The sequence below is a fragment of the Pseudomonas japonica genome (assembly GCF_900188455.1).
Classification (GTDB): domain Bacteria; phylum Pseudomonadota; class Gammaproteobacteria; order Pseudomonadales; family Pseudomonadaceae; genus Aquipseudomonas; species Aquipseudomonas japonica.
Genome location: NZ_FZOL01000031.1, coordinates 1 through 57,671 on the forward strand (window position 1 = coordinate 1; position 57,671 = coordinate 57,671).

The window sequence follows — 57,671 nt, forward strand, 5'->3', positions numbered from 1 at the left end:
GGTGGTGAATCTTCTGTACTTCTTGGTCATCGGGGGTACTCCTCAGTAGGGGGATTCTCCCTAATTGAGGTGTCCGGAGCCATTAGACCAGCACACCTATGTCTGACAGGCCATGGTTGACCGCCTTGTTGGTACGACACGGTACCGCGTCTAGCCCAACAGCTTCCCCGCGATAAATCGCCAGGCACCAAAGGCTGGCGACGCCGCTCTCACAGGCCATGGTACGTTGCAACAAATGTAGGAGCGAGCGCGCTCGCGATGCGCCGCGCGGGCGGCGCTCGATCTTCAGCGCGCTACAAGCCTCAAGACAGGCACCACAGCAACAGCAAACCCGCCTCAAACCACCCGCACCCCCCGCACCTGCCAGGCGCCAACCCGCTCCTGGGCAAAGGCCGCCGCATGCCGGGTCAGTTCATCCAGGTGCCGATCGCGCTTGCGTTCCGCCTCGATCATCGCCTTGCGCCCGTGCTGCTTGAGCAGGTAGCTGTGGATCTGCTGGATCTCCACGGTACGGAAGATCGGCGCCACATCCAGCACCGCCAGCTCACCATTGCCGGCCGGCGCATCACTGGCCATCAGCACCTGCGTGCCGCGCGCGCCGACGACCCGCAGGCCGAGGGCTTCGAAACAGGCCACGCGCGACTTGCCGCAGGCCAGCTCGATGCGCGGGTGACGCTGGCGCACCGCATCCAGCAGCGCCCGGGCGATGCCGCGGCGGCGCAGGTCCTCGCGCACGGCCAGGTAGGCGATGCCGCAGGACTGCGCTTCACCCTCGATCGGCAGGTACAGGGCAAACCCGGCCAGGCGCTGCGGGTCGTCGTCCTCGCAGGCCAGCACCAGCGCCACCGGCAGGCGGTCGCTGCCCAGGGCCTGGAGGTACAGGTGCACTTCGAAGCCGAGGGCGTACTGGTAGAGGTTGTACAGCGGATTGCTCGGCGGCAGGGCGGTGGCGCTGAGGTCGCCGAAGCTGTCGACCACCAGTTGCATCAACTGGCTGTGCAGCGGTTCGGCGGGGGCGGTGTGCGGCAGGGTGAGGACGGGCATCGCGGGTTTGGCTCGGGATCGAAAGCCGCCAGCTTGGGATGTTTGCCCGCATGTGACAAGTCGCGGGGGTGGAAAAATAGCCCGCCGGGCCAATTGTTCCCCGCGCCGTGCATGGGGTACTTTTAGCCGCCCTCAGTCGGCTAACAACAAGGAGCAGTAGATGGCAGGTCACTTCATCCTCCGCAACATTGCCCTGGTGGATCTGTTCGCGGCGCAAAGCCCGCCCCTGGCCGCGATCAAGGGCGTGACCCAGCACGCCAACATCGGCTGGGGCATCACGCCGCGCACCGCGTTGCGCAACGCTTTGAACGGCGCCAACATCGGCGACCGTTCGCAACTCCCGCCGCACTTCTACCTGATGATCAGCAACGTTGTCGGGCAACCGGCCAGGGAGCGCTACCTGCGTGTCTGCGGCTGGGGCGAGTCGCTGGAACGGCCGGCCGCCCCGGGGCTCGGCCTGCGCGCCCTGACGCCGGCGGCGGCCGCCGCGTTCGCCGCGGGCAATCCCAACGATGCGCTGGCCCTGCAGGCACTGCATGGCAATGTCTCGGTCGAGATCTACTACATGGCCAAGACCGAGGTGGATGGCGCACGCTCCATGGAGCTCAGTCTTTCGCCGTGAGCGCCCGGCGAGGCCGATGCGCCGCGTGTACGGCGCTCGGCTTCAACCGTCAGAGACGGAACCGCCCGACCAGCGCCGCCAGCTCCGTGGCCAGGCCCGACAGGGTCCGGCTCTGCGCCCGGGTCTGCTCCGCACCGCGCGCCGAATCCGCCGACAATTCGCGGATGTTCAACAGATTGCGATCCACCTCCCGCGCCACCTGGGCCTGTTCCTCGGCGGCGCTGGCGATCACCAGGTTGCGTTCGTTGATCTGCCCGATGGCGGCGTAGATGCCCTGCAGCAACTGCTCCGAGGCCTGGGTGGTGTCCAGCGCCGCGCGCGCCCGCTCGGCGCTGGCGTGCATCGAACTGACCGCCACTTCGGTCCCGTGCTGCACGCTGCCGATCATCTGTTCGATTTCCTGGGTCGACTGCTGGGTGCGGTAGGCCAGGGTGCGCACTTCGTCGGCGACCACGGCGAAGCCACGCCCGGCCTCGCCGGCGCGGGCCGCTTCGATGGCGGCGTTGAGGGCCAGCAGGTTGGTCTGCTCGGACACCGCGCGGATCACTTCGAGGACCTTGCCGATATCGCGGATTTCCCCGGCCAGTTGCTGCAGGCGCGTGCTGCCGGCCTGCACTTCGCCGGCCATGGCCTGGGTGCCGTCGAGGGTCTCGCTGACCTGGCGGCGGCTCTGCTCGGCGAGGCGGTTGGAGTCGTTGGCGGCCTGGGAGGTGGAGACCGCGTTGCGCGCCACTTCCTCCACCGCGGTGGTCATTTCGGTGACGGCGGTGGCGGCCTGTTCCAGCTCCTCGTCCTGGCGGCGCAGGCTGTCGGCGCTCTGTTCGGTGACCGCGTTCAGCGCGCTGGCGGCCTCGGCCAGTTGTCCGGCGCAGGCATTGATCTGGCCGAGGGTGTCACGCTGGCTGTGCTGGGTGCGCCGCAATTCGCCGAGCAACTGGCCGATCTCGTTGTTGCCGGGTACCTCGACCGGCCCGCTCAAGTCGCCGCCGGCGATGCGCTGGAAATGCCGACTGACGTCCTGCAGCGGCCGCAGCACGCGCTGCTGGATGAAGCCCCAGCACAGTGCCGCCAGCGCCAGGGTGGTGGCGAGCAGGCCGAGGCTGAGCCACTGCGCGGCCTGCAGGCGGCGCTGCGATTCGGCCATGATCTGCTGGCTGCGCTCGCTCAGGGCCTGGACCAGTTCCTGGCGCAGGGCCTGCAGGCGCGCCATGGCGTTGCCGGCATCGACGTTGACCGCGAAATAGCGGTCCAGCGAGTTGTCCTGGGTGGCCTGGCGCTGCCCGGCAATGGCCGTGGAATAGGCCTGGAAGGTCTGCTGCAGTTCATTGGCGGTGGCCTTGAGCGCCGGATCGTCGAGCGCCGCGACGAATTCGCCGACCAGCAGCGCACTGGCGCCGATCAGCTCTTGCGAGCGCGTCAGCCGGCCCTTGGCGCTGTCCAGATGGCCGCCTTGCTGCTCGATGAAGCCGGAGGACACGTTGGCGCTGGCGCGGATCGCCATCAGCAGGGCGTTGTTCAGCCGGTCGGACTGGTGCGCGGTGGCGTCCAGTTCGCGGATCTGCGCGTCGCTGCCGACGGCACCGCGCCAGGCGCTGACGGTGGAAAACAGCAGGGTCAGGCTGAACAGCGAAAGCACCCAGAACATTCCGGTGCGGATTTTCAGATCGGCAAGCATGCGCGCAAAGCTCCTCGTGGGTCAGTCCCGCCACTTGTCGATTCGGGCGGGTTGCGACTGCTATCGGAGGCTTGCTGCGTGCGCTTGAGGGGGTGAAGCGGGGTTGTGTTCGATTATCGAACGGAGATTGTCGGCGCCGGCTCGGCGCAGGCGCGCCGGTATTCCCCGGGGGTGACGCCAAAGGCCTGTTTGAACTGGCGGTTGAGATGGCTCTGGTCGGCGAAACCCAGGTCCACCGCGACGTTGAACGGCAGGTAGCCGTGGCGCAGCAGGGTCCGCGCCCGGGCCAGGCGCCGCTGCTTGAGCCAGGCGTGGGGGGGCAGGCCGGTGGCCTGGCGGAACACCCGGGCGAAGTAGAACGGCGACAGGTGCACCGCCGCCGCCAGTTCTTCCAGGGAGGGCGGGCAGTCCAGGCGCGCGTCCAGCAGTTCGCGGGCGCGGGCTACCGCCAGCGGCTCGTTGCCCGGCTCGCGGGCATCGCGTACCCGGGCGTGGCGCTGCATCAGCAGCAGGGCCGCCTCGCGCCAGGCCGACTGTTGCTCCAGGGCGCTGGCGCCGTGCTGGGCACTGTGGTGCAGGGCGAGCAGGGCGCGGAACACCACGGGGTCCTGCAGCACGCTGCTGGCGAAGCCCGGGGTGCCGCCGCGGTTGAGTTCCAGTTCGTCGAGCACCGTGGTCATGTGCGCCACGTCCGGGTAGCAGCCACGGTAGCTCCAGCCGCTTTCGTGGGCGCGCGAGCCGGTGTGCAGCTCTTCCGGATTGATCAGCACCACGCTGCCCACCGGCGCCAGGTGATCGGCACCGCGGTGCCAGAAGCACTGCGCGCCGGTCTCGATGGCGACGATGGAATAGCCTTCGTGCACATGGGGGGCGAAGCGCTGCTGGAAATAGCGGGCCTGGAGCAGTTCGAGGTTGTCCAGCGCCGGCGCCTGCCAGAAATGGGTCTGTTCCCGCGGAGCGTGTGTCATGGCGAACCGTTCAGCCACCAGCGATAGACGAAGAAGAAAGCCATGCTCAGGAGCATGCTGAGCAGGGTGTTGCGGGTCCAGAGTACCAGCCCCACGGCCAGCAGCGAACCCAGCAGATAGGGATTGGCCGGGCTCAGGTTCAGTTGATGCTCGGGGAGGAACACGATCGGCCCGCAGATCGCCGTGAGCATGCCTGGCACGGCGAAGCCGAGGAATTGCCGGGCATTGGAGCTCAGGCGCAGCGGCAGGCGCGGTTCGAGGAAGGCGTAGCGGTTGAGGAAGACCAGCAGGCCCATGGCGAAGATCAGGACGAAGACCATCAGCGTGCTCCGGCGAATTTCTGACAGATGAAGCCGGCGCCCATGCCCAGCAGGCCGGCGGCGACCAGTGCGGTTTCCCAGTGCCAGTAGCTGAACAGCACCGAGCAGAACAGCGCCACGGCCACGCAGACCACGGTCGCCAGGTTGCGCACGGTGGGCGCGATCAGGGCGACGAAGGTGGCGGCGATGGAGAAGTCCAGGCCCAGCCTGTCCAGGTGCGGGATGTTCTGGCCGAGGACGATGCCGGCCAGGGTGAACAGGTTCCACGCCAGGTAGAAGGTGAAACCGACACCGAAGGCGTACCAGCGGTTGAACTGCTCGCGGTCGTACTGGCTGACCAGGGCGAAGAATTCGTCGGTCATCAGAAAGCCCAGGGTCAGGCGCCAGCGGGTCGGCAGCTCGGACAGCACCGGGCGCATCGACAGGCCGTAGAGCAGGTGCTGGGAGGTCAGCAGCAGGGTGGTGAGGAGGATCGAGAACAGGTTGGCGCCACCCTTGAGCATGCCGATGGCCACCAGTTGCGCGGCGCCGGCGAAGACGATCGCCGACAGGCCCTGGCCTTCGAGCGGGGTGAGGTTGGCTTCGATGGCCATGGAGCCGGCCAGCAGGCCCCAGGGCGCGACGGCCAGGGACAGCGGGATGCAGGCGATGGCGCCCTGGATATAGGCGGTACGGGCGAGCGATGCGGACATGGGCGACAGCGTGATGGTTGACGGTCACACAGCATGCCAGAGCGCCGCGCAACCGCCTTGAACAATCTTGCGCTATGGGTGGTTGCTTGCCACTTGCCGCTGCGCCGCCTGGCAACCGTTGATCTCGACCGCCTTCTGCACGTAGCTGGTGTGCTGCACCGGGTCGAGCCCGGCGAGCAGACGGTAGACCTCGGCCTGGTAGTCGCGCTGGCGACCCCACTGCATGGCCAGGCCCTGCGGCCGTTCGCGCAGGCACAGCAGGCGCACCGCCGGCTGCGGGTAGTAGCCGGCGTACAGCGCGTTGCGCGCCGGCACCTGCTCCAGGGCCTGGCGGTATTCGGCGGTGCTGCGCAGGTCCGGACACCAGTTGACCACCTCCAGCGCCGCCGGGGCGAAGCCCTGGGCAATGCTGGAGCGCAGCAGCGGGCAGGCTTCGGCGGCGATCTGGCTGGCGGGCAGGTGGGTGATGTAGTGCAGGGCCAGGCGGTATTCGGCCACTGGATGGCGCAGCAGCGAGGCGCGCTGGAGCAGGGCCACCGCCGGTTGCAGGGTCTGGTCGAGGGCCTGGACCTTGCGGATCAGTTCCTGGTCGTTGGGTGACGCGTCCAGCGGCAGGGCGTTGCTTTGCGCCTCGGCCTTCTCCAGCAGGGGCAGGGCCTGGCGGTAGAGCAGGTCGGCGTGGGGATCGATGACCGGCTCAACGGCCAGCGCCGTCAACGGCAGCAACCACAGCAGGCAGAAAAGGGAACGGTCAGAACGCACGTTGGTGATCCTTGTACCCGAGCGAAGGCGGGGAAGTCAGGGCTGGAGCGCAATTCATGAGGTTTGGCACTGTCCATAGCGAGGAATCCATAGACCGCGCATTCTAGCGATATGCCCGGCGCGCCGAAACCCGTCGCGCCGTCCTGCCGATAAGGTGCGCGCCGGGGCGGACGCTCGGGTAGAATCCGCCGCTTTTGCCGGCCACGACGAGGAAACCGCGGTGCAGCCACAACAGGGCTTCGTCCTGACCCGCCACTGGCGGGACACGCCACAGGGCACCGAGGTGGAGTTCTGGCTGGCGACCGACAGCGGCCCGCGCCGGGTGCGCCTGCCGCCGCAGACCTCGGTGGCCTTCGTTCCCGCGCAGTACGAGGCCCGCGCCCGCGACCTGCTGCGCGGCGAGCGCGACGTGGAGCTGCGCCCGCTGGCCCTGCGCGATTTCACCCAGGCGCCGGTGCTCGGCCTGTACTGCCGGCAGCAGCGTCAGTTGATCCAGCTGGACAAGCGCCTGCGCGCCGCCGGTATCGAGGTGCTGGAAGCCGATATCCGCCCACCGGAGCGCTACCTGATGGAGCGCTTCATCACCGCGCCGGTGGCCTTCAGCGGGCGCACGGACGAGCGCGGCGTGTGTACCGAGGCACAGCTGAAAGCGGCCGGCGACTACCGCCCGCGGCTGAAACTGGTGTCACTGGACATCGAGACCAGCGAGCACGGCGAGCTCTATTCCATCGCCCTGGAAGGCTGCGGCCAGCGCCAGGTGTTCATGCTCGGCCCGGCCAATGGCGACGCCAGCGGGGTCGACTTCGACCTGGCCTGGTGCGCCAGTCGCGGCGAACTGCTGCAGAGCCTCAACGCCTGGCTGGCGGCACACGACCCGGACGCGATCATCGGCTGGAACCTGGTGCAGTTCGACCTGCGCGTGCTGCATGAACACAGCCAGCGCCTGAAGGTGCCGCTGCTGTTGGGGCGTGACGCGCAACCCATGGAGTGGCGCGAGCACGGCAGCCGCACGCACTTCTTCGCCGGCGCCGCCGGGCGCCTGATCATCGATGGCATCGAGGCGCTGCGCTCGGCCACCTGGAGTTTCCCCTCGTTCAGCCTGGAATATGTGGCGCAGACCCTGCTCGGCGAGGGCAAGGCGATCGACACGCCGTACCAGCGCATGGACGAGATCAACCGCATGTTCGCCGAGGACCGCCCGGCGCTGGCGCGCTACAACCTCAAGGACTGCGAGCTGGTCACGCGGATCTTCGCGCAGACCCGGCTGATGGACTTTCTCCTGGAGCGGGCCACGGTCACCGGCCTGCCGGCCGACCGCAGCGGCGGTTCGGTGGCGGCGTTCTGTCATCTTTATATCCCGGCGATGCACCGCCTCGGCTTCGTCGCGCCGAACCTCGGCGGGCGCGAGGGCGAGGCCAGTCCCGGCGGCTTCGTCATGGATTCGCGGCCGGGGCTGTACGAGTCGGTGCTGGTCCTGGACTACAAGAGCCTGTACCCGTCGATCATCCGCTCGTTCCTGATCGACCCGGTGGGCCTGGTCGAGGGCTTGCGCGAGCCGGACGACGCGCATTCGGTGGCGGGCTTTCGCCAGGCGCGCTTTTCGCGCACCCGGCACTGCCTGCCGGCCATCGTCGAACGGGTCTGGCAGAACCGCGAGGCGGCCAAGCGCGAGGGCAACGCGCCGCTGTCGCAGGCCCTGAAAATCATCATGAACGCCTTCTACGGTGTGCTCGGCTCCAGTGGCTGCCGCTTCTTCGACCCGCGCCTGGCCTCGTCCATCACCCTGCGCGGGCACCAGATCATGCAGCGGACCCGGCAGTTGATCGAAGAACGTGGCTACACGGTGATCTATGGCGACACCGACTCCACCTTCGTCTGGCTCAAGCAGGCGCACCGGCCGGAGGAGGCCGACCGCATCGGTCGCGAGCTGGTGGCCGGGGTCAACCAGTGGTGGCGCGAGCACCTGCGCGACACCCACGGCCTGGACAGCGCCCTGGAGCTGCAGTACGAAACCCACTACCTGCGCTTTCTGATGCCGACCATTCGCGGCGCCGAGGAGGGCAGCAAGAAACGTTATGCCGGCCTGGTCCGGCGCGCCGATGGCAGCGAGGAGATGGTCTACAAGGGCCTGGAAAGCGTGCGTACCGACTGGTCGCCGCTGGCCCGGGAATTCCAGCAGGCGCTGTACCGGCGGATTTTCCTGCGCGAGCCGTACCGCGAGTTCGTCCGCGACTACGTACAGCGCACCCTCGGTGGCGAACTGGACGAACTGCTGGTGTACCGCAAGCGCCTGCGCCGGCCGCTGGGCGACTACCAGCGCAACGTCCCGCCGCATGTCCGCGCCGCGCGCCTGGCGGACGAGTACAACGACAGCCTGGGGCGGCCGCGGCAGTACCAGCGCGGCGGCTGGATCAGCTACGTGATCACCACCAGCGGGCCGGAGCCGCTGGAGAACCGGCGCAGCCCGATCGACTACGAGCATTACCTGAGCAAGCAGTTGCAGCCGGTGGCGGACGCCATCCTGCCGTTCGTGGGGGATGACTTCCGCGGCCTGGTCGATCGGCAGATGGGCCTGTTCTAGCCCGGGATGGCGGCCGGCAGGCGCGCAAGTCTCAGCTAACCTTGGAACTGTTCGTCGATGGCGGGTCTCGAACCTGCGCGGCCGTCATCGAGCCTGCGGCCTTGCGTGCAACCAGGGGCAGGCAGTCGGTCCATCGGCCAGGAAACTCACGCCAATCACGTCGGGGCTCGCCTCGTGGGAGAAGAGATGAATATCGGGATCAAATGGAGAGACGCGCTGACCGGCCTCGCGCTGGCCTGCAGCTTCGCCACTGCCCAGGCCGCCGAGCCGAAGAAGGTCGATGTGCTGCTGGTGGGCGGCGGGATCATGAGTTCGACCCTGGCCATCTGGCTCAACGAACTGGAGCCCGGCTGGTCGATGGAGATGGTCGAGCGCCTGGACAAGGTCGCCGAGGAAAGCTCCAACGGCTGGAACAACGCCGGTACCGGCCACTCGGCCCTGGCCGAGCTGAACTACACCCCGGAGAAGGACGGCAAGATCGATATCACCAAGGCGGTGGAGATCAACGAGTCGTTCCAGATCACCCGGCAGTTTCTCGCCTGGCAGGTCAAGAGCGGGGTGCTGAAGAACCCGCGTTCGTTCATCAACACCACGCCGCACATGAGCTTCGTCTGGGGCGACGACAATATCCGCTTCCTGAAGAAGCGCTACGAGGCGCTGCAGGCCAGCCCGCTGTTCCGGCCGATGCAGTACTCCGAGGATCATGAGCAGATCCGCAAGTGGGTGCCGCTGATGATGGAAGGTCGCGATCCGCAGCAGAAACTGGCGGTGACCTGGACCCCGATCGGCACCGACGTCAACTTCGGCGAGATCACCCGGCAGTACGTGGGTTACCTGCAACAGCAGCAGAACTTCAGCCTCAAGCTCAACAGCGAAGTCGAGGACATCACCCGCAACGCCGATGGCTCCTGGCGTGTCGAGTACAAGAACCTCAAGGACGGCAGCAAGAACACCACCGATACCAAGTTCCTGTTCATCGGCGCCGGCGGCGCGGCGCTGCCGTTGCTGCAGAAGTCCGGGATCGCCGAGGCCAAGGACTACGCGGGCTTCCCGGTGGGCGGCTCGTTCCTGGTCACCGACAACCAGGACATCGCCCTCAAGCACATGGCCAAGGCCTACGGCATCGCCTCCACCGGCGCGCCGCCGATGTCGGTGCCGCACCTGGACACCCGGGTGCTGGACGGCAAGCGGGTGATCCTGTTCGGCCCGTTCGCCACCTTCTCCACCAAGTTCCTCAAGGAAGGCTCGCTGCTCGATCTGTTCGCCAGCATGTCGGTGCACAACGTCTGGCCGATGACCCGGGTCGGGGTGCGTGAGTTCGACCTGGTGAAATACCTGATCGGCCAGCTGATGCAGAGCGACGATGACCGCTTCGCCGCGCTGCAGACCTACTTCCCGCACGCGAAGAAGGAAGACTGGCGCCTGTGGCAGGCTGGTCAGCGGGTGCAGATCATCAAGAAGGATGAGCAACTGGGTGGCGTGCTCAAGCTCGGCACCGAAGTGGTGACAGCGAAGGACGGCAGCATCGCCGGCCTGCTCGGCGCCTCGCCGGGTGCTTCGACCGCGCCGCCGATCATGCTCGACCTGATGGGCAAGGTGTTCAAGGACCGCCTGGCGTCTTCGGCCTGGCAGGAGAAGGTCAAGCAGATCATTCCAAGCTATGGCACCCGCCTCAACGACGACCCGGCGGCGGTCGAGCGGGAGTGGGCCTATACCAGCGAGGTGCTGCAATTGGCCCAGGCTCCGGGCAATCAGGGGAATGTCGATGCGGTCGGGCAGAAAGGCGCTGATGCCGATCCTGATCTGAGTCCGGATGCGCAGCAGTAAGGGGGTTCCTGCTGGGCCTCAAGGGCCTCATCGCGGGCTTGCCAGCGATGAGGCCCTTGAGGTTATATCCTGAGCCTTCGTTTCTCCGCATGACGGATCGGCCATGCCGCAACACCCACCCAGATCCACCTCCGACTGGCTCCTGCGCACCGCCGAGCCGGGGCGCATCGAGCGCATCGAGGCTTGGTTCGGCGGCCATGGCTACGACCCGCATCGCCACGACACCTATTCCATCGGCCGTACCCTGTCCGGTGTGCAGAGCTTCCGCTACAGGGGCGCCCAGCGCCATGGCGTGCCGGGCAACACCCTGGTGCTGCACCCGGACGAGGTGCATGACGGCATGGCCGGCACCGATGCCGGGTTCCGCTACCGCATGGCCTATATCGACCCGGCCCTGATCCAGCAGGTGCTCGGCGGCGAACCGCTGCCATTCGTGGCCGGCGGGTTGTCCGCCGACCCGCGCCTGTACCACGCCAGCGAGGCGTTCGTGCAGGCCCTGGACCATCCGCTGGAGCCGCTGGAGGAACAGGACGCGCTGTACGAGCTGGCCATGGCCCTGCGCGCGGTGGCCGGCAAGCCGCGCGGGCGCAAGCGCTTGGACTGGGTGGCGACCGAACGGGCCCGGGCCTTCATCCTCGAACACCTCGATACCACCATCACCCTCGACATGCTGGAGCACGCCAGCGGCCGCGAACGCTGGAGCCTGTCACGGGATTTCCGCGTGCTGTACGGCACCAGTCCCTACCGCTTCGTCACCCTGCGCCGCCTGGAGCGCTTTCGCCGGCTGATCCTCGATGGCTTTTCCCTGGTGGACGCGGCGCTGATTGCCGGCTTTCACGACCAGAGCCACATGACCCGGCATTTCACCCGCTGCTACGGCGTGCCGCCGTCGCGCTGGCTGGAACTTGCAGGATCGTACAAGAAGGCCTCACCCGACCTTCGCTAGCCTTGGCGCTCCAATGAACGAGGAGCCAAGCATGACCACTCAGACAAGCATCGACCTGCGCCACAAGGCCTCGCTGATCGAGGCGCAATGGAGCCCGCGGGTGGTCGCCGAGATGAACGACTACCAGTTCAAGGTGGTGCGTATCGAAGGCGACTTCATCTGGCATGACCATCAGGACACCGACGAAGCCTTTCTGGTTCTGGAGGGGCAACTGCGCATCGATATGCGCCACGGCAGCGTCCTGCTCGGCCCGGGCGAGCTGTACGTAGTGCCGCGGGGTGTGGAGCACAAGCCCTATGCCGAGAAGGAGGTGCGGCTGATGCTGATCGAGCCGCGCGGGGTGCTCAACACCGGCCACGAAGGCGGGGAGCGCACCGCGCAGAACGATCTGTGGATCTGATCGCGTTCACGCCACGCTGGTGACGACCCGGGCACCGCGGGGCAACAGCAGCAACAGCAGCAACACCACCGCGCTGGCGCCCGTCAGCAGCACCATGGTCCCGTGATACCCCGGCAACAACGCACCGCCAACCTGCTGGAACAGCGCCGCCGTCAGCGCCAGACCCAGGGCCCCGGCGAGATTGTGCAGGGTCCACGACATGCCCATGGCCACGCCGGCGTCCGCGGTCGAGACCGCGCCGATCGCCGCCACGGTGGACGGCCCGAGAATGCAGGCCCAGCCGGCGCCCATCAGGGCGAAGGCGGCGATCACCAGCGTCCATGAACTGAAGCCCTGGAAATTGGCCTGCAACAAGGCCGAGGCCGTCAGCAGGGCAAAGCCTGCCAGCAGCACCGGACGGGTGCCGTGGCGGTCCGCCCAGCGTCCGGCCCAGGGCGAGAGCAGGGCCAGCACCGCGGTGGTCGGCAGTAGCAACAGACCGACGCTGGCGCTGCCGAGCCCGCGCACCTCCTGCAGATACAGCGGCATCAGGAGAAACGCCGGGCAGTAGAAAAAGGCCAGCCCACCTGTCGCCAGGCAGGCACCGGTGAAGGCCGGTCTGGCCAGAAAATCGAAACGCAGCAAGGGCGCTGTCACCCGGCGCTCGACCCACAGCAGAAGGCCCGAAAGCACCAGCGCCAGTGCCAGCACGCCAAGGGCCAGGGGCGACCCCCAGCCCCAACTGCCGCCTTGCACCAGCAGCAGGACCCACAGCGGCAGGGTCAGGCCGAGCAGGGCCAGGCCGGGCAGGTCGAGGCGCTGCACGGGGCCCTCGGCGGCGGATTCGCGCACATGTCGCCAGCACAGCAGCAGGCCGACGATGATCAGCGGCACATTGAGCAGGAACACCCAGCGCCAGCCCAGGCTTGCCACCAGCAGGCCGCCGGCCACTGGACCGATGGCCAGGCCCAGGCCGTTGGCGCTGAACAGCAGGCCGATGGCGCGGCCGCGTCGGGCCTCGTCGAAGGCGTTGCCGACGATGGCGGTGGAGGCGGTATACAGCACCGCGCAGGACAGGCCCTGGATCACCCGCCAGAACACCAGCGCCGCGAGGCTGTGGCTCAGGCCGGCGGCCAGCGAGGCGAGGCCGAACAGCGCCATGGCGATCAGCATCACCCGCCGCCGGCCGAACAGATCGGCCAGGCGCCCGGCGCTGACCATGAACGCGGACAGGGCCATGACGAAGACCGTGATCAGCCACTGCGCCTGATCCAGGGCGATGCCCAGTTCGCCACTGAGGGCGGGCAGGGCGGTGTTGACGATGGTGAAGTCGATGCAGCCGAGAAAACTGGCGATGGCGACCCCGGTCAGGGCCAGCCAGGGGTTGGGGCGGGAAGCGGACATCCGGAGCAATCCTGTGCGGTCGAAAGCGGTTCGGGCGGGGACGGGTGGGCTGACGATAGGGCTCTGGATCGCGGCTGTGAAAGATTTTTGGGGTCTAAGCTAATTATGTTTTTGTGCATGTCGTTGGTGGTTGGTTATCAGTTTTTGGAATGTTTTTGGGGCCTGTCTTGAGGTTTGTGGTGCCCGTGTGGTGCATGACGACACCCTTCTGGCGCCCTTGAGATCGAGCGCCGCCCGCGCGGCGCATCGCTGTGCATGGCGACATCCTTCTAGCGCCCTCAAGATCGAGCGCCGTCCACACGGCGCTTCGCGAGCAAGCTCGCTCCCACAGTTTGTTGCAACGAACCTATGTCTGTCAGGCCATGGTTGACCGCCTTGTTGGTTCGACTCGATATCCAGGCTGAGCACAATGGCCTCTCTCCTGACTCCAGCCGGGCACCAAGGCTAACAACCCCAATCCCACAGGCCATGGCGCGTTGCAATAGACTGTGGGAGCGAGCTTGCTCGCGAAGCGCCGTGCGGACGGCGCTCGATCTTGAGGGCGCTAGAAGAGCATCGCCGTGCACACCGCGATGCGCCGCGCGGGCGGCGCTCGATCTGGAGGACGCAAAGAATCTTCCGGCATGCACCTGGCCGCCATGACCCACCACCCCGCCAGCCCCCCAACAAAAAACCAAAACCTACAAACTAACCACCCGCCCCCCCTCATCCTCCGCCACCACCCGCCCCGGCATATCCTCCAGCAACCGCCGCGTATACTCGCTCGCCGGCCGCTCGAACACCTGTTCGGTCGGCCCGGCCTCCACCAGCCGGCCCTGGCTCATCACCAGCACCTGGTCACTGATCCCGCGCACCGTGGCCAGGTCATGGGAGATGAACAGGTAGGTCAGCCCCAGGTCCTTCTGCAACTGCTGCAGCAGATCCAGCACCTGCGCCTGCACCGGCGCATCCAGCGCCGACAGCGGCTCATCCAGCACCAGCAACTCCGGCTCCAGCGCCAGCGCCCGGGCAATGGCGACGCGCTGGCGCTGGCCACCAGACAGCTGTGCCGGTCGCCGCTCCAGCAGATCGGCGGGCAAGCCGACCCGCTCCAGCAACGCCAGCACCCGCCGGCGATCATCGCGCCGCTCGCCAACGGCGAAGGCCCGCAGCGGCTCACTGACGATGGTCAGCACGTCATGTCGCGGATCAAGAGCGGCATAGGGGTTCTGATAGACCAGTTGCACCCGCCGCCGATAGCCGTACAAGGCGCGGCGCCCCGCGCCGAGGACTTCCATGCCGTCGAAACGCACGCTGCCGGCACTGGCCTGTTCCAGGGCGAGGATGATCCGTGCCGTGGTCGATTTGCCCGAGCCGGACTCGCCCACCAGGCTGGTGGTCGTGCCCCGTTGCAGGCTGAAACTGACGTCCTCGACCGCTGCCGGCCCTTTGCGCGCGAAACGCCGGTTCAGGCTGGTCACCTGCAGCAGGGGCGCATCCCGGTTCAGCGGCGGTGTGCCGCGGCGCTGCTGCAGGCGCGCCAGCGGTGAGGCCTGTAGCAGTTGCCGGGTATAGGGATGCCGCGGCGCATGCCACAACTGCGCCGGTGTGCCGCTTTCCAGCAGGCGGCCATGGCGCATGACCAGGATGCGATCGGCGCGATCCAGGGCCACCGCCAGGTCATGGGTGACCAGCAGCAGGCTGCTGCCGCGCTCGCGTACCAGTTGCTGCAGGCGATCGAGAATCTGCCGCTGCACGCTGACGTCGAGGGCGCTGGTGGGTTCGTCGGCGATCAGGAGCGGCGGGTCGTTGGCCAGGGCGATGGCGATCAGCACACGCTGGCACATGCCCCCGGACAATTGATGGGGATAGCGCCCGAGCAACTGCTCCGGCGCCTTCAGCCCCACCTCGCGCAGCAGCGTCGGAGCCCGCGCGCGGGCGTCGGCCAGGGCGACGCCATGCACGCGCATGGCTTCGATGACCTGGTCGCCGATGGTCTTCACCGGATCCAGTGAAGTGCCCGGATCCTGCGGCACGAAGCCCACCAGGCGACCCCGGCGCTGACGCCACTGGCGTTCGTCGAGTTGCTCCAGCGCCTGGCCGTCGTGCCAGAGCTGGCCTTGCTGGCGCGCGCTGGCCGGCAGCAACCCGGCCAGGGCGGCGGCGGTGGTGGACTTGCCCGAGCCGGACTCGCCGACCAGGCAGACGATTTCGCCGGCGGCGATGTCCAGGTCCAGCGCCTGCACGGCAGGCTGCGCTGCACCCGGGTAGTGCACGCCGAACTGGCGGATACGCACCAATGGCTCGTTCATGGCTGTTCTCCCTGAAGACGTTGCAGGCCACGGGCCAGTTGCTGGGTGGCGAGGATCAGGCCGGCCACCACCAGGCCCGGCAGGGTGGTGTACCACCAGGCGACCACCAGGTAATTGCGCCCTTCGGCGATCAGCAGGCCCCATTCCGGTTGCGGCGGCGGTGCGCCGAAGCCGAGAAAGCTCAGCGCCGACACCGCCAGCACGGCGCTGGCGAATTCCAGCGCGGCCAGGGCCAGCAGCGGTCCGCTGGCGTGGGGCAGGACATGCCGGCAGAGGTTGCTCCACGAGCCGACCCCCACCACCCGCGCCGCTTCGACGAAGACCCGACTGCGCCAGCGCAGCACCTCGCCACGGGCCAGGCGGGCAAATATCGCCACCGACGACAGGCCCACCGCCAGGGCAATCTCCAGGGTGCCGAAGCCCAGGGCGGTGACGATGGCCATGGCCAGCAGCAGCGCGGGGATCGCCATCAGCACTTCCACCAGCACCGCCAGCACGCGGTCGGCGACGCCGCCGAACCAGCCGGCGATGCCGCCGAGCAGGCTGCCCACCACCAGGGCGATGAGCACGGCGAGCCCGGTGGCCTGCAACGACAGCGCGGCACCATGCACGCAGCGGCTGTACAGGTCGCGGCCGAGGTGGTCGGTGCCGAACCAGTGCCGCGCCGATGGCGCCTGCAAGGTCTGGGTCGGGTCGGCCAGCAGCGGATCGACATGGGTGAACAGCCCGGGCCACAAGGCCCAGCCCAGCAGGACGAGAAACAGCGTCAGGCTCAGCGCCACGGGAAACCCGGGCCAGAACCGCGGGGAACGAGCCACCGCGGAGATGGATTGCAGGGTCATGACTGACCTCCCTGGCGCAGGCGTGGATCGAGGCGTGGATAGATCAGATCCACCAGCAGGTTGCTCAGCACGTACAGCGCCGCCGCCAGCAGCACCACGCCCTGGACCACGGCGATGTCCTGGCTGGCCACGGCGGCCTGGGCCAGGCGGCCGACACCATCGCGGGAGAACACGGTCTCGGTGACCACCGCCCCGGCCAGCAGGTTGCCGAGCAGGCTGCCGGTCAGGCTCAGGACCGGGATCACCGCGTTGTGCAGGATATGCCGGCACAGCAGGCGCCATGGCCCGACACCCTTGCTGCGCAGGGCCTGGACGAATGGCTGCTGGCTGACGCTGGCGATCGAGCGGCCGAGCACCTGGGCGATCATCGCCGCGCAGGGCAGGGCCAGGGTCAGCGCCGGCAGGACCAGGCTGGCCAGGCCGTGCTCGCCCATCGCCGGCAGCCAGTGCAGGCGGAAGCTGAACAGCTGCAGCAGGAGCAGCCCGACCCAGAAGGTCGGCAGCGACACCACCACGGCGGGGGCGTTGTGCAGCAGTGGCGAGCGCCAGTGATGAGCCAGCAGCGCCACCGCGATGCCCAGCGGCAGGGCGACCAGCAGGGCGGCCAGGGCCAGGGCCAGGGTCGCCGGCAGGGCAGCGGCCAGGGCCTCGGTCACCGGCTTGCCGGTCTGCAGCGAGGTGCCGAGGTCGAGCTGCAGCACCCGCCACAAGGCACCGCCGTACTGCTGCCAGAGGCTGCCGTCGAGGTGATGGCGGGCGCGCAGTTCGGCGACCCTGGCCGGGTCGGCCGCGCCAGGTTCGCCGCTCTGGGCCAGGAGGATCGCCACCGGGTCACCCGGCAGCGCGTAGAGAATGGCGAACGACAGGCTGAACGCCGCCCACAGGACCAGCGCGGCCTGGGCCGGACGCCAGAGCAGGGCACGGGAGAACGTGGTCATGGTTCAAGGGCTCCCGGGCTGCGCCAGCCAGGTGTCGTAGAACTGCAGGCGGGTCGAGGCTTCGTAGTGCAGGCCGCGCACCACATCGCGCATGGCGGTGACCGTGGCGGCCTCCACCAGCGGGATCACATAGCCCTGATCGAGCAATTCGGCGCTGGCCCGGGCGATCAGCGCGCCGCGTTTCTGTCCGTCGAGACTCGCCGCGGAATCCACCAGCACCTGGTCCAGCGCCGCCGGGCCGCGCACGTTGACGTTGCGTCCCGTGGAGAGGAACACCGTGCGCAGTACATCCGGGTCGGCGCGGGTCAGGTTGAAGAACCACAGGCCGTAGTCCAGCGAGGTCTGCTGCAGGATGACCTGGCCGATGGTGGACTTGTTCAGGCGCAGTTCGATACCGGCCTGGCGCAGTTGCTGCTGCACCAGTTCCAGCACCGGGGTGGTGGCCTGCCAGTAGTCGAGGGTGAGGCTCAGGCGCTTGCCGTCGCGCTGCCGCCAGCCATCGGCGCCGGTGCGCCAGCCGGCCTGGTCGAGCAGGCCGGCGGCGCCTTGCGGGTCGTAGGCCAGATGTGCGCTCTGGTCCTGGTAATACGGCGTGCTGCTGGCCAGCACCGAGGAAGCGGGTTTCTGGTAGCGCGAGATCACCCCCTGGAGTTGCTGGCGGTCGATGGCCTTGTTCAGCGCCTGGCGCACCGCCAGTTCGTCCAGCGGCGGCCGCGAGACATTCGGCGTGAGGTTGAAGACGATGCCGGGATTGGGCCGGTTGATCGCCGGCAGTCCCTGGGCGTCGAGCACGGCTTCGTCCTGCACCGGCACGCTGGTGTTCACCTCGATCTGCCCGGACAGCAGGCTGCCCAGGCGCACGCCGGACTCCGGCAGGATGTGGAATTCGATCGCGTCCAGCCAGGCGCGGCCCTGGTGGCCGGCGAGGGACGATGGCCAGGCGTAGTCGCCGCGCGCCTGCAGCCTGACCTGCTTGTTGTGGGTGAAACTGTCCACGGTGAACGGCCCGGAGCCGACCAGCGCGCCCTGGCAGCGCTCTTCCGCGGAGCGCGCGAGGGTGGCCGGTGCCAGCAGGCCCAGGCTCATGGTCGAGGTGGCCTGGAGAAACTGGGCATTGGCCTGTTTGAAGGTGATGCGCACGCTGAGCGGGCCGGTCACCTGCACCGATTCCAGTCCGGCCAGGTAGGTACCGGCCAGTTGGGCGAGGGCGCCGAGGGCGACGATGGCCTCGAAGTTGGCCTTGACCGCCGCCGCGTCCAGCACACTGCCATCGCTGAAGGTCACGCCTTCGCGCAGGTGGAAGGTGAACTGCCGCGAGTCGTCGCTGATGTCCCAGCGCTCGGCCAGCCAGGGCACGATTTCGGCGCTCTGCGGGTCCTGGTCGGTGAGCGAATCCACCAGTTGCCGGCCGACGTTCAGCGCGGTGTTGTTGCCGGCCTGTTGCGGGTCGATGCAGTTCGGGTCGCCGTCGAAGGCCACCCGCAGCACGCCACCGTGCCGTGGCTGGGCCGGAGTGCCTGCGGCGTTGTGCTGCTCGGGGGTGCCGTCGCAGCCAGCGAGCGCCACGCTCAGGGCCAGGATTGCCAGGGGTCGAATCATGAATGCTCCTCAGAAGAACCGGTTGGCGCGGTAGGGCAGGCCGAGGTTTTCCCGCAGCGTGGTGCCGGCGTATTCGCGCTGGAACAGACCGCGGCGCTGCAGCTCCGGGACCACCCCGTCGACGAAGTCGTCGATGGCCGAATGCAGGCCGCTGAACATGATGTTGAAGCCATCGGCGGCGCCGGCCTCGAACCAGGCCTGGAGGTCGTCGGCGATGCTCTGCGGCGTGCCGATGAGGATGCGGTGGCCGCCGGAGGTGAGCTGGTTGAACAGCTGGCGCACCGTCGGGCGCTCGCGGCGGATCAGGTCGAACACCAGTTTCTGCCGGCTCTGGTGGGTGTTGGTGGTGAACTGTTCCGGGGGCAGCGGGACCACTTCGTCGAAGGGCAGCTCGGAGAGGTCGTAGCCGAGGCTGACGAAGGCCGAGATCGAGCTGAGGAAGGCCTTCGGCTCCAGCAGTTCCTGCTGGCGGTCGTACTTGGCCTGGGCTTCGGCGAGGGTCTTGCCGACCACCGGGGAGACCCCGGGGAGGATCTTCAGCTCGTTGGCGCCACGGCCGAAGGCGGCGGCGGCGCGCTTGGTTTCGGTGTAGAAGGCGCGGCCCTGGTCGATGGTGTGCTGGGCGGTGAAGATCAGCTCGCCGACCCGCGCCGCCAGACGCTTGCCGGCCACCGAGGCACCGGCCTGGGCCACCACCGGATGGCCCTGGGGCGAGCGCGCCACATTGAGCGGGCCGCGCACCTGGAAGTGCTCGCCCTGGTGCGCGAGCACATGCAGCTTGTCGATATCCAGCCAGGTGCCGCTGGCCTTGTCCTGGACGAAGGCGTCGTCGGCCCAGCTGTCCCACAGGCCGCTGACCACGTCGTAGAACTCCTCGGCGCGGGCGTAGCGGTCATCGTGCTCGACATGCGCCTGGCGGTTGAAGTTCTCGCCGCCGCCCAGGGAGGTGACCAGGTTCCAGCCGGCGCGGCCACCGCTGAGCTGGTCCAGCGAGGCGTACTTGCGCGCCACGTTGTAGGGCTCGTTGTAGGTGGTGCTGGCGGTGGCGATGAGGCCGATATGGCGGGTGCTTGTGGCCAGCGCCGGGGCCAGGATCAGCGGGTCCCAGCGCACGCTGTTGGGACCGCGCTGCAGGGCGAGGTCGAGCTTGACGTCGAGGGTGTCGTTGAAGAACAGCGAGTGGAAGCGCCCGGCTTCCAGCTTGCGTGCGATGTACTGGTAGTGCTCCAGGCTCCTGAAGGTGTCCAGCGGGGCTTCCGGCAGGCGCCAGGCGCTGCCGCTGAGGGTTCCGGGGATGAAGGCGCCGAGGACGAACTGGCCTTGACTCATGAGGCTGCTCCTGGCGCCCGCCGACGGCGGCGGGCGCGGTGGTCGGTGGGGTCAGAAGTTGTAGGCGATGCGCGTGTACCAGAAGCCGCCGTAGGGGTCGAACGGCGAGATCGAGCCGAATTTCGGGAAACCGTTGACGTCGCCGGCCGGGAAGGCGGCGTTGTCGGCGCGCACGTCGAACAGGTTGTTGGCGCCCACGGCGATGTCGAAGTGGTCGGTCAGGGCATAGGCCACTTCCAGGTCGGTCAGCCACTTGGCGCCGAAGGTCACGTCGTAGTTGGGGTTGGCGTCCACCGCGGTGACCTTGTCGTAGCGGGTCAGCGCGGCGTTGAGGGTGAAGCGCTCGATCTGCCAGTTGGCGCTGAGGATCAGCTTGGTCTTCGGGTTGGCGACGGTGAGATAGCTCTGGGCGACGCGGTCGAACAGGGCCAGGTTGTTGCCGGCGGCCTTGAGCGAGGCCGGGGTTTGCTTGATGTCGTCGATCTCGGTCTTGTTGTAGTTGGCGCCGATGCCGTACTTGACCCGGCCGAAGCGGCCATAGTCGACCCGGTAGTCGGCCACCAGGTCGATGCCGCGGGTGGTGGTGTCGGCGGCATTGGTGAAGTACTTGATGCGGTAGCCGGGCTTGTAGCCGTTGGCGACCAGGGCCTGGTCGACGCCGTTGCCGTAGAGGAAGCCGGTGAGGGCGATGCGGTCGCGGATCTCGATCTGGTAGGCGTCGAGGGTCACGTTGGCCTGGGGCAGCGGCTGCCAGGTCAGGCCGAGGCTGATGTTGCGCGACTTCTCCGGGGTCAGGTCCTCGGCACCGAGGGCCCGGGCCAGGGCCGAGTCGACCCGCGCGGTCTTGGCTTCGACGAACTGCGCGACGCCGTTGACGGTGGTGTACTGGTTGGCGGTCTGGGCATACACCGACTGCGACAGCGACGGTGCGCGGAAGCCATTGCTGAGGGTGCCGCGCACGGCGAAGGCCGGGGTGAAGTCGTAGCGCGCGGTGAGCTTGCCGCTGCGCGTGTTGCCGCTGCTGTCGTCGTATTTTTCGAAGCGCGCGGCGGCGCCCAGGTAGAGTTTTTCCGTGGGGTTGAGGCCGACGTCGAGGTAGCTGGCGTAGCTGTTGCGGCTGGCCTGGCCGGCGTCTTCCGGGGTCAGGGTGATCGCGCCCTGGGCGCCCACCGAACCGGGTTGTCCGGCCAGCGGCCCACGGGGGTAGATATAGCCGCCGTTGATCCACGACAGCGGATCGTCCGACTCGGTCTTGTAGCGCTCGTGGCGGTGTTCCAGGCCCCAGGACACTTGCAGCGGCTTGCTCAGGCCGACCTCGAAGGCACGGGTCAGGTCGAGGTTGTTGGTCCACTGGTCGAAGTAGTTGGTATAGGTGTCGAAGCGCGTCGGGCTGGACGGGCCGAGGGAGGCGTTGAGGGTTTCGTCGGCACCGGCCTGGCCCTTGTCGCGGCCGAAGGTCGAGCTCAGGTCCCAGTGCCATTCGGCGATTTCGCCCTTGCCGCCGGCGGCTGCCTGGTAGTCGGTTTCTTCGAGGGTGTAGAACGGCGCGGTACCGTCCGGGTAGATCTCGGGAATGATGTTGGTCGAGTTGGGCCGCCGGTAGTTCTGCCCGCCCCGGGCATCGCGCTTGCTGAAGGTGGAAAAGGAATACAGGGTCAGGTCGTCGCTGACCGGCAGTTCGGTGTTGTACGACAGGTTCAGCGCCTTGATCTTCGGCAGGCCGTTCTTCTGCACCTGGCGGTCGGCGGTGGCATTGCGCGGGTCGCCGGCGAAATACAGGTTGCCGGTGGCGTCCCGCGGGCGGGTGGCGGTCTGCACCGACTTGGCGTCCAGCGCATAGTTGAAGAAGCCGCCGCTGTCGCCCAGGGCCAGGCCCTGGTTGAGGGTCTGGCGCAGATTGCCGCCGTCGCCGTCTTCGTAGTACTCGCCGTACTGGGTGCTGGCCGAGCCGCCGTTGTCGTGCTGCTTGAGGATGATGTTGATGACCCCGGCGATGGCGTCGGAGCCGTACTGCGCCGAAGCGCCGTCGCGCAGCACTTCGATATGGTCGATGGCGCTGATCGGGATCAGGTCCAGGTCCACCGGGTTGGTGCCGTAGGCGGCGGTGGTGTCGAGGTTGATCACCGCGCTGTTGTGCCGGCGCTTGCCGTTGACCAGCACCAGCACGTTGGAGCCGTTGAGGCCGCGCAGGCTGTAGGGACGGGCGATGCTGTCGTTGGAGGTGCCGGAGGGGCGCTGGGAGAACGACGGCAGGGTCTGCTGCAGGGCGCTGCGCAGGCTGGAGGCGCCGGTCTGTTCCAGTTGCTTGCTGTCGATCACGTCGATCGGTGCCGGGCTGGTGGTGACGGTACGCACTTCGCTGCCGCGCGAACCGGTGACGATCACCGTGCCCAGCGCGGTATCGTCGGCGGCCAGCGCCAGTGGGGTGAAGAGAAAGCCGGCGAGCAGCGCCGGGGCCATGGACAGCGTGGTGGATAAGGACTTCATGACGGTTCCTGGGTGAGCGATTGGCAGTCAGGCCCTGGATGTGTGGTCGAACGGGCTCTCATTGGTTGTTTTCACGTTTTCCAGGCATGGCCGGGCTCGCGGAAGGTCCCTTGCTCCCGTGGTCGGCGCTGCCTGTGCTGCGTCCGGCGCGCGCCGGTACGTCTCATGCGGCGGCGGCAGTCGAGGCCGAGCGCCATGGCGGGCTCTTCAATCCAGCAGATCGGGTTGTTGCGCGACGATGCGGTCCCACAAGGGCAGGAAATTCAGCCAGCCGAACAGCTCGCGCTGGGCCGGGCTGAAGTTGTCCTCGCCGAGTTCGGGGATGCGTGGCTGGCCGGCGGCGAAGGCGAGCAGGTGGGCGCGGGCGGTATCGTCGGCGAGGATGAAGCGCCAGGCGGCGCTTTCCACGGTCTGCCCGGTGACCCACAGGCCGTGGTTCTGCCAGACCAGCAGGTTGTTCCGCGCGAAGGTTTCCACGAACGCCCGGGCCACTGCGTCGCGGTCCTGCAGCAGGCTGCCGTTGGTGTCGCGCAGGGCGTGGCGGTCGAACAGCACCTGCTCGCCGATGAAGGCCGAGGACTCGGCGGTGATCGGCTGGAACAACTGACCCAGCGACGACCAGACGCGGCCGTGGAAGCCGTGCAGGTGGGCGATGCCGACCACCTCCGGGCGGGCCCGTTGCAGTTCGTAGTGCAGCTCCAGGGCGCTGGTGTTGAGCAGGCCGTCGCCTTCCACCACCTGGCCCTGGCCGTCGACCCGCAGCAGGTCGCTGCTGCGGATACGCGAAAACGGCACGCCCAGCGGGTTGATCCAGTAGCTGTCGGTGTCGATCGGATCGCGGGCGGTGAAGTGTCCGGCCAGGCCCACTTCGAAACCCAGTTCGGCGAACAGGCGATAGGACGCGGCGAGGCGTTGCTTGCGCTGCAGGCGTTCGGCGTGAGGGTCTTCGAGGACGGCTGGGGCGCTGAGTTGCAGGCGGTTGTTGTGGTTCGGCAGGCTGGCGATGCTGTGGCTCATCGGGGGTACTCGCGGGTGGGTCGAAAAGTGCGCCTCCACCGTTCGAGGGGTCGGGTTTGGAGGGACTGTAGCAAGGGGGGAGGGGCGGGAAGAAATACCGTTTCGATCTATTTTTATTATTATTTTTAAGAATAAAAAATCTTTTTGATATTTAAATATTGCATTTTGTGGTGTGACGGGAAATCGCGTCAAGGCTGCCAGGTGCCTGTCTTGAGTCTTGCGGCGCCCTGAAGATCGAGCGCCGCCCGCGCGGCGCTTCGCGAGCAAGCTCGCTCCCACAGTTTGTTGCAACGTACCTATGTCTGACAGACCGCCATTGACCGCCTTGTGCGTTCGACTCGATACCGAGTCGAACCCAACAGCTTTCCCGCGATGCGTCGCAGCAAAACAAAGGCTGACAACCCAAATCTCACAGGCCATGGCGCGTTGCAACAAACTGTGGGAGCGAGCTTGCTCGCGATGCGCCGTGCGGACGGCGCTCGATCTCAAGGGCGCTAGAAGAGCATCGTCATGCACAGCGATGCGCCGCGCGGGCGGCGCTCGATCTTCAGGGCGCTGCAAGGCTCAAGACGGGCAGCTCAGGCCACCTCGCTATGCCGATTCACCGGCACCTCCAGCCCCAGATGATCACGCAAGGTCGCCCCCGCATACTCCCCACGGAACAACCCCCGCTCGCGCAGGATCGGCAGCACCTCATCGGTGAACCGGGCAAACGCCGCCGGCGCGCCGACATGCACGTTGAAACCATCCACCGCGCCGTCGCGGAACCAGCGCTCGATTTCGTTGGCCACGCTCAGCGCCGAGCCGGCGAAGCCGGTGAACGGCCGGGCGAAGCGCAGCGCGGTCTCGCGCAAGGTCAGGCCCTGCTCCCTGGCCACCCGCTTGATCTTCTCGGCGTGCCCGCGGTAACCGTTGCTGCCCAGTTCACCCAGCTCAGGGAACGGCGCATCCAGGTCGTACTGGCTGAAGTCGTGGTAGTTGAACGGCCGCCCCAGCTGCACCAGGGCCTTGTTCAGGTCCAGTTCGCCGGTGCGCCGGGCGAGGATCGTCTGCGCCTCTTCGTCGGTATCGGCAATGATCGGCGAGATCCCCGGAAACACCAGGACCCGCTCCGGATCACGTCCGGCTTCGGCGGCGCGGCGCTTGATGTCGGCGTAGTACTCGCGGGCGTCCTCGAAATTGTCGACGCCGGCGAAGATGCCCTCGGCGATCCGCGCCGCCAGTCCGCGCCCCGACTCCGACACGCCAGCCTGGAAGATCACCGGCTGGCCCTGCGCCGAACGGGAAATGTTCAGCGGCCCGGTCACCGAGAAGAATTCGCCGCGATGGTCCAGGCGATGCTGCTTGGCCGGGTCGAGGAAGCGCCTGTTGGCGCGGTCTCGCGGGAAAGCGTCGTCCTCGTAGGAATCCCACAGCCCCTGGACCACCGCCACATGCTCATGGGCGCGGCGGTAGCGTTCGCCATGGTCGATGTGCTGTTCGCGGCCGAAGTTGCCGGCGGCGCCCTCCAGGCCCGTGGTGACCACGTTCCAGCCGGCGCGGCCATGGCTGATCTGGTCCAGCGAGGCGAACTGGCGAGCGACGTTGAAGGGCTCGGTGTAGGAGGTGGTCAGGGTCGCCACCAGGCCGATCTTCTCCGTGGCCCCGGCCAGCGCCGAGAGCAGGGTCAGCGGCTCCAGGCGATTGAGGAAGTGCGGCGCCGAATCGGGGGTGATGTAGGGGCTGTCGACGATGAAGACGAAGTCGAATTTCGCCGCCTCCGCCGCACGGGCCTGTTGCTTGTACCAGTCGATATCGATGCTGGCATTGCCGGGAATCTGCGGGTCCAGCCATTCCTGCTGGTCGGTGCCGACACCGGTGAGAATGGCGCCGAGGTGCAGTTGTCGTGTGCTCATGGTTCGCGTCCTGTCGAGAATGGAGAAGAGGTAGTCAGGCCCAGGCGTGACGCACCAGCAGGCTGTCGGCATCCAGTGCGCTGTCCACCGCGTCGATGATCGGCTGCGCCTCGCTGCGCACCAGCCAGTCCGGGCTGACCTCGGCGAAATGCACGCGGCGGTCGCGGCCGATCACCACCACAGTGGGCTGCGGCAGCTCCCAGGTACCGGTGCCGGTGATCTCGCCGATGCTGCTGCCTTTGGCGAGCGCGGCCTGGCGCGAGGCTTCGTCGAAGCTGTAGAGCACGCCGAAACGCCGGCCCAGGGCGTTGTCCTTGTCGCTGGCGACCTGCAGGGTCAGCTGGTGCTTGTCCTTGATTTCCACCAGGCGCTCCGGCACCTGCGGGCTGATCGCCACCAACGGCACCCCGCGCCGGCGCAGGGCCGGTTGCAGATTGCGTTCGTAGTACGGGAGGGCGATGTTGCAGGCCGGGCAGCCGGCGAAGCGGAAGAACACCAGCACCGCCGGGCCCTTGCTCAGCAGTTGATCGAGATCGAGGCTGCCGCCTTCGACCTTGAGCAGTGCGAAGGGCTCGACGATATCGCCGGCCTTGATGAAGCGCTGCGGATCGGCTTCGGCCACCAGGCGCTGGCGTTGCTCGATATTCACTTGCAGGGCCTGCGGGGCCCAGGTGCGCTGGCGTTCGGCGTGCAGTTCGGCCAGCAGGTAGTTGAGGGATTCACTCATGGCGAGCTCCTGTGTCGGTGGAAGGGGAAGGGGGCGCAAGCTCCCGGGCGAGGGCGAAGATGCTTTCCATACGCCAGTGCTGGTTGGTGTAGCGCGGTTCGGCGGCCCATTCGTCCCAGCCGGAGTCGCGGCGGTACTGGCCGGGCAGGCCGCTGGCGAGAATCCGTGCCGGGTCGAGGCTGACTGCCTGCTCGCAGTCCGGGTGTACGTAGAGCGCATCGCTGTGGCAGTACAGCTCGCACATGAAGCAGGTCTGGCAGGCGGCCTGGTCGGCGATGCGCGGCTTGCCGTCGTCGCCGAGGGCGAGGACGTTGCTCGGGCAAACCGTGACGCAGCGCGTGCAGCCGGTGCAGCGCTCGCTGAAGATCAGCTCGATCATGCCGGCACCTCCGCGCGCACCGGGTCATGGCGCACCCAGGGCCGGTCGAAGCCGCCGCTGCGCAGATGAGCGTCGAAGCGGCTGGACTGCGTCGGCGCGTCTTCGCGCTGGTGGATGCCGCGGCTCTCCTTGCGTGCCAGGGCGCTGGCGTAGCACCAGCGAGCACTGGCCAGCAGCGCCGCGGTCTCGCGCCAGCGCAGCAGCGCGGTGGGATCGGCGACGCCGCGCTGGGCGCGCAGACGGTCCCAGTGGTCATCGAGGACGCCCAGCGAACGCCGCAGTTGGGTGCCGTTGCGGAACAGGTTCTTGTCGTAGGGGTGCAGCTCGTCCTGCACGGCGCGGATCGTCTCGCGGTAATCGTGGCCGGCACGGCCAATCGGCAAAACTCCGTACCGTGCCACGGTACGTATCACGGTACGATTGCGTCGTTTCGCCAGGGCGTGCCGCGCGGCACCGGCGCCGGCCCACTGCCCGCTGGACAGGGCCCAGGAGGAGTTCACCGCGCCGCCGCCGGAGATCGCGCCGGTGACGGCTTCGCGACTGGCCGCGTCGCCGGCGCTGAACAGCCCGGGCACGCTGGTCTGGCAGTCGTCGTCGAGCACTCGCAGGCCGCCGATGCCGCGAATGGTGCCTTCGCCATGCAGGGTGACCTGGAACTTGTCGCGATAGGGATCGATGCCCTGGCGGTCGAACGGCAGCATCAGGTTCGGCTGGATATAGGGCAGGCGATCGCGGATGTGCTGCGGGATGCGGTCGAGGCGGCAGAACACCGGGCCTTGCAGCAGGGCCCGGGCCAGGCTGTCGTTGAAGGTCGGGCCCTGGGCGATATCCAGCTCGCGGCCGGCGGCATCGAAATAGCGGCCGAAGGTGTAGACCATCGAGCGGGTCATGGTGCTGCCGGCCGGGGCGATGCAGTAGTAGCTGGAGAACTCCATGCCCGACAGCTCGGCGCCGAGCTCCGCGCCCATCAGGTAGCCGTCGCCGGTATTGGTCTGGCTGCCCAGCAGGCGCGAGAGAAAACCGCAGCCGCCGGTGGCGAGGACCACCGCCGCGGCGTCGACCCGCCATTCCCGTTTGGCCTGGCGTTGCCAGCCACGGGCGCCGGCGAGGTCGCCGGCTTCGCTCTGCAGCAGTTCCAGGGCTGGGCTCTGGTCCAGCAGGGTGACCTGGTGCTCCAGCGCCAGCTGGCGCATGGCGCGCATGTATTCCGGGCCGCGCAGGGCGCGATACTGCTTGCCGCCCTGGTCGTCCAGGGGGAAGTGATAGAGGCGGTCGAGTTGCGGCAGCGATTGCCAGGTGGTGTCGAGGATCCGCGCCATCCAGCGCGCATCGCCCAGGCCGGCGGCGCTGGCCACGCGCTTGTCGATGGCGGCGGCGCGTTGCTGCGGCGGTACCCACCAGTGGCCGGGGCCGGCGGTAGCGGTCACGCCGCTGGTGCCGCAGAAGCCTTTTTCCGCCAGCACCACCTTCGCGCCCTTGCGCGCGGCGGCCACCGCCGCCCAGGTGCCGGCCAGGCCGCCGCCGATCACCAGTACATCGGCATCCAGCCGGAGTGGGGCGGGGGCATTGTGAAACAGAGGAATCATGGATGCGCACTCTCCTTGGAGACAGTCGTGGGGGACAGCCTCCGCCGGGAGTGGGGTCGGGTCTGAAGGAGACGATATGCCGGGGTAACCGGGCGAGGGAAAGGCTTTTTGGTTCTAAGCTAATTATGTGATTTGTGTATTTATCTACTCGTTAAAATTACTTTTGTTCATTTTTTATGTCTTGTTGCCCATCCTTGCAGCATCGCTGGCAAGCCAGTTTCTGCAAGGACGGGTGCAGTCTTTTTGATATCATCGCCCCACAACGAGAACCCGCACCCCCCACAGGCGGCTGACACAGGGATAAAAGGTTAATGGCGTTATTCGTACAAAAGCCGGTTTTCTGGAACACCAACCACTACACCGCGCCCTCCGGCGGCTTCGCCACCAGCGGTTATCCCCGGGAAAACGGCTACGGTCACGAAGAATGGAACAACTCCCCGCGGCTGCTGCTGCGTCGTGGCGAGCAGCGCTACCGGGTGTTCCACACCGAGGGCGTCGGCACCGCGCCGCTGATCGAGCATGCCGGGCAGACCTTCGTCTTCATGACGGCCACGCACAACGGCATCCAGCAACTGGTGGGCATCGCCGGCAACGCCGTGGGCCTGTTCGACGAGCGCCTGCAGCCGCAGCGCCAGGAACTGGTCGACAAGCTGGCCCTGCATGACCTCTGGGAAGAAGCCTGGGCCGTGACCAAGGTGCGGCGGATCCATGAGGACGACCGCCATCATTTCATCCGCGGCTGGAAGCAGAACCTGCACCGGATCCCCGCCTGGATCTGTCCTGAAGAGTACTTCTGGTGGTTCGACGAGCCGGTCACCCTCGATCCGCGCGCCCTCATCGGCAGGCAGAAGCTGCCGGACCAGCCGGGCATTCCCACCGAACTCGACCTGGCCCTGGTCGGCCGGATCATGGACGCCGTTCCCGAAGCCCAGCGCGGCGAGAAATGGACGCGGCTGATCGACGCGATCCACTGCGCACCGACCGAGCCGCTGGCGGCTTCGGATCGGGATGCGTTGCTCGAAGGCGGCGAACCGGTCACCGACCTGCTGACCAACATCCAGGCACGGCGTGGTCGCGGCAAGTTTCGCGAGGACCTGCTGCAGGTCTGGGGCGGGGCCTGCGCGGTGACCGGGCTGGCCTGCACGGAAGTGCTGCGGGCCTCGCATATCAAGCCGTGGGCCGAGGCGACGGCGGCGGAGCGGCTGGACAGCGGCAATGGCCTGTTGCTGGCGGCGAATCTGGATGTGCTGTTCTATCGCGGGTTGATCAGCTTCGATGAGCAGGGCGGGATGCTGGTGTCGCATTGGTTGAGTGAGTCCCACCGTCTGGCGCTGGGGCTGCCGCAGGCCTTGCGCGTGGTGCCGGGGGGCATGCTGGAGTATCTGAAGTTCCATCGGGAGCATGTTTTCCAGCACTAGCGAACCCTCGCAGTGCAATCCTGGCCGCTCCCTGCATTGACGAAAAACAGTGACAGGGGTGGCCCAAGGCCATGCATCCTGCCGATTCTCGGCTACAAGTAAGGGAGTCCGTTTCATTGGAAGAAGGATCTGACAATGCGATTTCTCCCTGCCCTAGCGCTGATCCCCTGCTTGGTCGCCATGGTTCCTACCGGCGCGGTCCAGGCCAAGACGTTCGTCTACGGCGCCAGGGTGACCTCCTGCAAGGCCGCCGCGAGCTACCGGGACAAGGAACTGTTCGCGGATTTCGTCACGGCCCTGAACCACTTCGATGCCACCCGCGAACAACGCATCAACGCGACACTGAGCGCTTTGCGCGCCGACCTGCAGACGCTGACCAAGGATCTCGACAGCGCTGATGCCATGAAGAAACGCCGCATCGCGGTGGCCGTCGCCGGGGTGATCCTCGGCAAGGCCGCCGAGAAGCTCGCCTCGGTCGGCGTCAGGCCCGGGATCGGCGAGGTGGAGCGAAGGGCACTCGAAGCCGTCGCCAGCCGCGGCGCGGAGTGGACGTCGGTGTTCATCAAGTACAGCAACGACAAGACGGTCGACGTGACCTCGATCGCGACGATGCCGTTCAGCCTGTTGTTGTCGTTCTCGCCCTTCGGGCTGGCCAAGAGCGCCTGGACACTGGGCAGCGCGGGCATCGATATCGCCAGCGCAGTCGCTGAGGCCGAGATCATCAAGGGCGAGACCGGTCTGACCCGCGCGCTGATCGAGCAGCGGGCCGAGGCGCTGGTTCGCACGTTGCAGATGCCGCGCATCCAGGAGGTCAACGCGCTGAAGAACGAAATCGACAAGCAGTGTGGCTGATCTGGGCAAAGGCGCCGTCCGGATGCGGACGGCGATAACAATTGAACAACCGAGAGCTGATCATGAAGAGAATGCTGGTGGTCGTTGCGGGGATGCTGGTGTCGGGCCTCGGCCTGGCGGTCGAGCCGAATTCGACGTATTTCGAAGTGCGGGATTTCTACTATCCAACGGCCAATGGCGATTATCAGAACTATTCGGCGTCCGGCTATCGGCAGGCACCCTCTCCTGGTGTCGCGCCGACACTCCTGCTGCTCCCGACGATCACGGTGGACAAGCAAGGCATCAAGTTCTTCCGCAACAATGGAACCGCGTTCGACCCGCAGAGCGAACCGGATACGCCAGTGGGCCTGATCACGATCAAGCCGAAGTCGGTTTCGACCATGCCCAACAATTACCAGACCGCAGCGATCGCTTCGGTGCTCGACGGGCAATCCGTAGACCGTTACCTGCCGGTCTCCCTGAAGAACGCGGGTATGCCGGTGATGACCCAGGAGGCTTTCAGCGCTCTGCCGATCCGTATCGCTATCCAGGATGACTATATTGCCTACGATGCGCGCCTTGCCGGCCAGGAGAAAGCGGCGCAGCAGTACCATGACTACGCGAAACAGAATGTCGCGTTGCGCAATGTCGAGGTCCAGTTGTTGATCGCGGGGACCATGGCGGCTTCACGCAAGTATCAGGGGTCGTTGTCCAGCCTGGGGGAAATCGCGCTGTTGGCGCCCACCGAGTTCCAGGTCAACCAGATACGCGAAGGCAGTTTCGAGTTGATGGTGGTGTCGCGTTTCCAGGACACCAAGACATCCTCCATCCACGCCACCTTCAACGCCGTGCAAGCGGTCAACTCGTTCGTCGAGGAGACCCAGCAAGCCTTGACCAGGAGCCGCTCTTCCGGGTTTCAGGTATTTGGTATCGGCTCGCGCCGCAGCACCCTGTCAACCTCGATAAACCAGACGATGCAGTCGAACGACAAGGTGCAGGTCCTGGAAAAAACCCAGATCGTGATGCATGACGCTTCCGACGAAATGGTCGCCAGGTTCGAGAGCCAGTTCTTCCCCGAGCTGGCGAAACAGGAAGTGATCGACCGGCATCTGGCTGCCTCCGCCGAGGCCCGGGAGGTGGGGAACCTGGAATTGGCCAAGGTCCATGCCGACTATGCCGTGGCGATCAAGGAAGGCGACAAGATGAAGGAGGTGGACGGCGTCGCCGCGGCGGCAGCCTTGAGTGCCGGCGACTACGCGGGCTTCCTGGCCCATGGTGTCCGTGCGATCAATAGCAACAACACCAAGGCGGACAACTTCCGCAGGCTGGAACGCATGGAAACCATCATCGAGCATGGGAAAATCTGGGACCAGGTCAGCGTGGTCTCGGTGAGCAGGGAGATCTCCGTGCCCGTCGTGATGCCGACGGTGCAGAAGTACGCGCCACGCGTCGGTATTTGCGCCTTCCGGCATGATGTGGACTACCCATGGGTGGCGCTCAACGCATGGAACATGCCGCAGCTGTTCCCGCTCAAGGGCGTCATGGTCAGTTGCGTGGAAGCCAATTCACCGGCTGCGTTGGCCGGCCTGATCCCGGGCATGTTCTTGCGCTCCGTCGGCGGTAATCAGGTGCAGACCGTTGCGGATGTGGCCCAGGCGATCCTGGACAGGGAACCCGGTGATGTCATCAGTTTCCGGGTCGCCCAATCTCCCTCGCCATCATCGCCGGTCAGTACGATCAGGGTGATCGATGTCGCCTCGAAACGCGGTCCGGCGCTCTGACGTCCAGGGCCCGGTGTCCGCTGTCATTCGCGGCGCAGGGTGATCCAGCGCCGATACCGCCGGGCCTGCCGTGCGTTGCCGAGCTGCTGTACAAGCAACGCCCAGGACGGTGCGACTTGCGGGCGAGGCGGCTTGCCCCGGCCCAGCCTGCGTAACTGGAACTTGACCGCCGCCATGTTCCCCAGCGAGGCCAGCACCTTGTTCTTCCAGGTGATCGTGCGCAGGACCGGAGCGCTGTCGCGGCCCTGGCGCCATTGCCGGGGCAGCTCGGGTTCGATGGCCAGGGCAGTGCCGATCCCGGCCATGGCTACGCCGGAGGCGATCACCTGTTCTGCCACGGGACGGCGACGAATACCGCCGGTGACCATCAGCGGCATCCGCGCCACGCGTCCCAGTTCCCGGGCGAACTCGATGAAATAGGCTTCTCGGGCCAGGGTTCGGCCATCCCGGGCATCACCTTGCATGGCCGGTGCTTCGTAGCTGCCACCGGACAGCTCCACCAGGTCCACCGCCAATTCATCGAGGCGCAGCAGCACCTCACGGGCGTCCTCGGCGCTGAAGCCGCCGCGCTGGAAATCCGCGGAGTTGAGTTTCACCGCTACGGCGAAGCGCGGCGAGACCACCGCGCGCACCGCCTTGACCACCTCCAGCAGCAGGCGCGCGCGATTGTCCAGCGAGCCGCCCCAGCGATCGCTGCGCTGGTTGCTCAGCGGCGAGAGGAACTGACTGAGCAGATAGCCATGGGCGGCGTGGATCTGCACGCCATCGAAACCGGCCTGCTCGGCCAGGCGGGCGCTGTTGGCGAAACGCGCGATCACCTCGGCGATCATGCTTTCGTCCATCGCCCGCGGCAGGGCGAAGTGCTTCGACAGATTGCCCAGCGCCAGCGGTACCGCCGACGGCGCCCAGGTCGGCTGGCCGAGATTGGCCGGCATCTGCCGTCCGGGATGATTGAGCTGCAGCCAGAACTGCGCGCCCTGGGCCTGCCCGGTTCGCGCCCAGTCGCGAAAGCGCTGCAACTGCCGCGCGTCCTCCAGCACAACGCCGCCGGGGCCGGTCATGGCGCGGCCATCGATCATCACGTTGCCGCTGATCAGCAGGCCGGCACCGCCTTCGGCCCAGGCCTGGTAGAGACGGATCAACTGTGCCGAAGGCGCCTGTGCGGCGTCGGCCAGGTTTTCTTCCATGGCGGCCTTGGCCAGGCGGTTGGGGATGATCGAGCCATTGGGCAGGGACAGGGGATCGAACAGGTTCATCGGCAGTGCCTCGGTTGGTGATGGGCCAACCTTAGGTTTAAAGTGAACTTTAAGGTCAAGCACTTTGCTGCGGGGTGGATCATGAAAATTGGCGAACTGGCGAAACGCAGCGGGCTGTCGGCCTCGCGCATCCGCTTTTACGAATCGGCGGGCCTGCTCACCGCCGTGGAACGCAGCGGCAACGGTTATCGCCGCTATGGCGCGGAAGTCCTGTGGATGCTGGAGATCATCACCGGGGCGCAGAGCGCCGGGTTTTCCCTGGAGGAGATCCGCAGTCTGCTGCCGGCGTCCAGTGGCGGCTGGCAGCACGAGGAACTCTTGGCCGGGTTGAAGCGCAAGGTCGCGGAAATCGAAGTGCTGCAGCAGCGCCTGGCGCGCAACAAGGCGCAGTTGCTGGTGGCGATCGAGGGTATCGAGCATCCGCCAGCCGGACAGGATTGCGTGGGGAACGCGCAGCGGGTGCTCGACCGGCTGCGCGAACAGGAGGGGGCTCAGAAGTCGTAGCGCAGGTTCAACGTCGCGTTGCGCGGCGCGCCGTAGTGCCCGTAGCTGCCCGCCATGCCGGCGTAGTACTTCTCGTCGAACAGGTTGTTGAGGTTCAGCGTCGCCGCCAGATGGTCGTTGAGCTGATAGCGCGCCATCAGGCTGGCCACGGTGTAGTCGTCCTGGGTCACTCGGGCCTTGTAGCGGGCGAAGGTCAGCGACGAACTGGAGTTCCAGCTGGCGCCGCCGCCCAGGGTCAGGCGGTCCCAGCTGCCCGGCAGGCGGTAGGTGGTCCAGAGGCGGAAGGTGTCCATCGGCAGTTGCGTGGTCAGGCGGTTGCCGTCGGCGTCCTCGGTGCGCGAATGGCTGTAGCCGGTCTGCAGGTTCCAGCCCGGGAGGAGTTCGCCGGCCAGTTCCAGGTCGATGCCTTTGGTCTCGGCACCGTCCACGGCACGATACGCCGTGCCGCCGGAGGGCGTGAGGTTGCCGCCGTCCTGTTCGGCGAAATTGTCGCGCTGGATCAGGTACAGCGCGGTGCTGGCGTTGAGGCGCCCGCCCATGAATTCACCTTTCCAGCCGAGCTCGTAGTTCTTGCCTACCTGTGGCGCCAGGGTCTTGCCGTTGGCGTCCTGGTCGGCCTGGGGCTTGAAGATATCGGTGTAGCTTGCATACAGCGATTGCTCGGCCGTGAGGTCGTAGACGATACCGGCGTAGGGAGTGACCACGCCGGTTTCGCGCATGCGGGTTTCGGTGGCCGGCAGGGTGCTGTTGAGCACCTTGAGGTAGTAGTCGTAGTTGTAGCGGGATACGCGCGTGCCGAGGATCAGGTGCAGGCTGTCGCTCAGGTTGAAGCGCCCGGCGACGAAGTAGCCACTCTGGCGGCTGGCGACGTTGTAGTCGAGGAACGGGTAATAGGCGCTGTCGGCCGGCCGCGCCATCTGGTTGTTCCAGGTGTAGTAATTGACCGTCACGGCGGGAGCGTCGTCCTCGTCGTGCTGGTTTTCGTACTCGGTGTAGTTGAAGCCCAGGATCAGTTCATGTTGTTGCCCCAGCAGTTCGAAGGGGCCCTGCAGGGTGGCATCCAGGCCTTTCTGGTACTGCGTGGCCTTGGCATCGGCGGGGATCAGCGGCACGGCACCGGTCGCCTGGTTGATGTAGGCCACGTTGGTGGTGGTGCGCAGGTAGGCGGAGTCGGAGTCGCGCTTCACATCCATGTAGTTGGCCGCCAGTTTGAGCTGCCAGTCATGGGCCAGTTGTCGCTCCAGGCCGAAGGTGTAGTTGGTGGTTTCGATCTCGTCGTCGCGCCAGCGGCTGCCGGAGCTTTTCGAGCGGGAGAAGTCGGTGCGCTGACCGTTGGTGAACAGCAGCGGTACACCGGGCGCACCCAGTGCCTTGTAGGTCTGGTGGTCGATGCTGAAACGCGCCAGGGTGGCGTCGTCCAGGTCGGCTTCCAGTACGCCGTAGGCAACATCGCGTTGCTGGCTGTACCAGTCCATGAAGGTGTCGCTGTCCTGCTTGGCGACGACGAGGCGTCCACGCAGGTTGCCAGTCTCCGTCAACGGGCCGGACACATCGCCTTCGGCGCGGTAGTTGTCCCATGAACCGGCACTGCCCTGGACGTAGGCCTTGAACTCGCGGGTCGGCCGCTTGCGGATCAGGTTGACCACACCGCTGGGGTCGCCGGCGCCGGTCATCAGGCCGGTGGCGCCCTGGACGATTTCGACCCGGTCGTAGATCGCCATGTCCAGCAAGGTACTGGGCATGTTGCGGGTCTGGTTTTCCTGGGTCGTGGTCACGCCATCGATCTGGTAGGTGTTGATCGCGCTGCCCCGGGAGTAAATGTTGAAACGTTCGCCACCGTCCTGGGACATGGTGATGCCCGGAGTCTGGTTGAGCACATCGGTCATGCTCGCCAGGTGCTGGTCGTCCATGCGCTGGCGGGTGATGACCTTGATGGTCTGCGGGGTTTCGCGGATCGACAGGTTCAGTTTGGTGGCGGTACTGGTCGAGCCGGTGGTGTAGCTGCCGCTGCCTTCGCTGACGGCACCGAGGGCTTGTCCGGTGATGCTGGTGGCACCCAGCTCCAGCGCGCCGCCGTTGCCGACGGCGACCAGCAGGTAGACACCGCTGGCCTGGCGCACGGCCTGCAGGCCGCTGCCGGCGAGCAGGGTGGCGAAGCCGCTGGCGACGCTGTGGCTGCCTTCGAGGCCGGGGGAGTTGCGGCCCTGGGTCACGCTGCCGTCGAAGGACAGCACCACGCCGGCGGCGCTGGCGAAGCGGCCGAGGGTCTCGGTCAGCGGACCGGCGCCGATGTGGTAGGCGCGGGTCTGCTCGCTGCCCGCCTCGGCGGCGAGGGCGATGACGGGGCTGGCAGCGAGCGTACCCAGGGCCAGATGGATGGCCAGGGCCAGTGCGGTGTGTGGTCGTTGCTTCGAACTCATGTTTCCCTTCCCAAGAACATCATGTTGTGCAGATGGGAGGGAAAGCCGAACGAGGGGCGGGCAAAGTGCAAGGTCGTGGAAAAAATTCCGCAAATTGTGCTGTCGGCCCCATCTCAAGTGCGCCCGGTAACCGTCACCCAATAGCGGGTCCGGCGCCGCACCGCCACGGGGAACGAGGCCTGCAGCGCGGTCAGCGCCAGCTCGGTATCGTCGATCGGAAAAGCCCCGGAAATCCGCATTCCCGCCACCGCCGGGTCGCAGGTCAGCAGCCCCGGACGATAGCGCGACAACTGCGCCAGCAACTCGCCCAGCGGCAGGTCGATGGCGATCAGGCTGCCATCCTGCCAGGCGGCTACCGAGGCATCGCTGGCGCGGACCGGACCGATACCCGCCGCCCCGAACCTGGCGCGCTGGCCGGCTTCCAGGCGCAGGCGTCGTGTCGGATCGAGCGACACCTCCACGGCTTTTTCCAGCACCGCGACCTCGGCACCCTGTTCATCGACCGCAACGGTGAAGCGCGTGCCCAATGCCAGCACCTGTCCAGAATGGGTGACGACGCTGAAGGGCCGCGCCGCCGGATCGCTGGCGGTGTCGATCAGGATCCTGCCGCGATGCAGGCGCAACTGGCGTTGCCGTGCGTCGAAGCGCACGTCCACCGCGCTGTCGGTATCCAGCAGCAGGCGGCTGCCGTCGGCCAGGCGCACTTCGCGGCGCTCGCCGATGGCACTGCGCTCATCGGCGCTCCACTCGCGGCGCAGGTCGCTGCGCCAGCCCAGAGCCGCGAACGTCCCGCCACCGAGCAACAGGGCCAGGCCATACAGCACCTGTCGACGCGAATGCCCGGCACCCAGCAGCGTCGACGCCGCCAGGCGTTGCGGCAGACCGCCGAAGCTGGCGCTGGCCACCTGCATGCGCTGCCAGGCCTGACGGTGCAGGGGATCGCTGTCGTGCCAGTGCTGCCATTGCGCGTGCTCTTCGCCATCGTCGGTCGCCGATGCGAGGCGCACGTACCAGTGCGCGGCCTGGCGAATGGCTTCGCGCTGGGCCGGGGTTGGCGCGCGGCTCATTCGGCGTCTTCCCATTGCATCAGGCAGACATGCTCCATGGCCTTGCGCATATGGTTGTTCACCGTGCGCAGCGACAACCCCAGGCGCGTGGCGATCTGCGCGTAAGGCAGGCCGTCGAGTTGCGCCAGGATGAACACCTCGCGCACCTTCGCGCCGAGTCCGGCGAGCATCCGGTCCAGTTCCAGCAGGGTGTCGAACAGGATCGCCTGGGCTTCCGAGCTGGGCACCTGGGCCGGGGGCAGGCTGGCCAGGGCTTCCAGGTAGGCCTGTTCCAGCGAGCGGCGGCGGAACAGGTCGATCATCAGGCCCTTGGCCACGGTGGACAGGTAATGCCGCGGCTCGCGAATGTCCAGGGCACTGCGCGCCTTGAGCACCTTGACGAAGGTGTCCTGGACCAGGTCGGCCACATCGCAGTGGTTGCCCATGCGCTTGCGCAGCCAGCCATGCAGCCAGGGGCTGTGTTCGACATACAGTTCGCCAACGGCGGTGGACAGGGCAGGGGGCTGGGCCGGCATGGCGAATAACTCAAATGGGAATCGATACCATTATTATTGTTTCATTGCGAAACAGGTAGCAACACGCCATGTGCCCGGGACGAGGTGGGGAAGCGAGGAAGGTCACGTGCCACCTGCCCGCAACGCCTCCTTCAACCACGCCCCCGCCGGCCCCAGCGAGCGCTGTTTGGACCACACCAGATCCAGCGGATAACGCCGCGGCCAGCCCGGCATGTCCAGTTCCACCAGCATGCGCGCGGCGTAGGTGCGTACCATCCAGTGCGGCAGGATTGCCCAGCCGAAGCCCTGGGTGGCGAGTTCCATGAGGATCAGGTAGCTCGGCGCCGACCAGCTGCGTTGCCGAGGGATCTGCAGCAGGCCGCGCTGCGGCGACTCGTCGAGGGTGTTGAGGCGCAGGGCGCGGTAGCCGGCAAGCCGCTCCTGGCTCAGCGAAGCGGCCTTGGTCAACGGATGTTCCCTGGCCACGAACAGGCCGAATTCGGCCTGCTCGGTCAAGGTCACATGGCCGATTTCCGGCGGGTATCCGGGCTCCGACGGCAGGATGCCGAGTGCGGCGCGACCGGTACGCACCAGGTTCAGCGCATCGCCGTACTCGGCGAACACGCATTCGAATTCCAGATCCGGATAACGCTCGCCCAGGCTGACCATGTGCGCCTGGAAATCCGGCGAGTCGTAGGCATCGGAGATGACCAGGGTCAGCCGCGATTCGACGCCAGCGGTGAGCAGGTCGGCGGCCTGGCGCAGGCGTTCGCTGGCCGACAGCACGTCATCGGCGCGCTGCAGCAACGAGCGCCCGGCGTCGGTGAGCACCGGCAGCTTGGCGCTGCGGTCGAACAGCGCCACGCCGAGGTCGATCTCCAACCGCGCAATGGCCTCGCTGATGGTCGACTGGCTTTTGCCCAGCCGGCGCGCGGCGGCGCTGAAGGTGCCCAGGCTGGCGGCCTGGACGAAGGCTTCGAGAGAATCGGGTGAAAAGCTCATATCGGGATGTCCGATGGTTTCTATCTTTATTCAACCTTATCACCGATGGAAAATACGCCTATCTTTTTTCAGGTGACAAAGGACAGGAAGCGATGAATCTCGAGACGGGAATGGCCGGCTATCGGCGCTGGCTGGTGCTGGCGGTGGTGTCCAGTGCGCTGCTGTTGATCGTGATCGACATGACCGTGCTGTACACGGCGTTGCCGCTGCTGACCGAAGCCCTGGCGGCGAGCGCGTCGGAAAAGCTCTGGATCATCAATATCTACTCGCTGGTCTGCGCCGGTCTGCTGCTGGGCATGGGTACCCTCGGCGACCGGGTCGGGCATCGCCGCCTGTTCATCTGGGGCCTGCTGGTGTTCGGCGTGGCCTCGCTGGCGGCGGCCTGTTCGACCAGCTCGGCGATGCTGATCGCGGCCCGCGCGGTGCTGGCCATCGGCGCGGCGATGATGATGCCGGCGACCCTGTCGATCATTCGCCTGACCTTCGAGGACGAGCGCGAGCAAGCCTTCGCCATCGGCGTCTGGGCGGCCGTGGCGTCCGGTGGCGCGGCGCTGGGCCCGGTGGTGGGCGGGGTGTTGCTGGAGCATTTCTGGTGGGGCTCGGTGTTCCTGATCAACGTGCCGGTGGTGGTGCTGGCGCTGCTCCTGACCCTGCGCTATGTGCCGGATTCGGCGGTGCGCTCCACGCGGCAATGGGACTTGCTCGGCTCGCTGCAGGTGATGGTCTGCCTGATCGGCTTCGCCTACGCGATCAAGGAAGCGGGCAAGCGCGAGCCCTCGTTCGAGGCGGCGCTGGCCGCGTTGCTGATCGGCGGGGTGTTCGCCGTGCTGTTCGTGCGCCGTCAGCGCAAGCGCGCCGACCCGCTGATCGACTTCGCGATCTTCCGCAACCGCAGCTTCTCCTGCGCGGTCGCCGCGGCGGTGATCGCCGCCGCCACGCTGATCGGCATGGAGCTGGTGTTCACCCAGCGCCTGCAACTGGTGCTGGGCCTGTCGCCGCTTGAGGCCGCGCTGTTCATCCTGCCGTTGCCCCTGGCCGCCTTCGTCGCCGGGCCGCTGGCCGGGCATGTGCTGCCGCGCCTGGGGGCGAAGACCGTGCTGTCGGTGGGGATGCTGCTGTCGGCGATCGGCATGGGGCTGTACCTGGTGGTCCACGACGCCAGTGCCGTGGTGCAGGCACTCACCCTGGTCACCCTCGGGGTCGGCCTTGGCGCGACCTTCACCGCGGCGTCGAGCACCATCATGACCAGCGTGCCGGCCGAGCAGGCCGGGATGGCGGCGTCCGTCGAGGAGGTCTGTTACGAGTTCGGCGGCGCGCTCGGCGTGGCGTTGCTGGGCAGCGTGCTGTCGGCGGTGTACAGCGGGGCCATGGCGGCGCAGCGCCTTGCCGTCGAGGCGACGGCAAGCGACAGCCTGGACGAAGCGCTGCTGCTGGCCCGTCAGCTGCAACCCGAGCAGGCGCAGTTGCTGATGGACGCGGCGAAGGGTGCATTCAACGGCGCGTTCCTGGTGGTGATGGCGGTCTGTGCGCTGTCGTTGTTGCTGGGGGCGTTGCTGGTGCGGCGCTTCGCGATCGAGCGCAAGGGCCTCTCCCACTAGCGCACTGACGGGGGCGCCGGGTCAGCCCCGCAGCGCCGCCTCGATCCCGGCGATGTCGATCTTGCCCATCTGCATCATCGCCTCGAAGGCGCGTTTGGCCCTGGCCGGGTCGGGGTCGGTGATGGCCTGGGTGAGCAGGCGCGGGGTGATCTGCCAGGAGATGCCCCAGCGGTCCTTGCACCAGCCACAGACATTGGCTTCGCCGCCGTTGCCGATGATCGCGTTCCAGTAGCGGTCGGTCTCGTCCTGGTCGTCGGTGGCGACCTGGAAAGAGAAGGCTTCGTTGTGCTGGAACATCGGGCCGCCGTTGAGGCCGAGGCAGGGCAGGCCCATGACGCTGAACTCGACGGTGATGATGTCGCCCTGCTTGCCGGAGGGGTAGTCGCCGGGGGCCGGGTGGGCGGCGATTACCCGGCTGTCGGGGAAGGTGGCGGCGTAGAACGTGGCGGCATCGAGGGCGTCGCCGGCGAACCAGAGGCAGATGGTGTTCTTCGGGGTCATGATGGCGGGCTCCGGGGGGGAAGGGTTGAGTCTAGACCCGGAATCATCCTGTGCCCGCGATGGCGCCCGCCCGGACAACACGTACTCGGCGTTTATTTGCCGGCCGCTTAGATCGAATATGCATCCAGGTTATGAGCTTGGATTTTCCAGCGATATCCATCCTGTGGTTATCGTCGTCAAGCTGCCCTTTGCGTCTTTGATTGCTTCGCTATCGTCGTCATTGCATCCGGAAGTCCTGTCATCTGTACCCGGTGGCTGCCACGACAGCCCCGTCCGCTGCTGTTTCGCCATCTTGCCGCCATCCGGGCCGGCCCTAGAATCGCCCCCATCGAATCCACCCCCTCTCGTCAACTTGTACAAGGACTTCACCATGATGAACGCAATGCAGATGCCGATGAACACCAGCATGCCGATGATGCCAATGACCGGCATGCCGATGATGATGGCCACCATGACCTGCGAAATGGTCGAGGACGGCATGCTCTGCACCATGAAGCCGGCCGCCGGCATGGACATGGCGATGTTCCGCAGCAGCGCGGACATGATGGGCATGATGATGAACTGCGGCATGCCGATGATGATGCAGTGCGGCAACCTGATGCTGATGGGCATGAATCAGATGACCCAGCCGATGATGAGCATGCCCATGGGCGGCATGATGATGCCGATGATGAAGTGCATGATGGAGTGCAACGTCATGGCCGACCGCATGACCTGCAAGATGATGCCGATGGCAGGCATGAGCATGGAGATGATGAACAACTGCTGCATGCTGATGATGAAGATGATGAGCGACTGCAGCATGCCGATGATGATGAGCTGCAACGGCATGCCGGTGATGTGCTGCACCTGCTGAAGTGAGTGCCGCGGGACCGCTTCGCGGTCCTTGCGCTATTCCGGGTGGGTGACCACCAGATAGGCCACCGCCTCGCTGTCCACCGGGTTCCGGTAGCGGTGGGGCTGGTCGGCATAGAAGACGATCGAATCGCCGGTCGCCAGCAGAAAACGCTCGTCGTTGACGCTGATCTCCAGCGCCCCCTGGGCCACCACCAGATTCTCCCGCACGCCCGGCGCATGTCCGGCGGAGTACTCCTCGCCCAGCGGGCTTAGCCGCAACTCGTAGAATTCCGCCTGATGCGCGGCATCCACCGGGTACAGCGCGCGGCTGACGAAGGCACCACTGGCGCTGACCAGGCGTTTGCTGTCGCGGGCCGGCAGCACCGTCACCCCGGCGCATTCGTTGTGGTCGAGAAACGCCGCCACCGACACTTTCAACCCACTGGCGATCTTGCACAGCACCCGGATCGACGGCACGCTGCGCCCCGACTCGATCTGCGCCAGCATCGCCCGGCTCACCCCGCTGGCGCGACCCAGTGCATCCAGGGACAGCTGGCGCTTGCCGCGCAGGCGTTGCAGATTGCGCGCGACCCGCTGGCCGATGCCGTCGTCATCGGGACTGGCGGCTTCCGGCAGGGTCAGGGGTGGCTCGTCGGAGGTCACGAGAAAGCGGGTCGGGGTATTCATGTTCGCCTCACGCCTGGCGCGGCGTTTTCGTCGCGGACGTCGCGACACTCCCGGGCTGCCCGGCGAAACCGGCCTGTTGCGCGTACATCGCCCACAGCAGACGACCCTGTTGCTGGGCTTGCTTGCGTTTGCGGTGGAGGGTGAAGTCGATGACGGTGGCGGCTTGGCTCATGGTGGATTCCTTGTCTGAGGCCGGGAGACATGGGCTGAGACTACGGATTTCCTTTTAGAACCAGAAATAATGATTTTTTATTTGTTAATTCTTTTTAGGAATTAATGCGGGGTGGGGGCGTGCAAGCTGGCTAAGCCCCTGCCAGCATCGCCTCGATCACCCGATACACCGCGCCTGCGACGTTCTCGTCGGCCAGCATCGCCTCGGCGACTTTCTCCGCGACCCGCTCGAACTCGCTGTGGGTCACCACGTTCTCGCCGAACTCCCAGCGCAGGATCTCCTGCACCGTGACGATCGGCGCACGGGCGTTGAAGTCTTCCTGGCTCTGCCGCAAGGCGCGCAGCCGGCTGCGCAGGCGCGCACGCAGGACGGCGGGGGCTTTCGGGTCCGGTCTGGCGGCGCTGCCTGCCGGCGCCGCGGAGGACGCCTTGGCGTTACCCTGCGCCGGCTTGCTCAGGCTGGTGAGGATGCGCGACAGGCGCGTGGGATCGATGCCGGTCATTCAAGGCGTCTCGAGCACATCCCGGTAGGCACCGAGAAACACCGGGGCGTTGTCCTGCGCCGCCGGGGCCTCGGCCGGAGCCGGACTGTCCTCGGGCTTGAGGGTTGCCAGCACGCGGAGCATGTCGCCCTTGAGCGGCAGGTTCTCGCAGAGGGCCAGGCCACGTTCGAACTTGTCGATGGCGACCTCCTGCTCTTCATCGATCAGGGCGACATAGGCGTCGGCGAACACCCGCAGGCTTTCGTCGGTGCCGTTGGCGAACAGCAGTTCGAAGGCCGCGCGAGCCTGTTCGGTCTGCTGTTGCTGCAGGTGCAGCAGACCCAGCTGGAAGCGTGCCAGGTCCATGTTCGGGTCCAGTTCGAGGACCGTGGTCATGCACAGAATTGCCCGCGGATACAGGCCCAGTTCGGCATATTCGGCGGCCTGGAAATAGCGCACGCCAGGGTTGTCGGGCTCCAGCGCCAGAGCGCGCTCCAGGTAGTCCAGGGCGGTGTGGTGGTTGTTTTCCTGGCTGGCATGGATGGCCAGGTGCAGGTACTCGTGTGCTTCCAGCATGAAGGGGCTCCGTTTGGCGCGGTTCAATGGTGATCGGGGCGTGCCGGCCCGCGGTTGTCCTGATGTTCGCGCAGCCAGCGTTCGAGCAGGATCTGGCCGCTGTTGTGGCCGTCGGGCGAGGTTTTCGCCAGGACCTGGCGGACCAGGTCGGCGGCTTCCTCGGCTTTGCCCGCGCGCTGCAGGAGCAGCATCTCGGCATAGCGCGCGCCGAGGCCGTCGGGGTTGAGCTTGAGCGCGCGGCGAATGCCGAAACGACCTTCCTCTTCCAGGCCGTCCATGATGTCGACCACCGCCAGGCCACCATGGGTCTCGCCGAAGTTGCGGTCCAGCTCATAGGACTTGAGCAGGGCTTCGCGCGCTGCGTGGCTGTCGTTGCGCAGGATGTGAATCCAGGCCAGCAGGTGCCAGGTACCGATATGGTCCGGCATGAACTCGACCGCCTGGCGCAGGTGTTGCAGCGCCTGGTCGAACTGCAGTTCGTTGAACTCCAGCTGGCCCAGGCCGGACCAGGCACGTCCGCATTGCGGGTGGGCCTGGACCGTGTGCTGCCAGGCACTGCGCGAGCCGGCGATGTCGCGCTGTTCGAAATGCGCCGACGCGCAGGCGATCAGGGCGTCGAGCTGGTCGGGTGCATCGACCAGCACATCCCGGGCCAGGCGCAGCGCGCCATCGAGGTCGTCGTTCTCGTAGCGCAGCAGGGCCAGCAGGCCGCGTGCTTCGTTGCTGTCCGGTTCCTGCTGCAGCGCCTGCTCGACCAGTGGCTCGGCCTCTTCGGTCAGTTCCTGATGGTGCAGGGCGCGGGCGTGCAGGAGCAGGGCGGCGCTGCTGTCCTGCGGGCCGGCGTGGCGGGCGAACAGGTCGGCGGTGCCGACGTAGTCGCCGCTGTAGAAGTGCGCGAAGGCGGCGTTGTAGATCACCGCCGGATGCTCGATGCCGGCGTTGACTGCCTTGTCGCCATACGCCGCCGCCGTGCCGAAGTCATGGGCCTGCAGGGCCAGGTGCAGGGCCAGGGCGCAGAGCTGTGGTGTGTCGACGTGGTGTTGTTCGAGGTGATCGAGCAGGCGCTTGCCGTTGCTCAGGTCACCGGTCTCGATCGCCAGGTTCAGGGCATCCGCCAGCAATGCCGGGTTGGTCGGGTCGTGGCTGAGAAAGCCCAGCAGACGGACAAGGCGGTCGTGCTGTGGGGCAGGGGTATCGGTGGTCATGGTCCTGGCTTCCGGGCAAACGGCAGGCGGCGATTATTGCCGCGCGGCGGGCTGTCTGTCATGTCCGGAAGGGCAAATCGGTACGGGCGACAGAATATTTTTCCTTACCCCTAAACCTTTCGCCGAATTCGCGCATGACGCTCTCAGAGAGGCTGCTTCGACAAGGCGGCCAGGGAATTCCGGGGCGCCCATCACGGCCTGGCGAAACAAGGAACAGGAACAATGGTTGCAGTCGTTTCCGGCAATGGGCTGGGGTTGTTCAACACCTCGCTGAATATCCTCGGTGCAGGCGCGGGTTCGTTCGGGCAGGGAACGCTGGGACAGGCCGGGGGCAAGGCCTGGGTCAATGCCAGCAGCGGCAACCTGATCCTGCGTTTCACCGACGAGCAACTGGCCGGACTCGGCCAGGACCTGTTCCACACCCGCACCTACAACACCCAGGGCGCATTGAGCGACGCCGACGCCGATGGCTGGCGCTGGGACGGCGAGCGGCGCCTGGTCCTCGCCGGCACGGCCCTTGCCGTCGGCAGCAGCCTGACCCGCACCACCGGCGACGGCCACCAGACGACCTACGTCTGGAATGGCACGCGTTACCAGTCTTCCGAGGGCGATGGCGCCCACGACTTCATCCAGTGGGATGCGCAGAGCCGCGAGTGGTACTGGACCGACGGTTCGACGCGCAGCATCGAGCGTTACAACGGCAGCAACGGCCTGCTCGCCTCGGTGCGCGATGGCAACGGCACGCTGATCACCTACGGCTACCAGAACGACAAGCTGAGCAGCGTCAGCGACAGCTCCGGGCAGGCGCTGCTGATGGTCTACAACGCCGCCGGCAAGCTGGAGCGAGTGGACACCCGAGCAGTGGCGAATGGACCGCTGAGCCGCCAGGTCTACTACGAATACGATGCCGCCGGCCGCCTGACGCGGGTACAGACCGACCTCACCCCCGACGACAACAGCATCAGCGATGGCAACGTCTACGCCACCCGCTACACCTACGACGGCAGCAGTTTCCGCATCGCCAGCATCAGCCAGAGCGACGGCAGCACGGCGAGCTTCAGCTATGAGCTGGTGGGTAGCGAGTACCGGGTCAAGACGGTCACCGACCTGTCCGGCACCACCACCTTCAGCTACGACCTGGCCAGTCGTCGCACGGCGGTGCGCAATGCCCTGGGCCAGGAGTGGGGATATGTCCACGATGCCAAGGGACAGTTGACGGCCGTCCAGTCGCCCGCGGAAAACGGCCTGGTGTTCCAGACCGCCTACAGCTACGACGCCGACGGCAATGTCATTCGGGTCAACAGCAACGGCAGCGTGCTCAGTTACGCCTACGACGAGCGCGGCAACCGGATTCTCGAACGCGACCCGCTGGGCGTGACCGTGACCCGGGTGTTCAGTGCCGGCAACCAGTTGCTCAACGAGATCCGCTACAGCCTGCCGGCGACCTGGAATACCACCAGCGGCAGCTGGGACGAGCCGCCGGCTACCTCGGCCCAGGTCACCCGTTATGTCTACGACGCGGCCGAGCGTCTGCGCTTCGTCGTCGGCGCTGCCGGCAATGTGCTGGAGTACCGTTACGACGCCAGGGGGCTGCGCACCCAGGAAATTGCCTATGGCGATCTCGTCTATCCGCTCGCCAGCCTGACGCCCGCGGCGACCCTCGGCGAGGCCGGGCTGAGCGCCTGGGCGGCGGCGCGGGACATGACCCGGGCGCGGATCGTCGGGATGACCTACGACTACCGCGGCAACCTCAACCGGCGCGTGCTCCACGCCACGGCGGATGCCAGCGGCAATGGCGTGATCGATGCCGCGGCGGAGATCACCGAGTATGTCTACAGCGCCCATGGGCAATTGCTGCAGACCCTGGCCGTGCGTGGCAGCGCACGGACCAGCAAGGTGCTGCTCGGTTCGACGACCTATGACGGCATGGGCCGGGTGCTGGGCCAGATGGACGCAGACGGCACCCGTACCACGGTCTATGACGGCAGCAAACGCAGCATCGCGGTCACCACGGCCAGCGGCCTGACCCTGACCCAGCTCTACGACACCCAAGGGCGCCTGATCGCCATTCAGGAAACCGCCGCCGCCACGACCTCGCGCAGCACCCGCTATTACTATGACGCCGCCGGGCGCCTGAGCATGAAGCAGGATGCCGCCGGGGTGCGCAGCTATCTGTTCTACGACACGCTTGGCCGGCTCGCGGCGGAAGTCGACGGAACGGGCAGCGTCACCCGGTATACCTACAACGCGAATGACCAGCGCCTGACGGAGTTGCGCTACGCCACCCAGGTCGACACCAGCGCCTGGTTCGACGGCAGCACGGTGACGGTTGCCCTGGCGCAGGTGCTTCCGGCGGCCAGTTCGGCCGACCGCCAGACCCGCTTCACCTACGACAAGGCCGGACGGCTGGCCAGCAGCATCGACGCTGTCGGCACGCCGACCAGCTATGCCTACGACGGTCGCGGTCAACTGGTTCGCCAGCAGACCGGTGAGCGGGTGACCCGCACCTTCTACGACGCCGCTGGCCGTCAGGCGGGACAACTGGACAGCGAGGGCTTCCTGCGGGAGAACCGCTACAACGCTGCCGGCCAACTGCAGCAGGTCATCCGCTATGCCGCTGTGACCAATGCCGCGCTGCGTGCCGGTGGCAGTCTGGCTGAACTGCGTCCAGGCAGTGCGGGCCTGAGCAGCTGGTATTTCTACGATGGCGCGGGGCGGCAGATCGGCAGCGTCGATGAGCGTCAGTTCGTCAGTGAAACGGTCTATGACGAGGCCGGCAATGTCCGCAAGAGCATCATCTATGCCCGGGCCTACAGCGCCGCGCTGAATGCGACGAGCAGTTTCGCCACGGTCCGTGCTGCCGTGATCGACGGTGGCAGTCAGGTGCTGACCACGGCCTATGACGCGCTTGGCCGGGTGTCCCGACGCACCGCGGCGGACGGCACGCTGACCACCTTCGAGTACGACGCCGGCGGCCGCCTGGTGCGCGAGACCGCAGCCGCCGGTACCAGCGAGGAGCGCAGCGTGCGCACCCGCTACGATGTCTACGGGCAGACCCTCGGCAAGCTGCTGGGCGAGGCCTCGACGCGGATCACCGCGGGCATGAGCGAGGCGCAGATCGCCGCCGTCTACAGCCAGTACGGCATGACCTGGAGCTACGATGCGTCAGGTCGGGTCGCCAGCGTCAGCGACGCCATGGGCAACCGCACGCTGTCGTTCTACGATGCCGCCGGCCGCCTGACCCGGGTGATCAATGCGCTCGGCGAGGTCAGCGAAACGAAGTACAACGCCTTCGGCGATGCCGTCGAGCGCACGCAGCTGGGCAGTCGTCTCGCCGGCGCCAGTCTGGCGGCGCTCAGTGGCGGTCCGCAGAATGTCGCCCTGGACAACCTGGTGGCGGCCATCCGCAACGCCAGCATCGACAGTCGCACTACCCATACCTACGACAGGCGCGGCCTGCTGCTGACCAGCATCGATGCCGAAGGCATCAGCACCACCCAGCAGTACGACCAGTACGGCCAGGTGCTGAAGCAGATCCGCGTCATCGCCTCCGGAAGAACGGTGACCACCGCCTTCGCCTACGACCTGCGCGGCGAGCGGATCAGTCAGACCCGCGACGCCGGCGGCCTGAACCTGACCTCCAGCAGCAGCTACGATGCCTATGGACGGCTGATCGGCAGCGTCGATGCGACGGGTGCTGCCAGTACCACGCAATACCTGGACAACGGTCGCACCATCGTGACTCGCGACTCGCTGAACCGCACCCGGCGCAGCGAGTTCGATGCCTTGGGACGAGTGCTCAAGGAGGTCGATGCCCTCGGTCAGGCCACGCTGTACAGCTATGACGATGCCAGTCGCAGCATGCTCGTCACCCTCGCCGACGGTGCGCAGATCAGTACCTGGAAGACCCGTCACGGCGAGACCCTCAAGGTGGCCAACGGCAACGGCGAGGTCACCCAGTACGAATACAATCGCGACGGCCAACTGGTCCGGACCCTGAATGCCCTGGGCCAGGTGGCCGAAATCAGGCGCTACGACAAGGCCGCGCGGCTCAGTGAAAGTGTCGATGCCAGAGGGGTGGTGACGCGTCTGGACTACGATGCGGCCAACCGGGTGGTCCAGCGCAGCGTCGACCCGACGGGCCTCAATCTGCGCACGACCTACGAGTTCGATACGTCCGGGCGCCAGGTGCGGGTGGTGGAAAACGCCGGCACCCCCTCGACCCGGATCACCGAATACCGCTATGACCGCAAGGGGCAGCTCAAGCAGAGCATCGTCGATCCGGCGGGGCAGAAGCTCAGCACCAGCTACAGCTACGACGGCACCGGGAATCTGCTCAGCGTGAGCCTGGGCACCGTGGCCAGCCCGGCCCAGCGGGTCACCCAGTACCTCTTCGACAACCTCGGCCGGCGCCTTGAAGAACGCGTCGATCCGCAAGGCCTGAACCTGCGTACCCAGTACCAGTACGACGCCGAAGGCCGGGTCTCGCGCAAGATCGATGCCGCTGGCGGCATCACCGACTACGTGCATGACCAGGCCGGACAGCTGCGCTTTACCGTGGATGCCCTGGGCTATGTCAGCGAGCGGATCTACGATGCGGCGGGCAACCTGGCCCAGGAGATCCGTTACACCAACAAGCTGCAGGGCGCGCGGGATGTCGCGACGCTGCAGATGCTCCTGGCGCCCGCGGCCAGCAATACCCTCAAGCCCACCCTCGTCGGCGCCGGGGATCATCGCACCCGTTACCTCTACGATGCCGTCGGCCGCCTGAAAAGCCTGGTCGATCCGGCCGGCTACAGCGAGTCCTACAGCTACGATGCCGCCGGCAACCGCATCAGCCTGGTCAACAAGAACGGCCAGGTCTGGAACTATCGCTACGACAAGCTCGGCCGGCTGTTCGAGGAAATCACGCCAGTGGTTTCGGTCGACAGGATCGACAACGCGGGCACGGTCACCCGGCAGGCCGCGGTGCTGGTCACCCGCTATGCCTACGACGGCCTCGGCAACATCCTCAGTCGCAGTGAAGGCCGTCTGCGCGCCAGCGCCAGCAGCGACCCGGCGCTGGACGATGTGAGCCAGGCGCGGACCAGCAGCTACGCCTACGACGCCCTCGGCCGCCAGGTGCGGATCACCAGCCCGGGCTGGTACAACAAGGCCACTGCTCAGTACCAGCAGGGTTCCGACGGCACCGCCAATACCTTCCAGGTCACCACCGAGGTCACTTACGACGGCCTCGGCAATGCCGTGCGCAATCGCGTGCGAATCAACAACAGCGGTGTGCTCGCCAACGATTATGTCGACAGCTACAAGGCCTACGACGTGCTCGGTCGGGTGCGCTACGAGGTGGACGCGCTCAAGGGCGTGACGGCCTATGAGTACAACGCCTTCGGCCAGGTCACCCTGACCCGCCGGCATGCCTCGGCATTGAATGCCGCGGTGCCCGCCAGCGGCTATTACCAACTGGCCGACTTCACTGCCACGACGCTGCCCGCCAGCGCCGGCAACGACCGTACCCTGATCACCCGCTACGACCGTATCGGGCGCAAGAGCGAGGTGCAGCAGGACTTCGTCAGCCTCTACAGCTTCACCGGCAATGTCGCCACGTCGGCGCTGAAGACGGTCGCACCGACCCGTGTCTACAGCTACAACGCCCTTGGCCAGGTGACGCGCGAAACCCTGGTGGCGCGAGACAGCACGGGCGCCTCGGTGCTGGAGCAGATCGCCACGACCCATTACTACGACCCGGCCGGGCAGCGTATCGGCAGCGTGGATGCGCTGGGCTACTACACGCGGATGGAGTACGACGGCAACGGCAACGTCACGCGCCAGGTCGAATACGCCACGGCGCTGGCCAACTGGAGCGAGGCGGCCCTGCCGACGCCTGCGGGCAATGCCGGGGATCGCAGCCTGCGCTTCGTCTACGATGCCGCGGACCGTCTGGTGCAAACCGTTCAGGAGAAGGTCAGCTACTGGCAGCAGAGCTTCGCCGCCAATGCCACTCGGGCCACCATGACCCTGGTCAAGGGCGATGTGCTGGTGAGTCGCAGCAGCTACGATGGCGTCGGCAATGTGCGGACCCTGACCGATGCCGCGGGCAACGTCACCAGCACCGAATACAACGCCCTCGGCCAGGTGACGAAGGTCACCGAGCCGGTGCGGGCCACGGCCAGGGCGGGGGTTGCCAACCCGTTCGAGACACCGGTGTCCGCTGCGCCGACCATCCAGTACGGGGTCAATGCCTTCGGCCAGGTAGTCAACGAGCAGCGCAGCGCCGGGGCAGGGCAGGTCGGTCTGCCGCAGATCACCCGCAGCCTGTACGACGCCGCCGGCCATCTGCTGCGCGAGTACGACGCCGGCGGTTCCGCGCAGAACTTCAAGGTGGACGTCGCCGGCCGCCGTCTGGAAGAGACCCGCGTGATCAGCAGCAGCCTGGCCGGCTGGCTCAACAACAACCAGACCCTGCGGCGCAGCTACAGCTATGACCGTCTGGGCCAGCAACTGGGGACCACGGACTGGTACACCGACAACGGTGTGCAGAAGAGCACCAGCAATACGGTGACCTACAACCTGTTCGGCGAAATCACCGCCGAGCTGCTCAACGGCAATGCCAAGGCCCGCTACGAGTACAACCGGGTCGGCCAGGTGACCAGGCAGACCAATGCCCAGGGTGTGACCCAGGTCGACTACGACCTGAGTGGCAAGGCCAGTCGCAGTGCCCAGTTGGGCAACCTGGCGACAGCGGCCGACGATCGCGTCACCTATATCCGCAACGACTTGCTGGGGCGGGCGCTGGAACAGCATCTGCCGGCCTTCGAGGCCAACGTCAACGTCGATACCCTGAACAGCCTCAACCTGACCCTGACCACGCCGATCATTCGCCTGAGCAACGATCGCTGGGGCAATGTGCTGAGTCGCACCGATACCCGTGGCAAGGTCACCACCTACAGCTATGACCACAACAACCGGCTGCTCGCCGAGACCCTGCCGGTCACCGATATCCTGCGCGAGAACGGCACCAGCTACCGTGCCAGCCTGGTCCACGAGAAGCGTTACGACGCGCTGGGCCAGTTGATCGAGGAAGCGGACCTGGTCGGCGCCACCCTGTTGCGCACCCGTCAGCACGTCTACAACCAGGCCGGCGACCTGGTGCGGGACATCGATGCACTGGGTGTTTCGCGCTACTACGCGGTGGATGCCCACGGCAACCGGGTTGGTACCCGCGATCCTCTGGGCGTGGTGACCTACGACGAGTACGACGCCATGGACCGGCATACCCGGCATGGCGTCGTGCGCAACGGGCAGAAGGTCGTCCAGCTGACCAACCAGTACGACCAGGCCGGGCGCCTGTATGCCGAGATCACGGGCGCGACCACGGTGACCGAGACCCTCACCAGCACGGCGAATGCCGACGGCAGCAGCACCCTCGCCGGGGTGGCGGGGAACACGCGCTTCACCCTGTTCGACGAGCGCGGCAATATCGTGCGCACCCGCAACGAGTCGAACATCCAGAAGACCTTCGTGTTCAGCGAGGCCAACCGCAAGGTGGCGGAGATCGACGGGCTGGGCAACAGCCTGACCTGGACGTACAACGAGGCGGACTACGGACGTATGACGGTGCGCACGGACCTGTCGAAGCAGACGTTCAATTACGCGTACAACGCGTTCGGGCAGGTGTCGAAGGAAATCAACCCGGCCTATTACCAGGGCGAGCTCATTTCAAGTTACCAGAGGACGTACGACTACTACGGCAACGGGCTGCTGAAGAGCATCCGCGACGAGCAGGTCGGTTCGCTCATGGGGGATACCCAATGGTCGGTGGAAAGCTACCAGTATGATCAGGCCGGACAGCGCCTGCGCGAATCCAGCCAGTCCTACTACAAGAACACGCTGGTGTTCTGGATCGAAGCTTCCAGCCAGACCGACCGGCGTTTCAAGTTCGATGAGCTCGGACGTCTCAAGGAAGTCAAGGCGCCAGCGGGTCAGGAAATCGTCGGTTTCATGCCGTTCTCGGCGGGTACCGGCCGTGTCGATGCCCTGAGATACGACTATGACGAACTGGGCAACCGGCGTCGGGCGTACATGGACACCACCAACCAGTCCGGCGGCAGAACGGTCATCGATGACTGGTACCGGTACGACCTGGAGGGGCGGGTGCTCGTCGGAAAGGGCTATCAGAGCAATGGCCAGGTGCTCGCGGGCAAGGCCAAGGGCTATGCGGTTGCCTATGACGCCGCCGGCAGAAGGCTGTCCTCCGAAGAGTGGAGCGCCTCGATCGCCGGTGGTGAGCGCTATGCCCGCAGCACCTACAGCTACAACGACATGGGCCAGGTGCTGGAGGCCCGCAGCGGGCTGGTGACCCGTGCCGCCGGTGCCGATGCCTCTGCCGCGGTACTGGGCGCGGACCCGGAAAAGGTCCTGTTCAGAACGACCTACGACGAGCTGGGTAACCGCTCCAGCCAGATGTCCTACACCAACAACGTTGCGACAGAACGCACCACCTACCGCTTCCGTGGCGACGGGCAGATGATCAGCCAGGTGGTGGCGAAGATATCCGCTGGCGCCGAGCTGAAGACCCAGGCCAACTATTTCGGCGAAGCCGGGATGATCGACGCCGCCGGCAACCAGGCGTCCTATCGCTATGTGGTGTATGGGGCCAATGGCGTATCCGTCAGCTACAGAGGTAAATACGTCCGCACGTTCGCGCTGTTCGATACCTACAAGGAACAGAACATCGAGGTGACCACCAATCTTTCCAGCACGCCAGGCTGGAACAGCACCAGTTTCGATGTGCGTGGAAATGCGACGGGGGTGATGACCTACAACGGCTCGATCCTCAATCAGGGCTTTGCCGCGAACAAGGAAGGGCTGCTGACGGCGCGACAGGGCACCGACTATCAGCGCACGCAGAGCTACCTCTATTACCAGGGGGCGGCGCTGGCCAACTACGGCAACCTCAGTGCGGCGCAGATCACCGATACCCTGACGCCCGTCTCCGAGGAGTATCCGAGCCGTACCGCCGGCAATTACGTGGTCAGCCAGGGCGACACCCTGGCCAGCATCGCCCAGGCGGTCTGGGGCGATTCGAAGATGTGGTACCTGATCGCCGATGCCAACGGTATCGATCCGTCCAAGGCGCTGGTCGCTGGCGATAGCATCCGGATTCCCAACGTCGTCAGCAGTACCCACAACGACGCCACTACCTTCAAGCCTTACAACGCCAGCGACGTGATTGGTGATACCACGCCGACCCCGGTATTCCCGCCACCGCCCAAGCCGAAGAAAAAGAAATGCGGCGGCATCGCCGCCGTAGTGATGGTCGTGGTAGCGGTCGTGGTCGCGGTCTATACCGCCGGTGCGGGCGCGGCGGCATTCGCCTCCGCGTCGTCGGCAACCGTCGGTGCCGCGGGCGGTTATGCAGCGGTCGGGACCGCGGCGCTGACCGGTGGGGCGATCACCGGTATCAGCACCGGGGCCCTGGTGGGCGGAGCGATCGTTGGCGCTGCCGCGGGGAGTGCGGCGGCGCAATTGGCCGGCATGGCCATGGGCGCGGTCGATCAGTTTTCCTGGCGGCAGGTGGCAGCCAGCGGCTTGACCGCGGGTATTGCGTCTGGCGCCGGGGCGTTGGCCAGGGGCGCCCAGGCCGGGTCCTGGATCAAGACCGCCGCCGAAGTGCTCAAGGGCAAGGATGCGCTGGGCTACACCGCGCTGGGCGTCTTCAACTATGCCAGCAGCCAGGTGGCCAACCGCGTCGTCGGCCTGGACAGCGCCTTCAGCTGGGGCGGGCTGGCCGCCTCGGCGCTGGCGGCCAATATCAGTGGGCAGATCGTCCAGCCCGGGGTGGGCGGCCTGATTCTCAGGGGCCAGGTTGCCGCCCATGCCAATGCCTTCATCAAGGACAAATGGTTCGGTGCCGACAAGCCCGACTATTCCAGCGTCGCGGCGGATGCGTTCGGCAACGTCCTGGCCAACTTCGCCTTCAGCGCCGCCGATACCTTGCGCAAACTGGCAGCGACCGGTTCGGGCTCCCTGGCTTCATCGCTTGCGCAGGGGCCGGTGGTCGAGCTCCCGGCAACCATCATCACCCCGGATCCGCGCGAGCCGTTGTTCGACTTCGATGCTGGCAGCTACCCGTGGTACGCGGTCGGGGCCAGTTCGGACGGTCACGTCTACGACGCCCTGCAGGAGGCGGTGTCGGCCGTCAGCTACAAGAATGTGCTGAACTGGTCCGGCGACGCGCGTACCTCTCTGCATGCTGCGCTCGATCCTTTGGTGGCGGGCGCTGACGGTCCGCTGCAGATGATGTCGTTGCGGGTCGCCCGCGGCGTTTCCAATGCCGCGCTCGACCTGCTCGACAGCTCCGCGGTCATGGCCGGTCTGGTGACCGACACCCAGCTTCGCGGGCAGGCGCTGGAGGGCTTGTCCCAATTGGGTCATGAGGTCTGGAACAATCCTGGCGGAGTGCTCGAGAATACCGTCGATGCGACCGGGCGTTACCTGAGGGAAACCGACGGTGCGCAGATCGCCGAAGACGGTGTGCGCTTCCTGACCGGTACGCTCGCGGGTGGACTCGCCCTGCGCGCGACCACCGATGCCACGGGTGCTGTGGTGCGGGCCGGGGTCAAGTACTATCGCAACTCGGTCTACGTGCCGCCAGCGTTCGCCCCCGGTACCGTTGGGGGCGGGATCTTTATTCCAAGCCTTGGCAAGCGCATCACCACGGTGACCAAGGCCATGAGCGACAGGTTCCAGGGCAATGGTTATCTCGACCCTCGCAGCAACACGCTGGTGGCACCTGCCGCAGGCGAGGTGCTGGCGGTCGATCATATCTTCCCGGTCAGCAGGATCATCGAACTGCCAGGTTTCAAGAACCTGACCCGATCGCAGATGAGGGATATCATTCAAGACCGCGTCGAGCTCGGCAATCTGCAACCGTTGCCTCAGTCATTCAACGCATCGAAGAGTGCGAGACTGGACTGGAAGAGATTCGGCGGCGAAGGCCTGAACGATGAATACCTTGAAAACCTGCAGATTCAGCAACGATTGTTGCGGGAAAGAATCAGTCAGCAGATACAGGTTTTCAACAGACTGAACAACGGAGGACGTTGATGCTTGATAGGGACAGGTACGATCGTGTGTGCTCCAGTGCGGCCGATCTTGACGATGCGCAGCGCCAGCGCCTTGCGGGCACCGTGATCGCCGGGCTGGGCGCATCCGTCAGCGAAATGTTCCCCGGTTTCGCGGCGGCGTTTCCTCGAACGGTAGCGGCCATCGAGCGCGAGTACGCGGTGCCGCTGGTACTGTTCAAGAAACATGCCGGTGTCTGGATGGCCTCCCTGGTGGCTGAAGGGCCTGCGCTGAATCTGTTCTTCGATCTGGTACCGCTGTCGCTGGAAACCGAGGGGCCGGTTTTCGAGGAGAACTGCGCCATGCTGCCGACGGGCTGGAAAGAGCTTTATCGCCATTTCTGGTCATTCGTGCTGACCGAGCGTTCGTACCCGCCCATGGACTGGACGAATTCTCCTTTCTCCTACAGTGGGCGTCTGAGTCTCGAGCGCTATCGGGAACTGCGCGGTGTGAAGAAATCGCTGATCCGGGATTTTGTCGGCCGGACCGGCGCGCAATCCCTGTATTGCTGGCTGTTGACCGATGCAGGGGATGCGCTGTTTCTCGACGAAGGCCAATGTGATGGAAAGCTCTATCACGTGAGCAATGACGACTTCGCCGATTACCGGCTGCTCGAGGATCCGGAAACCGTGCTCGATCATTATCTGGCGCACTATGTAACGACACGCTCGGCGCAAGGGTTTGTGTTCAGGGGCTGACGTGTCTTGATTTGCGGCGGTTGCCTGACTGTTCCTGAACCGCTCTCAAACTCCCGGCATACAGCTCCCAGGGCGCGCAGGGGCAGGCCAGCAGCGGCAACCTGATCCTGCGCTTTACTGACGAACACCTAGCGCAAGAGCGGAGTGCAACAGGACATGGTCAGCCTGTATGCCTTCACCGGCAGCGTCGCCACCTCCAGCACCAAAAGCGTCACCCCGGTCAAGGTCTAGCGCTCTTTGAGCGATCACAAAAAATCACCCACCCCCTAAACCTTTCCCAGAATCCCGGCATACAGCTCCCATAGGGGCTGCCTTCACCGCAGCCAGGATATTTTTGGGGTTGTCCATGACGCCCCGATCGATCAGGGGATCAGGGACAATGGTTGCAGTCGTCGCCGGCAATGGCCTGGGTTTGTTCAACACCTCGCTCAACATCCTCGGCGCCGCCGCGGGTTCGTTCGGCCAGGGCACGCTGGGGCAGGCCGGGGGCAAGGCCTGGGTCAATGCCAGTACCGGCAACCTGATCCTGCGCTTTACCGACGAACAACTCTCCGGCCAGGGACAGGACCTGTTCCACACTCGCACCTACAACACTCTTGGCGCGCTCAACGATGGCGACGGCGATGGCTGGCGCTGGGACGGCGAGCGTCGCGTGATCCTCACCGGCACCGCTCTGGCGGCGGGCAGCAGCCTGACCCGCACCACCGGC

The 57,671-nt window shown here is 66.4% G+C and carries 43 protein-coding genes (1 of these 43 running past the window's edge); 14 read left to right on the forward strand and 29 right to left on the reverse strand.

What is annotated here, in order from left to right:
• Positions 1-336: 336 nt before the first annotated feature.
• Complete coding sequence (locus CHB99_RS26650) at positions 337-1,044, reverse strand: GNAT family N-acetyltransferase (protein WP_042130262.1); 708 nt, start codon at positions 1,042-1,044, stop codon at positions 337-339.
• A gap of 160 nt (positions 1,045-1,204) precedes the next feature.
• Between CHB99_RS26650 and CHB99_RS26655 the strand changes: the two genes are divergently transcribed.
• Positions 1,205-1,666 carry a hypothetical protein gene (locus CHB99_RS26655; RefSeq protein WP_042130259.1) on the forward strand — a complete coding sequence of 154 codons (462 nt, stop codon included), beginning with the start codon at positions 1,205-1,207 and terminating at the stop codon, positions 1,664-1,666.
• A gap of 49 nt (positions 1,667-1,715) precedes the next feature.
• On the opposite strand, the gene CHB99_RS26660 is transcribed toward CHB99_RS26655, so the two are convergent.
• The 5 genes from CHB99_RS26660 to CHB99_RS26680 all read right to left on the reverse strand — a co-directional run bounded on the left by CHB99_RS26660 (position 1,716) and on the right by CHB99_RS26680 (position 6,083).
• Positions 1,716-3,341, reverse strand: a complete 1,626-nt coding sequence (locus CHB99_RS26660; RefSeq protein ID WP_042130257.1) for a methyl-accepting chemotaxis protein — start codon at positions 3,339-3,341, stop codon at positions 1,716-1,718.
• A 113-nt stretch (positions 3,342-3,454) separates the two neighbouring features.
• A complete protein-coding gene (locus CHB99_RS26665; RefSeq protein WP_042130256.1) occupies positions 3,455-4,309 on the reverse strand; it encodes a helix-turn-helix transcriptional regulator in 855 nt (284 codons plus the stop codon).
• The gene (locus CHB99_RS26670) at positions 4,306-4,632 is read right to left on the reverse strand and encodes an AzlD domain-containing protein (RefSeq protein WP_042130264.1); all 327 of its coding nucleotides are present in this window, start codon (positions 4,630-4,632) and stop codon (positions 4,306-4,308) included. The genes CHB99_RS26665 and CHB99_RS26670 overlap by 4 nt, the downstream gene beginning before the upstream one ends.
• Positions 4,629-5,321, reverse strand: coding sequence for an AzlC family ABC transporter permease (locus CHB99_RS26675; RefSeq protein WP_042130254.1), 693 nt, complete (start codon positions 5,319-5,321; stop codon positions 4,629-4,631). Before CHB99_RS26675 ends, CHB99_RS26670 begins: the two co-directional genes overlap by 4 nt.
• A gap of 72 nt (positions 5,322-5,393) precedes the next feature.
• Positions 5,394-6,083 (reverse strand): hypothetical protein, encoded by a 690-nt coding sequence (locus tag CHB99_RS26680; RefSeq protein ID WP_089266686.1) that lies wholly within the window; start codon positions 6,081-6,083, stop codon positions 5,394-5,396.
• Between the two features lie 220 nt (positions 6,084-6,303).
• Here CHB99_RS26680 and CHB99_RS26685 point away from each other — a divergent pair, with 220 nt between their 5' ends.
• The 4 genes from CHB99_RS26685 to CHB99_RS26700 all read left to right on the forward strand — a co-directional run bounded on the left by CHB99_RS26685 (position 6,304) and on the right by CHB99_RS26700 (position 11,837).
• Positions 6,304-8,664, forward strand: a complete 2,361-nt coding sequence (locus tag CHB99_RS26685) for a DNA polymerase II (protein WP_042130251.1) — start codon at positions 6,304-6,306, stop codon at positions 8,662-8,664.
• Between the two features lie 186 nt (positions 8,665-8,850).
• Positions 8,851-10,491, forward strand: coding sequence for a malate dehydrogenase (quinone) (gene mqo, locus CHB99_RS26690; protein ID WP_042130249.1), 1,641 nt, complete (start codon positions 8,851-8,853; stop codon positions 10,489-10,491).
• 103 nt (positions 10,492-10,594) lie between these two features.
• Positions 10,595-11,437, forward strand: a complete 843-nt coding sequence (locus CHB99_RS26695) for an AraC family transcriptional regulator (RefSeq protein ID WP_042130247.1) — start codon at positions 10,595-10,597, stop codon at positions 11,435-11,437.
• Between the two features lie 31 nt (positions 11,438-11,468).
• Complete coding sequence (locus CHB99_RS26700; RefSeq protein WP_377698540.1) at positions 11,469-11,837, forward strand: cupin domain-containing protein; 369 nt, start codon at positions 11,469-11,471, stop codon at positions 11,835-11,837.
• Positions 11,838-11,843: 6 nt separating this feature from the next.
• Here the strand turns inward: CHB99_RS26700 and CHB99_RS26705 are convergent, their stop codons facing one another.
• The 12 genes from CHB99_RS26705 to CHB99_RS26760 all read right to left on the reverse strand — a co-directional run bounded on the left by CHB99_RS26705 (position 11,844) and on the right by CHB99_RS26760 (position 28,310).
• Complete coding sequence (locus tag CHB99_RS26705) at positions 11,844-13,220, reverse strand: MFS transporter (RefSeq protein WP_042130244.1); 1,377 nt, start codon at positions 13,218-13,220, stop codon at positions 11,844-11,846.
• Positions 13,221-13,900: 680 nt separating this feature from the next.
• Positions 13,901-15,511 carry a dipeptide ABC transporter ATP-binding protein gene (locus CHB99_RS26710; RefSeq protein WP_042130524.1) on the reverse strand — a complete coding sequence of 537 codons (1,611 nt, stop codon included), beginning with the start codon at positions 15,509-15,511 and terminating at the stop codon, positions 13,901-13,903.
• Positions 15,508-16,353 carry an ABC transporter permease gene (locus CHB99_RS26715; RefSeq protein WP_042130522.1) on the reverse strand — a complete coding sequence of 282 codons (846 nt, stop codon included), beginning with the start codon at positions 16,351-16,353 and terminating at the stop codon, positions 15,508-15,510. Before CHB99_RS26715 ends, CHB99_RS26710 begins: the two co-directional genes overlap by 4 nt.
• Positions 16,350-17,291: an ABC transporter permease gene (locus CHB99_RS26720; RefSeq protein WP_042130520.1), complete on the reverse strand. Its 942-nt coding sequence runs from the start codon at positions 17,289-17,291 to the stop codon at positions 16,350-16,352. The genes CHB99_RS26715 and CHB99_RS26720 overlap by 4 nt, the downstream gene beginning before the upstream one ends.
• A gap of 3 nt (positions 17,292-17,294) precedes the next feature.
• Positions 17,295-18,890: an ABC transporter substrate-binding protein gene (locus CHB99_RS26725; RefSeq protein ID WP_042130519.1), complete on the reverse strand. Its 1,596-nt coding sequence runs from the start codon at positions 18,888-18,890 to the stop codon at positions 17,295-17,297.
• 9 nt (positions 18,891-18,899) lie between these two features.
• Positions 18,900-20,219, reverse strand: coding sequence for an LLM class flavin-dependent oxidoreductase (locus CHB99_RS26730; protein ID WP_042130517.1), 1,320 nt, complete (start codon positions 20,217-20,219; stop codon positions 18,900-18,902).
• 51 nt (positions 20,220-20,270) lie between these two features.
• The gene (locus CHB99_RS26735; RefSeq protein WP_052419575.1) at positions 20,271-22,706 is read right to left on the reverse strand and encodes a TonB-dependent receptor plug domain-containing protein; all 2,436 of its coding nucleotides are present in this window, start codon (positions 22,704-22,706) and stop codon (positions 20,271-20,273) included.
• 207 nt (positions 22,707-22,913) lie between these two features.
• Positions 22,914-23,723, reverse strand: coding sequence for a class II aldolase/adducin family protein (locus tag CHB99_RS26740; RefSeq protein WP_042130514.1), 810 nt, complete (start codon positions 23,721-23,723; stop codon positions 22,914-22,916).
• 578 nt (positions 23,724-24,301) lie between these two features.
• Positions 24,302-25,618 (reverse strand): LLM class flavin-dependent oxidoreductase, encoded by a 1,317-nt coding sequence (locus CHB99_RS26745; protein WP_042129029.1) that lies wholly within the window; start codon positions 25,616-25,618, stop codon positions 24,302-24,304.
• Positions 25,619-25,652: 34 nt separating this feature from the next.
• On the reverse strand, positions 25,653-26,345 hold the full coding sequence (locus CHB99_RS26750; protein WP_042129027.1) for a peroxiredoxin-like family protein: 693 nt from the start codon (positions 26,343-26,345) through the stop codon (positions 25,653-25,655).
• On the reverse strand, positions 26,338-26,724 hold the full coding sequence (locus tag CHB99_RS26755; RefSeq protein ID WP_042129024.1) for a 4Fe-4S dicluster domain-containing protein: 387 nt from the start codon (positions 26,722-26,724) through the stop codon (positions 26,338-26,340). The genes CHB99_RS26750 and CHB99_RS26755 overlap by 8 nt, the downstream gene beginning before the upstream one ends.
• Complete coding sequence (locus tag CHB99_RS26760) at positions 26,721-28,310, reverse strand: FAD-dependent oxidoreductase (protein ID WP_042129022.1); 1,590 nt, start codon at positions 28,308-28,310, stop codon at positions 26,721-26,723. The genes CHB99_RS26755 and CHB99_RS26760 overlap by 4 nt, the downstream gene beginning before the upstream one ends.
• A 311-nt stretch (positions 28,311-28,621) precedes the next feature.
• On the opposite strand from CHB99_RS26760, the gene CHB99_RS26765 reads away from it, so the two are divergent.
• From CHB99_RS26765 to CHB99_RS26775, 3 genes are all read left to right on the forward strand, one after another.
• Positions 28,622-29,728, forward strand: coding sequence for an HNH endonuclease (locus CHB99_RS26765; protein ID WP_042129021.1), 1,107 nt, complete (start codon positions 28,622-28,624; stop codon positions 29,726-29,728).
• 135 nt (positions 29,729-29,863) lie between these two features.
• Positions 29,864-30,580: a hypothetical protein gene (locus CHB99_RS26770; protein ID WP_141137346.1), complete on the forward strand. Its 717-nt coding sequence runs from the start codon at positions 29,864-29,866 to the stop codon at positions 30,578-30,580.
• Positions 30,581-30,642: 62 nt separating this feature from the next.
• Positions 30,643-32,340 carry a PDZ domain-containing protein gene (locus CHB99_RS26775; RefSeq protein ID WP_141137347.1) on the forward strand — a complete coding sequence of 566 codons (1,698 nt, stop codon included), beginning with the start codon at positions 30,643-30,645 and terminating at the stop codon, positions 32,338-32,340.
• A gap of 23 nt (positions 32,341-32,363) precedes the next feature.
• Here CHB99_RS26775 and CHB99_RS26780 read toward each other — a convergent pair whose 3' ends face one another.
• Complete coding sequence (locus CHB99_RS26780; protein ID WP_042129016.1) at positions 32,364-33,596, reverse strand: NADH:flavin oxidoreductase/NADH oxidase family protein; 1,233 nt, start codon at positions 33,594-33,596, stop codon at positions 32,364-32,366.
• 81 nt (positions 33,597-33,677) lie between these two features.
• Here CHB99_RS26780 and CHB99_RS26785 point away from each other — a divergent pair, with 81 nt between their 5' ends.
• Positions 33,678-34,100, forward strand: a complete 423-nt coding sequence (locus tag CHB99_RS26785) for a MerR family transcriptional regulator (protein WP_042129013.1) — start codon at positions 33,678-33,680, stop codon at positions 34,098-34,100.
• Here the strand turns inward: CHB99_RS26785 and CHB99_RS26790 are convergent.
• From CHB99_RS26790 to CHB99_RS26805, 4 genes are all read right to left on the reverse strand, one after another.
• Positions 34,088-36,520 (reverse strand): TonB-dependent siderophore receptor, encoded by a 2,433-nt coding sequence (locus CHB99_RS26790; protein WP_042129012.1) that lies wholly within the window; start codon positions 36,518-36,520, stop codon positions 34,088-34,090. The two genes, CHB99_RS26785 and CHB99_RS26790, sit on opposite strands and share 13 nt — an antisense overlap.
• Before the next feature lie 113 nt (positions 36,521-36,633).
• Positions 36,634-37,587, reverse strand: a complete 954-nt coding sequence (locus tag CHB99_RS26795; protein ID WP_042129009.1) for a FecR domain-containing protein — start codon at positions 37,585-37,587, stop codon at positions 36,634-36,636.
• A complete protein-coding gene (locus tag CHB99_RS26800) occupies positions 37,584-38,102 on the reverse strand; it encodes a sigma-70 family RNA polymerase sigma factor (protein ID WP_042129008.1) in 519 nt (172 codons plus the stop codon). Before CHB99_RS26800 ends, CHB99_RS26795 begins: the two co-directional genes overlap by 4 nt.
• Positions 38,103-38,204: 102 nt before the next feature.
• A complete protein-coding gene (locus tag CHB99_RS26805) occupies positions 38,205-39,083 on the reverse strand; it encodes a LysR family transcriptional regulator (protein ID WP_042129006.1) in 879 nt (292 codons plus the stop codon).
• Between the two features lie 110 nt (positions 39,084-39,193).
• Between CHB99_RS26805 and CHB99_RS26810 the strand changes: the two genes are divergently transcribed.
• Positions 39,194-40,681: an MFS transporter gene (locus CHB99_RS26810; protein WP_042129004.1), complete on the forward strand. Its 1,488-nt coding sequence runs from the start codon at positions 39,194-39,196 to the stop codon at positions 40,679-40,681.
• A 21-nt stretch (positions 40,682-40,702) separates the two neighbouring features.
• On the opposite strand, the gene CHB99_RS26815 is transcribed toward CHB99_RS26810, so the two are convergent.
• On the reverse strand, positions 40,703-41,182 hold the full coding sequence (locus CHB99_RS26815; RefSeq protein ID WP_042129002.1) for a VOC family protein: 480 nt from the start codon (positions 41,180-41,182) through the stop codon (positions 40,703-40,705).
• A 370-nt stretch (positions 41,183-41,552) separates the two neighbouring features.
• Here CHB99_RS26815 and CHB99_RS26820 point away from each other — a divergent pair, with 370 nt between their 5' ends.
• Positions 41,553-42,038, forward strand: a complete 486-nt coding sequence (locus CHB99_RS26820) for a hypothetical protein (RefSeq protein ID WP_084702940.1) — start codon at positions 41,553-41,555, stop codon at positions 42,036-42,038.
• A 35-nt stretch (positions 42,039-42,073) separates the two neighbouring features.
• Here the strand turns inward: CHB99_RS26820 and CHB99_RS26825 are convergent, their stop codons facing one another.
• The 5 genes from CHB99_RS26825 to CHB99_RS26840 form a co-directional block, all read right to left on the reverse strand.
• Positions 42,074-42,706, reverse strand: coding sequence for a helix-turn-helix domain-containing protein (locus CHB99_RS26825; RefSeq protein WP_042128998.1), 633 nt, complete (start codon positions 42,704-42,706; stop codon positions 42,074-42,076).
• 7 nt (positions 42,707-42,713) lie between these two features.
• A complete protein-coding gene (locus tag CHB99_RS29900; protein ID WP_167335889.1) occupies positions 42,714-42,878 on the reverse strand; it encodes a hypothetical protein in 165 nt (54 codons plus the stop codon).
• 130 nt (positions 42,879-43,008) lie between these two features.
• Positions 43,009-43,380, reverse strand: a complete 372-nt coding sequence (locus CHB99_RS26830; protein WP_042128996.1) for a hypothetical protein — start codon at positions 43,378-43,380, stop codon at positions 43,009-43,011.
• Positions 43,381-43,935, reverse strand: a complete 555-nt coding sequence (locus tag CHB99_RS26835; RefSeq protein WP_042128994.1) for a tetratricopeptide repeat protein — start codon at positions 43,933-43,935, stop codon at positions 43,381-43,383.
• 23 nt (positions 43,936-43,958) lie between these two features.
• On the reverse strand, positions 43,959-45,140 hold the full coding sequence (locus CHB99_RS26840; RefSeq protein ID WP_042128992.1) for a tetratricopeptide repeat protein: 1,182 nt from the start codon (positions 45,138-45,140) through the stop codon (positions 43,959-43,961).
• A gap of 222 nt (positions 45,141-45,362) precedes the next feature.
• Between CHB99_RS26840 and CHB99_RS26845 the strand changes: the two genes are divergently transcribed.
• From CHB99_RS26845 to CHB99_RS26855, 3 genes are all read left to right on the forward strand, one after another.
• A complete protein-coding gene (locus CHB99_RS26845; RefSeq protein ID WP_042128991.1) occupies positions 45,363-56,246 on the forward strand; it encodes a LysM peptidoglycan-binding domain-containing protein in 10,884 nt (3,627 codons plus the stop codon).
• On the forward strand, positions 56,246-56,962 hold the full coding sequence (locus tag CHB99_RS26850; RefSeq protein ID WP_042128989.1) for a hypothetical protein: 717 nt from the start codon (positions 56,246-56,248) through the stop codon (positions 56,960-56,962). Before CHB99_RS26845 ends, CHB99_RS26850 begins: the two co-directional genes overlap by 1 nt.
• A 379-nt stretch (positions 56,963-57,341) precedes the next feature.
• Positions 57,342-57,671 carry part of the coding region annotated (locus tag CHB99_RS26855) for an RHS repeat domain-containing protein (protein ID WP_089266688.1) on the forward strand (this coding region is incomplete at its 3' end). 4,077 nt of the annotated region lie beyond the right edge of the window, so 330 of the 4,407 annotated nt are shown.

Coding starts and splice junctions, on each gene's coding strand:
- CHB99_RS26805 (WP_042129006.1), bottom strand. CDS start 39,083: ATGAGCTTTTCACCCGATTCTCTCGAAGCCTTCGTCCAGGCCGCCAGC.
- CHB99_RS26710 (WP_042130524.1), bottom strand. CDS start 15,511: ATGAACGAGCCATTGGTGCGTATCCGCCAGTTCGGCGTGCACTACCCG.
- CHB99_RS26705 (WP_042130244.1), bottom strand. CDS start 13,220: ATGTCCGCTTCCCGCCCCAACCCCTGGCTGGCCCTGACCGGGGTCGCC.
- CHB99_RS26655 (WP_042130259.1), top strand. CDS start 1,205: ATGGCAGGTCACTTCATCCTCCGCAACATTGCCCTGGTGGATCTGTTC.
- CHB99_RS26810 (WP_042129004.1), top strand. CDS start 39,194: ATGGCCGGCTATCGGCGCTGGCTGGTGCTGGCGGTGGTGTCCAGTGCG.
- CHB99_RS26835 (WP_042128994.1), bottom strand. CDS start 43,935: ATGCTGGAAGCACACGAGTACCTGCACCTGGCCATCCATGCCAGCCAG.
- CHB99_RS26715 (WP_042130522.1), bottom strand. CDS start 16,353: ATGACCCTGCAATCCATCTCCGCGGTGGCTCGTTCCCCGCGGTTCTGG.
- CHB99_RS26750 (WP_042129027.1), bottom strand. CDS start 26,345: ATGAGTGAATCCCTCAACTACCTGCTGGCCGAACTGCACGCCGAACGC.
- CHB99_RS26660 (WP_042130257.1), bottom strand. CDS start 3,341: ATGCTTGCCGATCTGAAAATCCGCACCGGAATGTTCTGGGTGCTTTCG.
- CHB99_RS26790 (WP_042129012.1), bottom strand. CDS start 36,520: ATGAGTTCGAAGCAACGACCACACACCGCACTGGCCCTGGCCATCCAT.
- CHB99_RS26830 (WP_042128996.1), bottom strand. CDS start 43,380: ATGACCGGCATCGATCCCACGCGCCTGTCGCGCATCCTCACCAGCCTG.
- CHB99_RS26775 (WP_141137347.1), top strand. CDS start 30,643: ATGAAGAGAATGCTGGTGGTCGTTGCGGGGATGCTGGTGTCGGGCCTC.
- CHB99_RS26665 (WP_042130256.1), bottom strand. CDS start 4,309: ATGACACACGCTCCGCGGGAACAGACCCATTTCTGGCAGGCGCCGGCG.
- CHB99_RS26840 (WP_042128992.1), bottom strand. CDS start 45,140: ATGACCACCGATACCCCTGCCCCACAGCACGACCGCCTTGTCCGTCTG.
- CHB99_RS26650 (WP_042130262.1), bottom strand. CDS start 1,044: ATGCCCGTCCTCACCCTGCCGCACACCGCCCCCGCCGAACCGCTGCAC.
- CHB99_RS26780 (WP_042129016.1), bottom strand. CDS start 33,596: ATGAACCTGTTCGATCCCCTGTCCCTGCCCAATGGCTCGATCATCCCC.
- CHB99_RS26815 (WP_042129002.1), bottom strand. CDS start 41,182: ATGACCCCGAAGAACACCATCTGCCTCTGGTTCGCCGGCGACGCCCTC.
- CHB99_RS26845 (WP_042128991.1), top strand. CDS start 45,363: ATGGTTGCAGTCGTTTCCGGCAATGGGCTGGGGTTGTTCAACACCTCG.
- CHB99_RS26695 (WP_042130247.1), top strand. CDS start 10,595: ATGCCGCAACACCCACCCAGATCCACCTCCGACTGGCTCCTGCGCACC.
- CHB99_RS26675 (WP_042130254.1), bottom strand. CDS start 5,321: ATGTCCGCATCGCTCGCCCGTACCGCCTATATCCAGGGCGCCATCGCC.
- CHB99_RS26725 (WP_042130519.1), bottom strand. CDS start 18,890: ATGATTCGACCCCTGGCAATCCTGGCCCTGAGCGTGGCGCTCGCTGGC.
- CHB99_RS26720 (WP_042130520.1), bottom strand. CDS start 17,291: ATGACCACGTTCTCCCGTGCCCTGCTCTGGCGTCCGGCCCAGGCCGCG.
- mqo (WP_042130249.1), top strand. CDS start 8,851: ATGAATATCGGGATCAAATGGAGAGACGCGCTGACCGGCCTCGCGCTG.
- CHB99_RS26770 (WP_141137346.1), top strand. CDS start 29,864: ATGCGATTTCTCCCTGCCCTAGCGCTGATCCCCTGCTTGGTCGCCATG.
- CHB99_RS26765 (WP_042129021.1), top strand. CDS start 28,622: ATGGCGTTATTCGTACAAAAGCCGGTTTTCTGGAACACCAACCACTAC.
- CHB99_RS26850 (WP_042128989.1), top strand. CDS start 56,246: ATGCTTGATAGGGACAGGTACGATCGTGTGTGCTCCAGTGCGGCCGAT.
- CHB99_RS26825 (WP_042128998.1), bottom strand. CDS start 42,706: ATGAATACCCCGACCCGCTTTCTCGTGACCTCCGACGAGCCACCCCTG.
- CHB99_RS26800 (WP_042129008.1), bottom strand. CDS start 38,102: ATGCCGGCCCAGCCCCCTGCCCTGTCCACCGCCGTTGGCGAACTGTAT.
- CHB99_RS26745 (WP_042129029.1), bottom strand. CDS start 25,618: ATGAGCACACGACAACTGCACCTCGGCGCCATTCTCACCGGTGTCGGC.
- CHB99_RS26735 (WP_052419575.1), bottom strand. CDS start 22,706: ATGAAGTCCTTATCCACCACGCTGTCCATGGCCCCGGCGCTGCTCGCC.
- CHB99_RS26740 (WP_042130514.1), bottom strand. CDS start 23,723: ATGAGCCACAGCATCGCCAGCCTGCCGAACCACAACAACCGCCTGCAA.
- CHB99_RS26795 (WP_042129009.1), bottom strand. CDS start 37,587: ATGAGCCGCGCGCCAACCCCGGCCCAGCGCGAAGCCATTCGCCAGGCC.
- CHB99_RS26755 (WP_042129024.1), bottom strand. CDS start 26,724: ATGATCGAGCTGATCTTCAGCGAGCGCTGCACCGGCTGCACGCGCTGC.
- CHB99_RS26700 (WP_377698540.1), top strand. CDS start 11,469: ATGACCACTCAGACAAGCATCGACCTGCGCCACAAGGCCTCGCTGATC.
- CHB99_RS26785 (WP_042129013.1), top strand. CDS start 33,678: ATGAAAATTGGCGAACTGGCGAAACGCAGCGGGCTGTCGGCCTCGCGC.
- CHB99_RS26820 (WP_084702940.1), top strand. CDS start 41,553: ATGATGAACGCAATGCAGATGCCGATGAACACCAGCATGCCGATGATG.
- CHB99_RS26760 (WP_042129022.1), bottom strand. CDS start 28,310: ATGATTCCTCTGTTTCACAATGCCCCCGCCCCACTCCGGCTGGATGCC.
- CHB99_RS29900 (WP_167335889.1), bottom strand. CDS start 42,878: ATGAGCCAAGCCGCCACCGTCATCGACTTCACCCTCCACCGCAAACGC.
- CHB99_RS26730 (WP_042130517.1), bottom strand. CDS start 20,219: ATGAGTCAAGGCCAGTTCGTCCTCGGCGCCTTCATCCCCGGAACCCTC.